This window comes from Parascardovia denticolens DSM 10105 = JCM 12538 (assembly GCF_001042675.1).
Taxonomy (GTDB): Bacteria; Actinomycetota; Actinomycetes; order Actinomycetales; family Bifidobacteriaceae; genus Scardovia; species Scardovia denticolens.
On sequence record NZ_AP012333.1, the window covers coordinates 862,194 to 919,864 of the forward strand.

General features: G+C 59.2%; 43 protein-coding genes and 1 other RNA gene (2 of these 44 cut by a window edge). 27 read left to right on the plus strand and 17 right to left on the minus strand.

Annotated elements, in window-relative coordinates; translation table 11 throughout:
- The 3 genes from PSDT_RS03645 to PSDT_RS03655 all read right to left on the minus strand — a co-directional run.
- Window positions 1-784, minus strand: the 5' portion of a protein-coding gene (locus PSDT_RS03645; protein ID WP_006290457.1) for a DMT family transporter. 368 nt of this gene lie to the left of the window's left edge; only the first 784 of its 1,152 coding nucleotides appear in the window; the start codon lies at window positions 782-784; its stop codon lies off the left edge, out of view.
- 242 nt (window positions 785-1,026) lie between these two features.
- Window positions 1,027-1,965, minus strand: a complete 939-nt coding sequence (locus PSDT_RS03650; RefSeq protein ID WP_006290456.1) for a Bax inhibitor-1/YccA family protein — start codon at window positions 1,963-1,965, stop codon at window positions 1,027-1,029.
- Between the two features lie 163 nt (window positions 1,966-2,128).
- Window positions 2,129-2,926, minus strand: coding sequence for a GTP pyrophosphokinase (locus PSDT_RS03655; RefSeq protein WP_006289306.1), 798 nt, complete (start codon window positions 2,924-2,926; stop codon window positions 2,129-2,131).
- A 163-nt stretch (window positions 2,927-3,089) separates the two neighbouring features.
- Here PSDT_RS03655 and miaB point away from each other — a divergent pair, with 163 nt between their 5' ends.
- From miaB to PSDT_RS03700, 9 genes are all read left to right on the plus strand, one after another.
- Window positions 3,090-4,595, plus strand: coding sequence for a tRNA (N6-isopentenyl adenosine(37)-C2)-methylthiotransferase MiaB (miaB, locus tag PSDT_RS03660; RefSeq protein ID WP_006290453.1), 1,506 nt, complete (start codon window positions 3,090-3,092; stop codon window positions 4,593-4,595).
- A gap of 34 nt (window positions 4,596-4,629) precedes the next feature.
- On the plus strand, window positions 4,630-5,625 hold the full coding sequence (miaA, locus tag PSDT_RS03665) for a tRNA (adenosine(37)-N6)-dimethylallyltransferase MiaA (RefSeq protein WP_006290452.1): 996 nt from the start codon (window positions 4,630-4,632) through the stop codon (window positions 5,623-5,625).
- Between the two features lie 79 nt (window positions 5,626-5,704).
- Complete coding sequence (locus tag PSDT_RS03670) at window positions 5,705-8,857, plus strand: FtsK/SpoIIIE family DNA translocase (RefSeq protein ID WP_006290451.1); 3,153 nt, start codon at window positions 5,705-5,707, stop codon at window positions 8,855-8,857.
- Window positions 8,858-8,969: 112 nt separating this feature from the next.
- A complete protein-coding gene (pgsA, locus tag PSDT_RS03675; protein ID WP_171821010.1) occupies window positions 8,970-9,635 on the plus strand; it encodes a CDP-diacylglycerol--glycerol-3-phosphate 3-phosphatidyltransferase in 666 nt (221 codons plus the stop codon).
- Between the two features lie 124 nt (window positions 9,636-9,759).
- Window positions 9,760-10,404, plus strand: coding sequence for a CinA family protein (locus PSDT_RS03680; RefSeq protein WP_006289301.1), 645 nt, complete (start codon window positions 9,760-9,762; stop codon window positions 10,402-10,404).
- A 175-nt stretch (window positions 10,405-10,579) separates the two neighbouring features.
- Window positions 10,580-11,149 (plus strand): helix-turn-helix domain-containing protein, encoded by a 570-nt coding sequence (locus tag PSDT_RS03685; RefSeq protein WP_006290449.1) that lies wholly within the window; start codon window positions 10,580-10,582, stop codon window positions 11,147-11,149.
- A 78-nt stretch (window positions 11,150-11,227) separates the two neighbouring features.
- Window positions 11,228-11,461, plus strand: a complete 234-nt coding sequence (locus PSDT_RS03690; RefSeq protein ID WP_006290448.1) for a DUF3046 domain-containing protein — start codon at window positions 11,228-11,230, stop codon at window positions 11,459-11,461.
- Window positions 11,462-11,671: 210 nt separating this feature from the next.
- Window positions 11,672-12,793, plus strand: a complete 1,122-nt coding sequence (gene recA / locus PSDT_RS03695; RefSeq protein WP_006289298.1) for a recombinase RecA — start codon at window positions 11,672-11,674, stop codon at window positions 12,791-12,793.
- 12 nt (window positions 12,794-12,805) lie between these two features.
- Window positions 12,806-13,441, plus strand: coding sequence for a regulatory protein RecX (locus PSDT_RS03700; RefSeq protein WP_006289297.1), 636 nt, complete (start codon window positions 12,806-12,808; stop codon window positions 13,439-13,441).
- Window positions 13,442-13,546: 105 nt separating this feature from the next.
- Here PSDT_RS03700 and rnpB read toward each other — a convergent pair.
- Window positions 13,547-13,910, minus strand: an RNA gene (gene rnpB / locus PSDT_RS07865) — RNase P RNA component class A.
- 156 nt (window positions 13,911-14,066) lie between these two features.
- Between rnpB and hpf the strand changes: the two genes are divergently transcribed.
- The 3 genes from hpf (at window position 14,067) to PSDT_RS03715 (ending at window position 18,977) form a co-directional block, all read left to right on the plus strand.
- Window positions 14,067-14,753, plus strand: coding sequence for a ribosome hibernation-promoting factor, HPF/YfiA family (gene hpf, locus PSDT_RS03705; RefSeq protein WP_006289296.1), 687 nt, complete (start codon window positions 14,067-14,069; stop codon window positions 14,751-14,753).
- 251 nt (window positions 14,754-15,004) lie between these two features.
- Window positions 15,005-17,818, plus strand: coding sequence for a preprotein translocase subunit SecA (gene secA / locus PSDT_RS03710; RefSeq protein ID WP_036737420.1), 2,814 nt, complete (start codon window positions 15,005-15,007; stop codon window positions 17,816-17,818).
- Between the two features lie 211 nt (window positions 17,819-18,029).
- Window positions 18,030-18,977, plus strand: a complete 948-nt coding sequence (locus PSDT_RS03715; RefSeq protein WP_006289294.1) for an ROK family glucokinase — start codon at window positions 18,030-18,032, stop codon at window positions 18,975-18,977.
- Between the two features lie 133 nt (window positions 18,978-19,110).
- On the opposite strand, the gene PSDT_RS03720 is transcribed toward PSDT_RS03715, so the two are convergent.
- Window positions 19,111-19,641: a hypothetical protein gene (locus tag PSDT_RS03720; protein WP_006289293.1), complete on the minus strand. Its 531-nt coding sequence runs from the start codon at window positions 19,639-19,641 to the stop codon at window positions 19,111-19,113.
- Window positions 19,642-19,694: 53 nt separating this feature from the next.
- Here PSDT_RS03720 and PSDT_RS03725 point away from each other — a divergent pair, with 53 nt between their 5' ends.
- On the plus strand, window positions 19,695-20,423 hold the full coding sequence (locus PSDT_RS03725; protein ID WP_006289292.1) for a lysophospholipid acyltransferase family protein: 729 nt from the start codon (window positions 19,695-19,697) through the stop codon (window positions 20,421-20,423).
- 93 nt (window positions 20,424-20,516) lie between these two features.
- Here the strand turns inward: PSDT_RS03725 and PSDT_RS03730 are convergent, their stop codons facing one another.
- On the minus strand, window positions 20,517-22,688 hold the full coding sequence (locus PSDT_RS03730) for a protein kinase domain-containing protein (protein WP_006289291.1): 2,172 nt from the start codon (window positions 22,686-22,688) through the stop codon (window positions 20,517-20,519).
- A 158-nt stretch (window positions 22,689-22,846) separates the two neighbouring features.
- Window positions 22,847-23,956, minus strand: coding sequence for a polyprenyl synthetase family protein (locus PSDT_RS03735; RefSeq protein ID WP_223293562.1), 1,110 nt, complete (start codon window positions 23,954-23,956; stop codon window positions 22,847-22,849).
- Between the two features lie 239 nt (window positions 23,957-24,195).
- Here PSDT_RS03735 and PSDT_RS03740 point away from each other — a divergent pair, with 239 nt between their 5' ends.
- From PSDT_RS03740 to PSDT_RS03750, 3 genes are all read left to right on the plus strand, one after another.
- Window positions 24,196-24,945, plus strand: a complete 750-nt coding sequence (locus PSDT_RS03740; protein ID WP_006289289.1) for a hypothetical protein — start codon at window positions 24,196-24,198, stop codon at window positions 24,943-24,945.
- Window positions 24,946-25,110: 165 nt separating this feature from the next.
- On the plus strand, window positions 25,111-27,066 hold the full coding sequence (locus PSDT_RS03745) for an RNA polymerase sigma factor (RefSeq protein ID WP_036737418.1): 1,956 nt from the start codon (window positions 25,111-25,113) through the stop codon (window positions 27,064-27,066).
- A gap of 148 nt (window positions 27,067-27,214) precedes the next feature.
- On the plus strand, window positions 27,215-29,578 hold the full coding sequence (locus PSDT_RS03750; RefSeq protein WP_006289287.1) for a DNA gyrase/topoisomerase IV subunit B: 2,364 nt from the start codon (window positions 27,215-27,217) through the stop codon (window positions 29,576-29,578).
- Between the two features lie 149 nt (window positions 29,579-29,727).
- On the opposite strand, the gene PSDT_RS03755 is transcribed toward PSDT_RS03750, so the two are convergent.
- Complete coding sequence (locus PSDT_RS03755) at window positions 29,728-32,448, minus strand: DNA gyrase/topoisomerase IV subunit A (RefSeq protein WP_006289286.1); 2,721 nt, start codon at window positions 32,446-32,448, stop codon at window positions 29,728-29,730.
- Between the two features lie 110 nt (window positions 32,449-32,558).
- On the opposite strand from PSDT_RS03755, the gene PSDT_RS03760 reads away from it, so the two are divergent.
- Window positions 32,559-33,731, plus strand: a complete 1,173-nt coding sequence (locus PSDT_RS03760; RefSeq protein ID WP_006289285.1) for an alkaline phosphatase family protein — start codon at window positions 32,559-32,561, stop codon at window positions 33,729-33,731.
- A gap of 96 nt (window positions 33,732-33,827) precedes the next feature.
- Here PSDT_RS03760 and sepH read toward each other — a convergent pair whose 3' ends face one another.
- Window positions 33,828-35,081 (minus strand): septation protein SepH, encoded by a 1,254-nt coding sequence (sepH, locus tag PSDT_RS03765; RefSeq protein ID WP_006289284.1) that lies wholly within the window; start codon window positions 35,079-35,081, stop codon window positions 33,828-33,830.
- A gap of 144 nt (window positions 35,082-35,225) precedes the next feature.
- On the opposite strand from sepH, the gene PSDT_RS03770 reads away from it, so the two are divergent.
- The 3 genes from PSDT_RS03770 (at window position 35,226) to PSDT_RS03780 (ending at window position 38,469) form a co-directional block, all read left to right on the plus strand.
- A complete protein-coding gene (locus PSDT_RS03770) occupies window positions 35,226-35,519 on the plus strand; it encodes a DUF4193 domain-containing protein (protein ID WP_006290443.1) in 294 nt (97 codons plus the stop codon).
- On the plus strand, window positions 35,519-35,998 hold the full coding sequence (gene dut / locus PSDT_RS03775) for a dUTP diphosphatase (protein ID WP_006290442.1): 480 nt from the start codon (window positions 35,519-35,521) through the stop codon (window positions 35,996-35,998). Before PSDT_RS03770 ends, dut begins: the two co-directional genes overlap by 1 nt.
- A 101-nt stretch (window positions 35,999-36,099) precedes the next feature.
- A complete protein-coding gene (locus tag PSDT_RS03780) occupies window positions 36,100-38,469 on the plus strand; it encodes a RelA/SpoT family protein (protein ID WP_006289281.1) in 2,370 nt (789 codons plus the stop codon).
- A 124-nt stretch (window positions 38,470-38,593) separates the two neighbouring features.
- On the opposite strand, the gene PSDT_RS03785 is transcribed toward PSDT_RS03780, so the two are convergent.
- Window positions 38,594-40,015 (minus strand): DUF349 domain-containing protein, encoded by a 1,422-nt coding sequence (locus PSDT_RS03785; protein WP_006291461.1) that lies wholly within the window; start codon window positions 40,013-40,015, stop codon window positions 38,594-38,596.
- A gap of 97 nt (window positions 40,016-40,112) precedes the next feature.
- Between PSDT_RS03785 and hisS the strand changes: the two genes are divergently transcribed.
- The 3 genes from hisS (at window position 40,113) to PSDT_RS03800 (ending at window position 44,505) form a co-directional block, all read left to right on the plus strand.
- A complete protein-coding gene (gene hisS / locus PSDT_RS03790; RefSeq protein ID WP_006289279.1) occupies window positions 40,113-41,519 on the plus strand; it encodes a histidine--tRNA ligase in 1,407 nt (468 codons plus the stop codon).
- Between the two features lie 322 nt (window positions 41,520-41,841).
- Window positions 41,842-43,638 carry an aspartate--tRNA ligase gene (gene aspS / locus PSDT_RS03795; protein WP_006289278.1) on the plus strand — a complete coding sequence of 599 codons (1,797 nt, stop codon included), beginning with the start codon at window positions 41,842-41,844 and terminating at the stop codon, window positions 43,636-43,638.
- 198 nt (window positions 43,639-43,836) lie between these two features.
- The gene (locus tag PSDT_RS03800) at window positions 43,837-44,505 is read left to right on the plus strand and encodes a DUF4097 family beta strand repeat-containing protein (RefSeq protein WP_006289277.1); all 669 of its coding nucleotides are present in this window, start codon (window positions 43,837-43,839) and stop codon (window positions 44,503-44,505) included.
- 23 nt (window positions 44,506-44,528) lie between these two features.
- Here the strand turns inward: PSDT_RS03800 and PSDT_RS08090 are convergent, their stop codons facing one another.
- Genes PSDT_RS08090 through PSDT_RS03810 form a run of 3 tightly spaced genes read right to left on the minus strand, consistent with a single transcriptional unit; the run spans window position 44,529 to window position 47,157 of the window.
- Window positions 44,529-44,813 carry a hypothetical protein gene (locus PSDT_RS08090; protein ID WP_006290440.1) on the minus strand — a complete coding sequence of 95 codons (285 nt, stop codon included), beginning with the start codon at window positions 44,811-44,813 and terminating at the stop codon, window positions 44,529-44,531.
- Window positions 44,814-44,852: 39 nt separating this feature from the next.
- A complete protein-coding gene (locus tag PSDT_RS03805; RefSeq protein ID WP_006290439.1) occupies window positions 44,853-46,031 on the minus strand; it encodes a hypothetical protein in 1,179 nt (392 codons plus the stop codon).
- A complete protein-coding gene (locus tag PSDT_RS03810) occupies window positions 46,021-47,157 on the minus strand; it encodes a hypothetical protein (RefSeq protein ID WP_006289276.1) in 1,137 nt (378 codons plus the stop codon). The genes PSDT_RS03805 and PSDT_RS03810 overlap by 11 nt, the downstream gene beginning before the upstream one ends.
- Window positions 47,158-47,391: 234 nt before the next feature.
- Here PSDT_RS03810 and PSDT_RS03815 point away from each other — a divergent pair, with 234 nt between their 5' ends.
- Entirely contained in the window at window positions 47,392-48,024 is a 633-nt protein-coding gene (locus tag PSDT_RS03815; protein ID WP_006289275.1) for an isochorismatase family protein, read from the plus strand.
- Here PSDT_RS03815 and PSDT_RS03820 read toward each other — a convergent pair.
- From PSDT_RS03820 to PSDT_RS03835, 4 genes are all read right to left on the minus strand, one after another.
- Complete coding sequence (locus PSDT_RS03820) at window positions 47,997-48,578, minus strand: DUF3021 domain-containing protein (RefSeq protein WP_006289274.1); 582 nt, start codon at window positions 48,576-48,578, stop codon at window positions 47,997-47,999. The genes PSDT_RS03815 and PSDT_RS03820 overlap by 28 nt on opposite strands.
- A gap of 25 nt (window positions 48,579-48,603) precedes the next feature.
- Entirely contained in the window at window positions 48,604-49,068 is a 465-nt protein-coding gene (locus tag PSDT_RS03825) for a LytTR family DNA-binding domain-containing protein (RefSeq protein WP_006289273.1), read from the minus strand.
- A gap of 92 nt (window positions 49,069-49,160) precedes the next feature.
- The gene (locus PSDT_RS03830) at window positions 49,161-50,075 is read right to left on the minus strand and encodes an ABC transporter permease (protein ID WP_006289272.1); all 915 of its coding nucleotides are present in this window, start codon (window positions 50,073-50,075) and stop codon (window positions 49,161-49,163) included.
- Between the two features lie 54 nt (window positions 50,076-50,129).
- Complete coding sequence (locus PSDT_RS03835; RefSeq protein ID WP_006289271.1) at window positions 50,130-51,089, minus strand: ABC transporter ATP-binding protein; 960 nt, start codon at window positions 51,087-51,089, stop codon at window positions 50,130-50,132.
- Window positions 51,090-51,240: 151 nt separating this feature from the next.
- Here PSDT_RS03835 and PSDT_RS03840 point away from each other — a divergent pair, with 151 nt between their 5' ends.
- The 3 genes from PSDT_RS03840 to carB form a co-directional block, all read left to right on the plus strand.
- Complete coding sequence (locus PSDT_RS03840) at window positions 51,241-53,844, plus strand: DEAD/DEAH box helicase (protein WP_006289269.1); 2,604 nt, start codon at window positions 51,241-51,243, stop codon at window positions 53,842-53,844.
- A gap of 197 nt (window positions 53,845-54,041) precedes the next feature.
- A complete protein-coding gene (carA, locus tag PSDT_RS03845; RefSeq protein ID WP_036737416.1) occupies window positions 54,042-55,172 on the plus strand; it encodes a glutamine-hydrolyzing carbamoyl-phosphate synthase small subunit in 1,131 nt (376 codons plus the stop codon).
- Window positions 55,165-57,671, plus strand: the 5' portion of a protein-coding gene (gene carB, locus PSDT_RS03850; RefSeq protein WP_006289266.1) for a carbamoyl-phosphate synthase large subunit. The gene runs 724 nt beyond the window's last position; the window shows 2,507 of its 3,231 coding nt (coding positions 1-2,507); its start codon is at window positions 55,165-55,167; its stop codon lies beyond the right edge, outside the window. Before carA ends, carB begins: the two co-directional genes overlap by 8 nt.

The window sequence follows — 57,671 nt, forward strand, 5'->3', positions numbered from 1 at the left end:
CGACGGAGACGATGCCGGTGTAGGCGATGGAGATCCAACCGTGGGTGGCGGCAGTCATGTTGATGGACCCGTCGAAAGCGGCCCCGATCCAGGAGAGGATGGCGACGACCAGACTTTGCACGAAGGAAAGCATCATGGAATCCACATGATGCACGTTAGCGTCCAAAACGACGATATGGGCTCCGAAAAGGGTGGCGGACGCCAGGAAAATCAAGTCGACCGGATCCATCCTCGAGAAACCGGCCCCAGCGGGGATACTGAGGAAGTAAAAACCGATGATGGCCACCAGAATGCCGATCATAGTGAAAAGGGAGGTCCTCTTATGAAGAAAAATACGGGCCAGGATGGGCACGGCGATGATGTAGAGAGAGGAGATGAAGCCGGCGTGGGCGGCCTGTTTGGAGACTTCCAGTCCCAGCTGCTGGATGGTGCTGGCGACGAAAAGGAGGACCCCACAGACGCAATAGATCAGGACCCGGTAGAGGAAGGACCCCTTCCTTTGCAGGTCCGACAAAGAGATGACCGGCACGCGGAAGGCACCGCTGTTGACCCTCATCCGTCTGTTCTCGTCAGGAATGACGATTTTATGGTTCTTGATGAAGCTCCATACTGCGAAAGGAAGGAGACTGACGCTGGCCAAGGTGAAACGGGTTGCGTTGAAGAACCAAAAAGACATGGTCTGCGAGCCTTGAACGGAGAAGACGAAGGCGAAGCCCCAGCAGGCGGCCGCGACCACGAGGGCGACGCTGCCTTCGAATGTACGAAGTTCGTTTTTCCTGTTCATGCCACAATCACCACCAATCCCTGAAAGTCCCCTGATAGAGCCACTTAAAGCGTATACCCCCAGCCAAACGTCGACACGCAAGCCGCTAAGCCGCAGGGTATTTCGCTATCTGGGACATTCCTTCAGAGACTCGCGCGGTCCCATGACCAGGTCTCAAAAAATTCCCGGCCCTGTCATCCAAGCAAAAGAATCGCCGATGAAGGAACCGGGAAAGGGAAGGATCGAAGGACCGTCGGTCTCGCTCAGTCGCTGCTCCCTCCCAGAAGCTGCAGGAGGCTGACGAAGAAGTTGATGAAGTCCAGATAAAGGTCCAAAGCGCACAGGATGGAGACCTTCTTGATCATCTCAGGCTGGCCCTGATACTGGCCCAGGATGACACGGGTCTTCTGGGCGTCGTAGGCGGTGAAGCCGGCGAAGAGGACGATGGAGATCCCGCTGATCAGCATGGTGGCGCCGCCGGCGTTGAAGATCATCAAGAGGATTTCCACGACGACCAGGGTCAACAGGGCTGCGAAGAGGATGGGGCCCCAAGCCAGGAGGTTGCGCCTAGTGGTCAGGCCGATCATGGTCAGGACTAGGAAGAAGAGAGAGGAAAGGCCGAAGGCCAGACCGATCGTGGTCAGACCGTAGACGCCGAAGACCACGGAGAGGGTGAATCCCATGGAAGCGGCGTACAGGTAGAAGATGAGGCGGGCGACCGTCGTATTCATCTTGCTGATGTTGGTGCTGAGGACGACGACCAGGACCAGCTGGGCGATGACGATCCCCCAGTAGCCGATGGTGCCGGTGGCCTGGTAGAAGGAGATAAACCATCCGTTGATGGCGGACAGGACGGCGATGACTGCGGTGACCAGAATCCCCAGGAACATCTCGAAGTAAGCGCGGGTCACGGATGTGTGGCGGGCGCGCTCGTCCTGGGCGTAAGCGGCGGTGGTGTTCATGGGGGAGGAGAACTGAGCGAATTGTTGGCCTTGCTGACTGGCATAGGCTTGCTGACCCGCATACTGGATGTTGGCTGGATACTGCTGACCCTGCTGCTGCGGCTGGTATTGCTGGCCGTACTGCTGGCCGCCTTGATATTGCTGATTGGCGCCCTGGCCCTGGCTTTGGCCCATCTGGTCGCCATGACCGTCGGCGTCATACTGCCCGTACTGGGGCTGTCCGTTGAAGTTATCCGTCATAACCCTACTCCTTTATGATTGGACCCGGTATCCTGCGGCCTGTTTTCCGCGCCGCATTCGTGCCGGACCCGGCTCATCGATTCTTGGAATGTCATTCTAGACTGTGTCGCTGATAAAAGCCTGAGTGGGCCGGCGTTCTCGGACCGGAAGCTGAATTTTCCGCTCAGTCGTCGTCCCTGATGACCGTGTAGCTGTGGTCGGTCAGGTCGATGTCTTCATCGGCGTTCTGCGGGGTGTCCACGATCTCCCGATGAATGGACTGCATGGTGGACTCCACCTGGGCCAAGGTGGCCGCGCAATCCTGCAGGGTCCCGGCGTGCTTGGCTATCTGCTCAGGGTTCAAATGGCCTTTGTATCGCAGGTTATGCTCCAGGCTGGCCCAGTAATCCATGGCGATGGTCCTGAACTGCACCTCCACAGGGGTGATTTTGGACCCGGTCGTCAGGAAGACGGGGACGTTATAGATGACATGCAGGCTGCGATAGCCGGAGGGTTTGGGATGGGCGATGTAATCCTTGACGGCCAGGATTTCTATGTCCGATTGGCGCGAGAGCATGCTGGCCACGGAATAGACGTCGTCCACATAGTTGCAGATGACCCGGATCCCTGCCACATCGAAGATGTTCTCTTCTATGGATTCGACGGTCAGGGGCAGGTTCCTTTTGCGGAGTTTGCCGATGATGGACTGGACGCTTTTCACTCTCCGTTCCATGTGATGGATGGGATTGTGCTCATAGCGGACGTGGTATTCGTCATCCAGGATCTCCAGCTTGGTGCTGATTTCATGCAAAGCCCCTCGATAGACCTGCATGAGGTCGATGAAATCGCCCATGTGGTCCACGATTTCCTCGATATCGGCATTGGCCAGGTCCCCGGTCAGGTTCTTTCTGCCTTTGACCACCGCATCCAGCTGGCTGCGCAACTCCGCGTCGCTGATGCTGGCTTGTCTGTCTAAAATCATTCGATCCCCTTTAATCTTCTTTTCCATAGTAGCGAAAAATCAGCCGGACCATGCCGGTCGTGCCGGCCATGCTGATCATGCCGGCCAGGCACAGGACCGACGGATTCGGCCCGTATGGTTTTGGACGATCCTCCCGTATCGCGTATCAGCTAGTATCGCAACTATGAATGAAGACATGATGACGGTCGAAGAACGCGAGCCTTTGCCATCAGCTGAAAAGCCTGTGGCTGAGGAGGCGACCGGCGGGGCTGCCGAAGCCGCCGACTCGGCTGAAGGATCGACGGCCAAGGCGGGGCGGGGCAAAGGGCTCTATTACGTCCATACCTTGGGCTGCCAGATGAACGTGCATGATTCCGAGCGCATCGCCGGCGTCCTGGAATCGGACGGGTACGTGAAGGCCAACCAAGTCCAGATCGATTCCCATGATCTGGACCTGATCGTCATGAACACCTGCGCCGTGCGCGAAAACGCCTCCAACCGCATGTACGGGACCTTGGGCCAGTGGGCGGAACTCAAAAGGGAGAACCCCCGCCTGCAGATCGCCGTCGGGGGTTGCATGGCCCAGAAGGACCGCCAGCGTATCACCGAACGGGCCCCCTGGGTGGACGCCGTCTTCGGGACCAAGAACATCGGCTCTTTGACCGGTCTCTTGGACAAGGCCCGGGCCGAGCGGCGCTCGCAAGTGCAGGTGGCTACCGACCTGGACTATTTCCCCAGCCAGCTCCCCGTCTCCCGCGCCTCCCGGGTCTCGGCCTGGGTCGCCATCTCCATGGGCTGCAACAACACCTGCACCTTCTGCATCGTTCCATCCGTGCGCGGACGTGAGAGGGACCGCCGCCCGGGCGACGTCTTGGATGAGATCCAGCGGTGCGTGGACGCAGGATCCAAAGAGGTGACCTTGCTGGGGCAGAACGTCAATTCGTACGGTTACTCCATGGGGGACCGCTACGCCTTCTCCAAACTCCTGCGCGCCTGCGGGAAGATCGATGGCTTGGAACGGGTGCGTTTCACCTCCCCTCACCCGGCCGCCTTCACCGATGACGTCATCGAGGCCATGGCCGAGACCCCCAACGTCATGCATCAGCTGCACATGCCTTTGCAGTCCGGCTCCGACCGGATCCTGCGGGCCATGCGTCGGTCCTACCGCACGGCCAAGTTCATGGACATCCTCGGCAAAGTGCGTGCGGCCATGCCGGACGCCCAAATCAGCACGGATGTGATCGTGGGCTTCCCCGGAGAAACCGAAGAGGATTTCCAACGGACTCTGGACCTCATCTCCCAGGCTCGTTTCGCCTCCGCCTACACTTTCGAGTATTCCCCCCGGCCAGGGACCCCTGCCGCCTTGCTGCCCCAGATCCCGGCGGACGTCATGCGCGACCGTTACACCCGCCTGCACGACCTGCAGGAGGAGATCACGGAAGAGGGGCTGAAGGCCTTCCGCGGCAAGGAAGTGGAAGTCATGGTCACCGGTCAGGGCCGGAAGGACGGGAACACCCACCGGATCACCGGCCGGGAGAAGACGGGGACGCTGGTTCACATCGGTCCTCCGGAAGGCTACCCGGCCGCCCGGGTGGGCGATTTCGTCACCTGCACCGTCACCGATTCGGCCCGCCATTATCTGATTTCCGACCCGGATCCCGCCGCTGGGCAGACTTATTCGATCCGGTGACTACCGGCGACTGACTATCAAGGCTGTGACGGGCATGGATGAAAAACAGGAAAAGGTGATCTCTATCATTGGACCGACCGCTTCCGGCAAGACCGGCTTGGGCATAGCCCTGGCCCAGGCCTTGTTCAAGCATGGCCAGGCGGCGGAGATCATCAGCGCGGACGCTTACCAGATGTACAAGGGGATGGACATCGGCACCGCCAAGGCCACCGCGGAGGAACGGGCCTTGGTTCCCCATCACCTGATCGACATCCTGGAACCCGGTCAAGTGATGACCGTCGCCCTCTTCCAGGACTTGGCCCGCAAGGAGATTTCCGACCTTCAGGCCCGGTCCGTTCGCCCCATCCTGGTGGGTGGGTCCGGTTTTTACGCCCGCGCCGCCATTGACCGGATTTCCTTTCCTGGGACTGATTCGGATATCCGCAGGAGATGGGAGGAAGAAGGGAAGGTCCTCGGCCCGGAAGCGCTTTTCTCCATCCTTCGAGAGAAAGACCCACTGGCCGCTTCCCATATGGATGAGCACAACATCCGCCGCACCGTCCGCGCCTTGGAAGTCATCGAGCTGACCGGACGTCCCTACTCGGCCAGTCTGCCCCGATACGAATACGCCATCGGAAGCCTGCAAATCGGCCTGGACCTGTCCCGTCAGGAGCTGGACCGGAGGATCGATGAGCGTACTCAGGGGATGCGGAGGGCCGGCTTCACCAGCGAAGTGGAAAGGATCCGTCCCCACCTGGGGCCAACGGCCGCCCGGGCTTTGGGATATCAGCAGATCATCGACTTTCTGGATGGCCTCATCAGCGAAGACGAGGCATACGCCCTCATCGCCCGGAAGACCCGCCGCCTGGCCCGCAAACAGATGGGCTGGTTCGGCCGCGACCCACGCATCCATTGGCTGACGGCCACCCGTCCGGATTTGGTGGAGGCAGCCCTGGCTTTGGTGGACCACGCCGATGCGGGCGATTTCGATGACCAAGACGCCCAGGCGGATTCCTTCGTGCAGCATCATCTGGGTCAGACCGCCGCCTGAATCGCAAGCTTGTGATTTTTGTGGATTTTCCCGCTTTGGCACCTCGCGACCGGCCTTGCCTTTGTATCCTTGAAAAGTTATGGCAAGAGGAAATTCATCATCACGCAGACCCCGGGATCTGAACACGGACAAGGACCCGGATCCTTCGGCGCGCTCACGGTCCGCCTCCAAATCCGGCAAGGGCAGGGCGGGAGCGCCTGCGGGACAGGCCCGGGGCTCCCAGCGGTCCCAGGAACCCCTGTGGTACCGGATCCTTCTTTTCCTCCCCCGCGCCTTCGGGAAACTGATCAGGGGAGTCACCGGCGCCGGGACCGACGACGATGAAGCCACCCGTGACGGGCTCTGCTTCCTTTTGCTCATTTTCGCCATTCTCTTCATCGCCAGCGAGTGGTTCCGGGTGAATGGGATCCTGGCCCGGGCCTTGCATGATTTCGCCGCCGGCGCTTTCGGCCTGATGAGCGTCTTCCTGCCGATCCTGTTGATCGTCATCGCCATCCGTCTTTTGCGCAACGTCGGTCAGGAGTCCAGTTACGATAACTCCCGCGTGGTCGCCGGCTGGTTGCTGCTTCTCTGGTCGGTCTGCTCGATCCTGGACGCCGTCCGTTCCGCTCCTTTGCGGCGCTTCAGCTGGGAATCGGTCCGGCGAGCGGGGGGAGTCTTCGGGTTCGCCCTCGGATCCCCTCTGGCCTGGGGCTTATCGGTTCCTTTCGCCGTGGTCGTTTTCGTCGTCATCGCCCTTTTCTCCCTCTTGCTGATCACCCGCACCCATCTGACGGACCTGCCCGACATGATTTCCTCCCTTCCTTCCAGGAAGACCCGCTCCAAGGACGGGGAGTCCGAGGACCAGGCGACCGCTGATGACGGGTCCTTGCGATTCGCCGAAGGCGTCCCCCTTCATGATGGGGAGGAGGGAGAGGGCCCGGGCAATGCCTCTTTCCTCCACCACTTCCTGGGCTTCTTCAAAGGGAAGAAGAAGGATGACGGTCTGGATTCCTACGAAGGGGATCAAGCCTTCGACCAGGCCCATAAGCGGGAAGGGGATTCTTCCCCTGAATCCGGGGCCTTCGACGATGGGGGAACCCTGCCCCTGCCTTCCGCCTCCTTCCCACCCACCCTGTATCAGGATCAGGGGCAGGAAGCCGATGATGAGGAAGGGAAGACCGTGGCTTTCGCCCGTCCTTCCGCGGGGTCCACTGGAACAGCCGTCCACGATGGAAGCACCGGGTCTGCTGGGGCCATGGCCGCACCATCAGAGGCAGCGGGTCCTGGAAATCCGCCGAACTCCTCTGCCTCTGCAGGCGCGAACCCTGCCTCCGCCGTAGCGGCAGCGGCCGCGGCGAATTCAGCCGGCGACGAGTTCATCATCACCGACGATGGTCGGGGAGGAAACGGGAACAGCCACTATCAGCTCCCTGACCTCAACCTCCTCAAGCGAGGCAAACCTCACGCCACCAAGACCCCGGAAAACGAACGGGTCATGAACTCCCTCCAGGCCACCTTCCGCCAATTCGGGGTGGACGCCCGGGTGGTCGGCTTCCTGCGCGGCCCCTCCGTCACCCAGTACGAAGTCGAACTGGGGCCTGGGGTCAAGGTGGAGAAGGTCACCAACCTGCAAAGGAACATCGCCTACGCGGTCGCCTCCTCCGACGTCCGGATCCTCTCTCCGATCCCGGGCAAATCCGCCATCGGCATCGAAATCCCGAACGCGGACAGGGAAATCGTCCATCTGGGCGACGTCCTGCGGTCCGACGTGGCCCTCAATGACCCCAACCCCATGTTGGCCGGTCTGGGCAAGGATGTGGAAGGCCACGTCATCACCGCCGACCTGACCAAAATGCCCCACCTCTTGGTCGCAGGCGCCACCGGCTCAGGAAAGTCCAGCTTCATCAACTCCATGCTCATGTCCATCGTCATGAGGGCCACCCCGGAACAGGTCCGGATGATCATGGTCGACCCCAAGCGGGTGGAGTTGACCGCCTACGCCGGCATCCCCCACCTGCTGACCCCCATCATCACCGATCCCAAACGGGCCGCCCAGGCCTTGGAATGGGTGGTCAAAGAGATGGACGCCCGCTATGACGACCTGCAATTCTTCGGTTTCAAGCACGTGAAAGACTTCAACAAAGCCGTCCGCGAAGGCAAGGTCCATGCGCCGGCCGGGTCCAACCGGAAGGTGGCCCCTTACCCCTATCTCCTTGTCGTGGTCGATGAGATGGCAGATATGATGATGGTGGCCAAGAACGACGTGGAAAGCTCCATCCAGCGCATCACCCAGTTGGCCCGAGCGGCTGGCATCCACCTGATCCTGGCCACGCAGAGGCCGTCCGTGGATGTGGTCACCGGCCTGATCAAGGCCAACATTCCTTCCCGGCTGGCTTTCGCCACTTCATCGGCTACGGATTCCCGAGTCATCCTCGACGCCACTGGGGCGGAGACCCTGATCGGGCAAGGCGACGCCCTTTTCCTGCCGATGGGACAGGCCAAACCGATCCGCGTCCAGGGATCCTGGGTGGGGGAGTCGGAGATCCACCAGGCGGTGGAATTCGTCAAGCAGCAGGAGAAGCCCCGCTATCGTCAGGACATCGAAGAGATGGCCCAGGAGCAGGACGCCAAGAAGACCATCGACGAGGAGATCGGCGACGATATGGACGAACTCCTCCAGGCCGCCGAGCTGGTGGTGGGGGCCCAGTTCGGTTCCACCTCCATGCTGCAGAGGAAGCTCCGCATCGGTTTCGCCAAGGCCGGCCGGCTCATGGATCTGCTGGAATCCCGTGGAGTGGTCGGACCGTCCGAAGGGTCCAAGGCCCGCGAGGTCCTGGTCCAGCCCGATCAGCTGCCGGAAGTCCTCGCTTTCATCCGCGGGGACGCCTCCAGCATCGAGACCACGTCCGGCTCGCCAGAGCAAGGTCAGGCCGCCCCCTCGACTGGCTCATCGGCTCAGACCGGCACCCCGATTCCAGCGGGAGCCTCAGCTCCTGCGGACCACCCCTTCCAGCCGGACAGGCCGGGGGAGACCTCCTCTTTTGGGGAGCAGGATTCCCCTCTGGACGATGGCCAGGCTCAAGAGGATCCGGCGGACTCCTACCTGCCTCCTGAGGAAACGGAAGCCTATTATCCCTCGACCGCCACTCTGGCCCATACGCGACCGAACGACTTCAACACCCCGCCTCACGTGGAGAACGACCGGGTGCAATCGGACAACGATTACGGCCGTTATTACTCCCGGAGCTGAATCGAAAACCGGCGGCGCAAACGGCGCCGACGGGGCTTCCTTTGCCCGAACGTAGGGATATCATAGAGGCCAGCGAAAATTTTCACTGACGATAGAACGCGAAAGGAAAACGATAACGGAATCTCGTGAAACTCAGACCCGATCTTCAGACGCAGCAGGAGGGAAAAGCCTCTTTGAAGGGTGGAACAACGTCCCGAATCTGGTGACTTTCACCCGTATCGCCCTCGTGATCGTCTTCATCGTGCTTACCGCTTTGGCCGGGCCTTTCGGGCAGAAATCCTACGCTTTGCGGTGGGTCGGCGCCCTTCTTTTCATCTTCGCCGCCAGCACGGATAAGATTGATGGGTATCTGGCCCGCAAATACGATCAGGTGACCGAGCTGGGCAAGCTCATGGACCCGATCGCCGACAAGCTCCTCATCTGCTCGGCCCTGGTTCTCCTGTCCGTTTTCGGTGAGCTGTGGTGGTGGGTGACCATCCTTTTCCTGATCCGCGAACTGGGCATCACCGTCATGCGTTTCTTCATCATCGATCAAGGCGGCAGCGTCATCGCGGCCAACATGGCGGGCAAGCTCAAGACGGTCTTCGAATGCGTCGGCCTGAGCCTGCTCCTGGCTCCGGTGTGGTCTTGGGCCGCGACAGGTTTGAAGGCAGGCTGGGTCAAGGCCTACCTGATCATCGCCCTGATCGTCACCCTGGTGGCCCTGGCCCTCTGCCTCTATTCCGGCTTCATGTACGTGTACGGGGTGGTGTCGGCTGGGAAGAAAAAACAGGCCTGAACCGCTTGACCCTGGAGAGTCCTGAAACTCGAAGCAGGGAAGTTTGGGGGCTGGAGACCTGGGGACATGGAAACCTGGAAATCTGGAAACCCAAGAAAATCCGCAAGGAAGGGATAAGACGAACATGACTGTCCAAGAAAGAGATGACAAGGCGGCCCAGATCCTGGAGATCTGCCGCGAAAAGAAGCTCCACATCGCCTGCGCCGAATCTTTGACCGCAGGCTTGCTGGCGGACGCTTTCGTGCGCATTCCCGGAGCCTCGGACGTCTTTTTGGGATCGGCCGTCACTTACACCGACGAAGAGAAGATGAACGTCCTGGGCGTGGACCCCTCCCTCTTGGAGACTTACGGGGCGGTGCATCCCCAAGTAGCCCGGCAAATGGCCCAAGGAGTAGGGAAGCTATACTCCCGAGCCGATGAGGGCTATCAGGATTCCGTCATCGGCCTAGCTACCACCGGGGTCGCCGGCCCCGGACCTGATGACATGGGGAAGCCGGCCGGACTCGTCTATATCGCCTGTGCCTTGCCTTACGGGGCCCAACAGCGCACGCAGGTTACCGATGACGAAGCTGCCGATCTTCAAGAGGAGATCGATTACGAGAATTCCCTGCGGTCCCGTGCTTATGTGGCCGCCTATTACATCAAAGAGTTGCATTGCCAAGGGGATCGGCAGGAGGTCAGGGAGAGGACGGTGGATGCCGTTCTTGACCTGCTTCTGACCAAACTCAAGGCCCAAGAACAGACCGTCGGATATCGGCAACAGCCGTGAACCGGGGCGGATTCCCGCTCGGCTTCAGTCCATTGGTCTTTTTCCCCTCCTTCGTGACCTGGCTCACAAAGCTTCCTTGGCCAGGAATAAACCTGCCATCTTCGTGTTATCTCTGCCAGAAGCGTGAAAACAAGAAGACACTGCGGAAACAACATATGACCACAAGGAGGCATCCATGACTGAAACCACTTTGAATCGCACGACCTCCACCTCCATGGACCGGTCTGGAATGATGAATATGCATCGCGGCGACGCCATCAACAAGAACCTCACCCCTGCCCAGCAGAGGGCGGTGCGTCTGGCGCAAGAACAGATCATTCGGGCCCGTCAGGCTCGGGCCGCGAAGAACGAAAGGGAAAACAACCTCCACCGTATGTGGGCCAACTCAGAAAGTGATGACGATATGTTTGCGACCACACCTTCCCCTCAGAAGAACCACCAGGACGACAGCGAGATTTCCCTGCGGAAGGTCCAAGGCGGGGTCCTACGCTCCCTGAGGACGAAGGACCACAAGACCTTACGCGAAATCAGCGAACGGGCAGGCGTGTCATTGGGCTATCTGTCGGAAGTGGAACGCGGTCAGAAAGAGGCCAGCTCCGAACTGCTGACCTCCATCACCGAGGCGCTCGGCGTGCGTTTGTCCGACATGCTGATCATGGTGGCCAAGCAGTTGCGCGTGGCTGAGAAGAAGGCCAAGGGCGTGGCTTTGGCTTCTTCCCCTGTGTCCAATCCCATGGCTTTGTGATTTTCTTCCCGATGGCGGAGGCCGGCGACGGTCTCCGCTTTTTTGTCTCTTTCCTGGTGTGAACTGGATACTATGTCAATGCGAGAACGTGAATTTTGGGAATTGCTGGAAGAGGTGTTCGGCCGGGTCTATGGCCGCAGCCTGGCCAAAGACCAGCGTCTGGACCGGCTTGATTCCATGACCGTCAACGAGGCCTTGGCCGCCGGGGTGGAGCCCCGTGTTGTCTGGAACGTTTTCTGCGACCAGATGGATATCCCCGATTCTCGACGGTGGGGGAAGGACCATGCCGCCCCGCCTTTGCCGGCCGCCTGAAGGGCTTGCCAGAATGGGGATTCCCGCGTGTCTAATCGAACAGATGTTCGAACCGCATTGTATGATAAAAAAGGAAAAATGGAAAGCCGTTGGTGGGGTGTGTTATCCACATTCGACCACATTGCTGCGGAAAGATGATTCTTTCCTTTTCCTCTGGCATGATGGAGGCAGAGGAAACTCTGGCAAACAGCAATAGTTAAAGGAGCTGAGATGACACGCACAAAAGATACGGCCAGCGCCCAAGACGCTCGTCGCCAGGCGGCCTTGGACACCGCTTTGGCCCAGGTGGAGAAGACCTTCGGCAAGGGGTCGGCCATGCGTTTGGGGGATAAGCCCGTTCAGCACGTCGAAGTGATTCCCACGGGTTCCTTGGCCTTGGACTTGGCCTTGGGCATCGGAGGCCTGCCCCGGGGCAGAATCGTGGAGATTTATGGCCCTGAATCTTCCGGTAAGACGACCATCGCTTTGCACGCCGTGGCCAACGCCCAGAAGGCTGGCGGGGTGGCCGCCTTCATCGATGCCGAGCATGCCTTGGATCCCGAATACGCCCGGAAGTTGGGCGTGGACACCGATTCCTTGATCATCTCCCAGCCTGACAACGGGGAGCAGGCCTTGGAGATCGCCGATATGCTCATCCGGTCGGGGGCTTTGGACATCATCGTCATCGATTCCGTGGCCGCCTTGGTTCCCAAGGCGGAAATCGATGGGGAGATGGGGGACAGCCATGTGGGTCTGCAGGCCAGGCTCATGAGCCAGGCTTTGCGCAAGATGACCGGCGCCTTGTCCCAATCCAACACCACAGCCATCTTCATCAACCAGCTGCGCGAGAAAATCGGGGTCATGTTCGGGAACCCGGAAACGACGACCGGTGGCAAGGCCTTGAAGTTCTATGCTTCCGTTCGTTTGGACATCCGCCGCATCCAGACTCTGAAGAACGGGGACGAAGCCGTCGGCAACCGCACCAGGGTCAAGGTCGTGAAGAACAAGATGGCCCCGCCTTTCAAATCGGCGGAATTCGACATCCTCTACGGGGAGGGCGTTTCCCGTGAAGGGTCCATTCTGGATATGGGGTTGGCCTTGGGCTTGGTGAAGAAGTCCGGATCCTGGTTCACTTATGATGGGGACCAGCTGGGCCAGGGCAGGGAAAAGGCCCGTCAATTCCTCAAAGACAATCCTCAGCTCGCGGACGAAATCGAGACGAAGGTCAAAGTCGCTTATGGGGTGATTCCCGATCCCAACCCCGATGCCGCTTCCCAAGAAGGCGAAAGCCCTTCTGCGGCGGATGATGGAGCCAAGGGAGAGGACGATTCTGTCCCCATCGTGAAGGAATGACCTTTTCCTCTCATGATATCCGCTGAAGACTTCCTGGCCCGTCACCCTGCTTCGGATTCGGGTCCCGATGAGGTCGATGATCAGAGCGTCGGCGGCTGTCTTGGCCATGACGGCGATTCCGTCGCTGATCGTGCTTCCGATGTCGACCCCGTTTCCGAAGCCGAAGGTGGGGACCTCTATCGCAGTGATGAGGAGAACCATTGCCAAGAGGCGGCCTTACGCCTCTTGGATGCGGCCCCCCGGTCCTCCGGAGCCCTGACCCAGCGGTTGCGGGACAAGGGTTATGACCCTGACCTGATAGACCGCGTCGTCTCCCGGCTCGTCGCTTCCCGGCTCATTGATGATGAGGCCTACGCCCATGCCCTTGTTTCCTACTGTCTGTCACGGAACATGGGGGCTTATGGGACCCGGCAGGAGTTGAGGAAGAAAGCCGTGGACGACCGCCTAGCCGCCGCTTGCGTCTCCCAAGCCGAGGCGGAGGGGCGTTTCGACCAAGCGGCTTACGAACTCGCCCGGAAAGTCGCCCGGAAAACGAAGGGGCTTGATTATCAGGTCCGTCTGCGTCGTTACTGGTCGGCTGGAGCCAGGAAGGGCCATGGACCCACCGCCATCAAACGGTATGCGGGCCTCCTCAGGGAAGAGGAGTGAACCAGGGATAGGGGTTGGAGTATGGGTGTTGGGGCATAGGAGGTTGGAGCGATGAAGAAAGGACCAAACCAAGGAAGCGAAAATCAAGGTTCGAATCAAGGATGAGGGGTGAGACCTCTTATACCCCGGGTTCTGTCCTCCGAAGAGGGATGGCCATCCATCTCGACTCAACGTCGCCGCTAAGCTCCAGCGGCCTACCCGAAGACTCGGGCGAGCAACCCTCGAACGTCTTCTGCTTGGCCTTGCTCCCGATAAGGCTTGCCATGCGGTTGACGTTACCGCCAACCCGGTGGTCTCTTACACCACCCTTTCACCCTTACTCGCCCGCTTTTTGAAAAGGCGGGGGGAAGCGGTTTGCTTTCTGTTGCGCTATCTCTCAGGTCGCCCTGGGCGGACGTTATCCGCTATCGTGCTCTGTGGAGCCCGGAAGTTCCTCAGTCCATGGGACCGCGGCCATCAAGAGGTCTCGGGAACAAGGATAGCAAGAGCGGGGGAATCGGCTCGCCCTGGCGACACGATGAGTCGATATGCATGTGGGCGAAAGAAAGTGAGTTAAGATAGGGGTATATCGACGTAGAAGTCGATGCCGATAGCGGCTTAGCCGCTCCAATTGTAGGAGGTTCACATGGAAATTGCAGTAACCGGACGGCGCGTCAGCATCTCGCAGAAGTACCGCGACGTGATTGAGAGCAAGATGAATCGTGTGACCGCAATCGCTCCTGACGCGGAACGTGTGACCGTCGTCGTCTCCCATGAAGGAAATCCCCGCCAGGCAGACACCGCCAAGCGGGTGGAAATCACCGTCTACGCAGGTCGAACCGTGGTTCGGGCCGAAGCATCCAGCTCCGATGAGTACAGCGCCCTGGACCTGGCCCTCGATAAGCTCACCCTCCGCCTGCGTCGCTCCCGCGACCGCCGCAAGGACCATCGCCGTGGCTACAACAACCAGGTTCCCGTGGACCTGGGCGTGGCCCAGGAAGAGCCCGCCGTTCAGGAGGAGGCCGAGGCCGAGCCTGAATCCAACAGCACGGATGCGGCTGTGGCCGGCGACTTGGGGCCGGGCGAATCCGTCGAAGTGCGCGTAGGGGACACCCCCATCACCATCCGCCGCAAGCTCCATATCGCAGAACCGATGACCATCGACGACGCCATCAACCAGATGGAACTGATCGGCCATGATTTCTTCCTCTTCACCAACATCGACACCGGCCGTCCTTCCGTGGTCTACCATCGTCACGGATGGAGCTACGGCGTCTTCGAGATCGACACCGCTGAGAACGTGGAGAAGGCGAAAGCCAAAGCTAAGAAGTAAGTCATGAAGTACGCGACCAAGTGAAGATCGCGTAGCGCGCAAACCTTTCCGCGCATGATCGGCAAGGCGTCGGAGCCCATGCTTCCGACGCCTTTCTTGCGTCCTGCCCGCCTTGGCTAAAGCCGGGGTCAAATATCAATGCGATTGGGTACTATAATAAAAGTTTGTCTGTAGTGAGCCTCAGTCCGGACAATCAGGCTCACTGTCTACGCAAGGAGCATGCAGTGTCATTACTGGATCGAGCACTACGAATGGGTGAAGGCTCTCAGCTGCGCAAGTTGAAGAACGTCGCTGAAGCCACCAATAATCTGGAAGACGAGATTTCCGCCCTGACCGATGATGAGCTCAAAGGCCAGACGGCCAAGTTCAAAAAGAAGCTCGATAATGGCGCCTCTTTAGACGACCTCATGCCCGAAGCCTTCGCCACCGTGCGCGAAGTCTCCAAACGGACCTTGGGGCAGCGTCACTTCGATGTGCAGCTCATGGGCGGCGCGGCCCTGCATTGGGGGAATATCGCCGAGATGAAGACCGGTGAAGGCAAGACCCTGGTGGCCACCCTTCCCGCTTATTTGAACGCCTTGGAAGGGAAAGGCGTCCATGTGGTCACGGTCAACGATTACCTGGCCAGTTACCAGTCCGAGCTCATGGGCCGTATCTTCCGTTTCCTGAAGATGGACACCGGTTGCATCATCACCGATCAGCAACCTGCCGAAAGGCGCAAACAGTACAACGCGGACATCACGTACGGGACCAACAATGAGTTCGGTTTCGACTATCTGCGCGACAACATGGCCTGGGACAAGGGTGAATTGGTCCAGCGAGGCCATCATTTCGCCATCGTCGATGAAGTCGACTCCATCCTCATCGACGAAGCCCGTACCCCTCTGATCATCTCCGGCCCGGCTGAAGGGGACGTGAGCCGCTGGTACCGTCAGTTCGCCCGTCTGGCTCCTAAGCTGGAACGCGACGTGGACTATGAGGTGGACGAAAAGAAGAAGACCATCGGCATCCTGGATCCCGGCATCACCAAGGTGGAGGACTACCTGGGCATCGATAACCTCTACGAGCCCAGCAACACCGCCTTGATCGGCTACCTGAACAACGCCATCAAGGCCAAGGAGCTTTTCCTGCGGGATAAGGATTACGTGGTCCAAGGCGGGGAAGTCCTCATCGTGGATGAACACACCGGCCGCATGCTGCATGGCCGCCGTTACAACGAAGGCCTCCACCAGGCCATCGAAGCCAAGGAAGGGGTGGAAGTCCAGGCCGAAAACCAGACCTTCGCCACCATCACCCTGCAGAATTACTTCCGCATGTATGACAAGTTGGCTGGCATGACCGGTACCGCAGAGACCGAAGCGGCCGAGTTCATGAACACCTACAAGCTGGGCGTCATTCCCATCCCCACCAACCGGCCCATGATCCGCAAGGACCAGGATGACCTGGTTTTCCGCACCCGCAAGGAGAAGCTGGTAGCCGTCGTCAAGGACGTGGCCGACCGCTACGCCAAGGGCCAGCCCGTTCTGCTGGGCACCGCCTCCGTGGAAGCGTCCGAAGTGGTCTCCTCCCTGCTCGACGTGGCCCAGATCCCTCACAAGGTCCTGAACGCCAAGCACCACGAGGCCGAAGCGGCCGTGGTCGCCGTCGCAGGCCGCAAAGGGGCCGTGACCGTGGCCACCAACATGGCCGGTCGTGGTACCGATATCATGCTGGGCGGCAACGTGGAATTCCTGGCCGACCAGAAGCTCAAATCCCAAGGGTATTCGGCCGAGGACACTCCCGAAGACTACGAGCGCCTGTGGCCGTCAACCTTGGATGACATCAAGCAGCAGGTGAAGGATGAACATGAGGAGGTCGTCAAGCTGGGCGGCCTGTACGTGCTCGGCACCGAACGCCACGAGTCCCGCCGCATCGATAACCAGTTGCGAGGCCGTTCCGGCCGTCAGGGCGACCCCGGTGAATCCCGTTTCTACTTGTCTTTGGAAGACAACCTGATGCGCCTGTTCAACACCCAGCTGGTGGCCGCCATCATGCGCAACAACATGCCGGAAGGTGAGCCCCTGGAGCAGAAGAGCGTCTCCAAGGGGGTACGAAACGCCCAGAAGTCCGTGGAAGCCCGCAATTACGAAATGCGTAAGAACGTGCTTAAGTATGATGACGTCATGAACAAGCAGCGTACGGTCATCTACAAGGAAAGGATGGAGGTCCTCAAAGGGGCCGATATCCAGTCCGATGTCCAGAACTTCATCAAGTCCGTCATCGACTCGTACGTGCGCGGGGCTTCGCGCGGGTCCGACAAGGTCGCCCTCTGGGACTTCGATGGCCTGTGGAAGGCCTTGGAAAGCGTCATGCCTCTTGACTTCGACAAGGACGCCGTCCTTGACTCCCTGGACGGGCTGAAAGGCGAGAAGGCCCGGATCAAGCTCGTGGACGCGATCTATGAGCAGGTCAAGGAGGAATACGACAAGCGCGAAGACGAGATCGGCGCCGACAGTATGCGGGAGATCGAACGACGCGTGGTCTTGGCGACCATGGACCGCAAGTGGCGCGAGCACCTGTATGAGATGGATTATCTCAAGGACGGCATCGGCCTGCGTGGCATGGGTCAGCGCGATCCTCTGGTTGAGTACCAGCGCGAAGGCTTCCAGATGTATAACTCCATGGTGGACTCCATCAAGGAAGAGGTCATCCAGCTCTTGTTCAACCTGGACTTGCAAGCCGTGGCCCGGGCTGAGGAAGAGGCAGAACAAGAGGAAAGCGACCAGCTTGAGTATTCATCTCCGACCGATCCTGATTCCGTGGAATCAGATGGGGACGAGGTCTCTGATCTGGATGAGACCGAAGACAGGCTGGAATCCCACAGCTACGAGGGGTCCGTCACCGGTTTGGAGCCTATGACCCACGAGGATAAGAAGGTCCCCCTGTCCAAGCGGCCCAAGAGCGACGAGCTCAAGACCCCGTGGGCTGATGGACGCACTTTCCCCGGCACGTCGAAGAACGCCCCTTGCCCCTGCGGCTCCGGACGCAAATACAAGATGTGCCACGGCCAGAACGAAGAGAAATAAGGGCAAGACTTCGGTCGGGAAAGCCTCGCAGTCGGTAAGACACACGGGCTTTCCCGGCCGTTTTTTATTGGGGGCTCGATAGTATAAACTGAACCCTGTGAAGGGGGGCGTCAGGCCGCATCGCCGGCGCTTCACAAGTGAACCAAGTCCCGTCTAAATAGTGACTGTCTAGGCGGGCGCATTGCCTCGTACGACAAAGGAGTGTCAAGACATGCATACTATGGCCGTTGATATTGGCGGAACGAAGATCGCCATTGGGATCTGCGATGAAACGGATTCGATCGTGCGTTCGTGGACGGTTCCCACTCCCAAGGAATCCCAAGCCATTGATAAACATATCGCTTCCACCTATCTGGAGGCGAAGAAGATCTATTCGGACATCGCCGCCATCGGAATCTCCGCCGCTGGCAATGTGAAGGAGGATCGGCGCACCATCGTCTTCTCCGCCAACATCCCCGCTTGGATCCAGTATGATTTGGCCGCCCACATCGAAGAGCGAATCAACCACGAGGTGCCGGTCATCGTGGAGAACGATGCCAATTGCGCCGGTTGGGGCGAATTCGTGCATGGGGCCGGCCAGGGCCACACCAACATGGTGGCTTTGACGGTCGGCACCGGCTTGGGCGGAGCCATCGTCTTGAACGGCGAGCTTTACCGGGGCTCTTTCGGCATGGCCGCCGAGCTGGGGCATATGCCCATGGTCCCCGATGGGGACTTCTGCGGTTGCGGCCTGCGCGGTTGCGCCGAACGTTATACCTCCGGCAACGCCTTGGAGCGTTTCGCCCGGGCCGCCGTCCGCCGTCGTCCTCAGGACGCCGCCCGTCTGCTGGAACTGTGCAACGGCGATGTGGATGAGCTCAAGGGCAAGATGGTCTCCCAGGCCGCGGAAGAGGGCGATGTGCTCGGTCTGTACGCCTTCAACAAGATTGGTGAATGGCTGGGGCGCACCATGGCCGCCATCTCGGCCGTTTTGGACCCTGACATCTACGTGATCGGAGGCGGGGTGATCTCCGCCGGAGACGTGCTTCTGGACCCGGCCCGGGCCGCCTATGTGCGTTTCCTGCAGGCCAGTGCTTACCGCCGGAAGGCCGAAATCGTCCCCGCGACAGCCGGCCAGGATGCGGGCTTAATCGGCGCCGCCAACTTGGCTTTGCGCTGACCTGTCGCGGCTTGGCAGCTTGCTGAGTGACTTATTGCTTAGTGTCGATTTCCCTGACCGACCGAGGCGCTGCCCCCGGATTGGTCGGGGAAATTCTTTTTCGGATCTGATCTGCTTTGCCTTAAGCCCGCTTTCAGACTCGGGCCGCATCCTCATAGACCGGTCCATCGGACGGTGAGGCGTGATGCCGGGCGGAACGGAGGGAACCGATCAGGAGCCCCAGTGCGAGGAGAAGGGCCAGGGCGCAGAAGAAGGACAGGGAGCCGGATTGTGCGTGATCGTTCAAAGCCAGGATGAAAAGGACCACGCCCAAGACGAGAAAGACAAGGGCCAGAATCAGGCTGATGGAGAGGGAAGCCAAGTTCGTCGGCGGGTCAAAGTGATCATTGGCCTCGTCCGCATCCAGCCAGGGAGTGGAGAAAGTCCTCGGACCGGCCGGATTTCCGGCGACAAAAGCGGAATTCTTGAAATCACGGGAGGAGAAAGCCCCTTGGGAATCCAGTCTCTCTTTGGATTTGCGGACTTTCTTTTCGAATTTCCTAGCGTCTTTGGAGCGGGAGATGGAAGCGAATTCGTCCTCATGCTCGTCCAGGAAGGCTTGCCAATCGGCGTCCGGATCGGAGCCGGCGGGAGGGGAAGTGGTCTCATGATTGTTATCGGCCATACCTATACTGTAGTAGTTGACGCCGATAGATTACCAGGAGCAAAGGAGCGTCCATGTTGTATTGGTTCTTCGTCAGGACTCTCGGACCCTGGGCCCGGCATCGCTTCGACCCCACGGTCCAAGGGGCTGAGAACATCCCCAAAAGCGGGGGTGGGATCATCGCGGCCAATCATCTGTCCGTCATCGACGACGCCATCATTCCCATCACTTCGCCCCGTATGGTCCATTACATGGGCAAGAGCGAATACTTCACAGGCAAAGGGATCAAAGGCGCTTTCAAAAAATGGTGGTTCACCTCCGTGGGGGTTTTCCCCGTGGACCGTTCCGGGGGAGCGGCGGCGGCCGGGGCCATGAGCACGGCGAAGAATATCATCGAGGAAGGGCATCTTTTCGGCATCCATCCCGAAGGCACGCGTAGCCCTGACGGTCGCCTGTATAAAGCCCATACCGGGGCCGCCCGTCTGGCTTTGGAGACCGGATGCCCGGTCATCCCCACGGGCCTGTTCGGGACGGATAAGCTCATGCCCATCGGCCAGGTGATTCCCTCGAAGGGACGATGCAAAGTGGTGTATGGCCGGCCCCTGTATCCGCCTCAGGTGCAACTGGGCAGGGAAGCGACCCATGAAGAGATCCGCGCCTTCGCCGATCAGATCACCAAGGCCATTCGGGAGATTACTGGGCAGGAATACGTTGATGAATACGCTCAAGTGGTCAAGAAAAGGTTGGAAGCCTCGGAAGCGTTGAAGGCGGGAGAGAAGAAGGAGAATCAGCAGGACCAGTAGAAGGTGTATGAAGGGAAGCCGCTGCAAGGAGGCGCGGAAGCCGCTGATGGATGCGAAGCCGCAGGGCGCAAAGGCGGAAGAGCCGGAACGACTTCAGAAGCCAAAAGAGAAGAGGCCGGTGGTCAGTTCAATTGTCCCCTTATCGGAGTCCAGCTGGTCGACGGGGACTTTCATCCCGCTTTCCAAAGACTGGTCGATCACCGTGTCCCCCAAGCCGAAACCTGTCTTGCGGGTGACGGTGAAGCCTAGGTCCTCCAGCTTCTTTTTGGCCTCACCGTAAGACATGCCGGTCACATCGGGCACGGTCACTGTCAGCGGCCCCAAGGAAACGGTGACTGTCACCTTGTCGTTCCAATGCAGCTGGGCCCCGGCCTGGGCGGATGCGGAGATGACATGGTCCTTGGCGATATCCGACGAATAAACCCGTTTGACCGTCACCTGCAGCCGGGCCTGGGCCAGCATCGGTTGAGCCTGACTCCATTCGAGCCCGATGATGCTGGGCATGGCCACGTCCTTCTGACCGAGGGAGAGGACCACGGTCACCGGGGCGTTGTGTTTGATACGGCTCCCCGGCTTGGGGTCGATGGAAGTCACGGCCCCGCGGGGGACGGTCAGGGAATATTCATCTTGGGAAGGATGATGGATGATTCTAGTGAAGCCGAGCTTTTTCAAGGTCTCCAAGGGTTTTTTGCCGTGGGCGCTGGTCGCTGTGGCGATGTCGGAGGGGATGGTCAGCATCCGAACCCCCTTGGACACCGTGATTTTCAGGGAATCATGTCTTTTGTTGATGTGGGATCCCAAAGTTTCGTGGTTGGCGGAGACGATTTTGCCGGCCGGAATCGTGTCGTCGAAGGCGTAGATCACGTGGTAGGGAATGCCTTCCTGATCCAAAGTGGTCTTGTAAGAGCGGAAATCTATTCCTCGGATGGAGCAGGTCTGGTTCGAAGAGGCGGGGTCCGTCACGCAGGAGGCCCCGGGGCTGTAAGGCAGGACGTAATAGCTGCCGGGACCGACCAGGAACCAGGTCAGGCCTGCTATCGCCATGAAGAGGGCTAGGATGCCGGCCAGAATCAGCAGCCGGGCTTGATGCTTCTTTTTCGGCTTCTCCTGAGGCAGGGCCTTGGTCCGGTTTTCTTCCTTAGCCCTTTGCTCAGCCGGACTCACCGGAGGCAGGGGGGCTGGGAGGGTCTTTTCCCCTGAGGAGGAGTCGGCCAAGAAGGAGGGGAGGTCGGATGGCTTGGTTTTCTGCGGAACTTGCCTGATGGTCGGTTTGCCCGTTCTGCCTGGGGTCGCCGGGATGGGGGCATATGACGAATCAGGGGACGAAAGGGATGATGGTGAAGACGAGGGGGAAGAAGAGGAAGCGGTGGCAGGCCGAGGGGAGAGACGGATGGCCCCCTGCTCCGGACTGACTTGGTGGCTGACGACCCGGATCTGCCTGAGGGCCTCGAAGCCGTTCTCCGGACGTCGCCGTGGGTCCCTCTCCACCAGGGAGGCGATGAATTCGCTGACGGGGTGGGGAATCCGCGGATCTACGCTTTCCAAGGTGGGGACGTCGTCGTGCACATGCTTGAAGACGACGGTCACCGGGTTGGCTGAGCTGAAAGGGGTGTGGCCGGTCAGCATCTCCCAGCCGACGATCCCCAAGGAGTAGAGGTCCGACTGGGGGCTGGAGATGTTGTCTTCGATCATCTCCGGGGCCAGGTAGGAAGCGGTTCCCAGAAGCATCCCCGTGGCGGACAGGGTTTCCTGGGAGGTGGCCTTGGCCAGGCCGAAATCGGTGATCTTGATCTGCCCATGGCGGGTGATCATGATGTTCTCTGGCTTGATGTCCCGGTGAATGACGCGGGCTTCATGAGCGGCCGCCAAGCCTTCCAGGATCTGGGTGAGGATGACCAGGGTTTCGTGGACGGAGAAGGTCTTATGGGAATCCAACTCCTGACGCAAGGTCACCCCTTGGATCAGCTCCATGATCAGATAGGAGCGTCCGTCATAGGTGCCGGTGTCATAGACGGGCACGATGTGGGGGTTGGAGACGGCCGCGGCCGACCGGGCCTCCCGGTGGAAACGTTCTATGTATTCCTGGGCGTGAGGTCCCTGAGCCAGCTGGGCGTGCATGATCTTCAAAGCGACTTGCCGGCCCAGACGCTGGTCGCGGGCTTGATAGACCGAAGCCATGCCACCTTCGGCGATTTTGCCGACGATCAGATAACGGCCGTCCACAAGTTGGCCGACCGGCCTCTGCTGTCCTTGTGTCGTCGTCATAATCCCAATCCCCTGCTGGAAACCTGTATACCCGCTCGCAGCCTCAGGCCGCTCCCGTCCTTCCTCGGCTTGAAGAAGTCATATCAGTCAAGTATAGAAGAAGCGGCCTATCGGGCAGACGGAAGCTAAGCGAAATCCATAGGGAAATCAGACGGAAGTCAAACGAAAAGGGGAAGGAGGCCGAGCAAGGCTTGCTTCCCCTTTTCATCCAGGGTCAAGCCCGACTCCTGCATATGGTCCAAGGCCTTCTCCAAACCGGACCTGGCTTGGCGATAGAGGGAGTCGATTCTCTTCTGGTTCCGCTCCAGAGCCCCCGTCTTCCGGAAAATCTCCACGGCCGTCCGCACGTTGGACTGGTTCCGCTTCCGGGCCGAATAAAGGGTCAGGAGGGTCTCCTTTTCCTCCTCGTTCGCGCACGAAAGGGCATCGGCCAGAAGAACGGTCCTCTTGCCTTCGATGATGTCCCCGCCCACGGGTTTGCCGGTATGGAGCCCGGTCACGTCGATCAGGTCGTCCTTGAGCTGGAAGGCGACTCCTAGGGGAAGGCCGACAGCTTGGCTGACTTCATGGGAGGTCTCCTGATCCAAGCCGCAAGCCAGGAAGGCGATCCGAAGAGGGGCGATGGTCGTGTAGCTGGCCGTCTTCCAGACGTAGGTGGCCAAGGCTCCGCCTTCGATCGAGGCGGGGTCGTGCAGATCGACCGTCTCCATGGAAAGATCAAGGACTTGGCCGATTTCCACCTGCCTGTGCATGGTCAGAAAGGCGGTCATGATGACTGATTTCAAGCTTTCCGGAACGCTCAGCCGCGATGACGCCTCCTGGATCAGGTCGACGCTTTCCGTGGCCAGCAGGTCTCCCAGCATGAGGCCGAGCCCTAGGCCATCCTGCCGGGCTGTGGAAGATCGCTTCAGCAGGTGGGAGGCGAAGGCCTTATGGGCCGAGGGGGCTCCGCGGCGCAGGTCGGAGTCATCGATGATGTCATCATGGACCAAGGCCCCGGTCTGGAATATCTCGATGGCGCAGGCCAGATCGATGGCCGCGTCCCAATCTTCCTCAGGCAGGCGCAAGGCCTGGCAGGTCCGGCAGAGAAGAAGAGCCCGCAGGCGTTTTCCTCCTCGCGAGGAGGACAGGGCTTGGTCGGTCAGGAGGGCCAGATAATCCTCATGGGCCACAGGAACGGCAAAATCACCCTCGAACAGGGCTTCGCGCAGGTTCTGAGAGACGAGATAGCTCAGACGGTCGTCAATGGTTTTTCTGCTGATTTCCATATTCATCCCCAACCATGGCGGAACTTGTGCACATTATTGTGTTTGTCCCTGGTTTTCAGTCTACCGACAGACCTGCCAATTGTGGAAAAACGAAGGCTCATGGCGGCACTTGTTCACATTCGACCACATTGCCTTTTCCCGATTGAAATTCCGCAGGAGGACGGTCACACTGGTCTGTACCGATGGCCACCATCTCGTCGCCGGCCCATTGCGGGTGACGGAAGAAAAGGAAAGGAGTCATGATGGAACGGCGGAATTGGCAGAACGAGACCGAAGCGGATATGCGGCTGAAGGAGAAGGACCGGGTGAAGGAGCGGGTCTCCTACCCCCAGCCCCAGCCGGCGAGGCGGGAGGAGGATGAGAGGCAGATGCGGGCCATTCGGCAGGCCATCCGTTCAGACCGGAGAGAACTGGGCCTAGTGGAGAGCGATTGCCGATGGTTCGCCGAACCCATAGCCCATATGCATGATTTCCTAGAAAGCTCGGTGGAAGAGATCGATCCCCTCACCCTTCGCGATTGCCTGATCCTCATCGTCGCCATCACCGATATCAGGGCGGTGAGGGACTCCATCATCTGCATGTGCATCAAGTCCTTGGACATCCGGCAGGGACAGGTGATCGCCTGCAAACCGCAGACCAAGGAAAGCACGCAATTGGTATGCGCCTGCCTCAACCCCGCCTTCAACGACATCCGCGCTCCGCGCAGGACCAAACAGGGCCAGCGTCTCTTCGTCCTCCTGCGCGCTTGGGAGAATTGCGTGGGAGAGGCCTACCGGGCTCAGCTGAACGCGACTTTGGCCTATATCGCTTGGTGGCTGGGCTATCCCCATCTGAGCGTGTCATACGCCAAGATCAGCCTGGGCCTGAATGAGGATTGCGCTTTGGCATCCATCGTCAAACAGGCGGTGGAATGGCAGGCCATGCCGGCATGGTATCGGGAAAGGGAAAGGAGGCAGCGGGAATCGATCTGCCGGACGTCTTCGGAATAATTGTCCCATGGCTATGGTTCATTACAGATAGTTGCACTTGCCTGAACTATGCCCATTTGGGGCTCCCACCGAGGAGGAAACGTGGCCACCAAGAAAACCGTCACGACCGATGCGAATCCTACTGTCACTGTATCGGAAATCGATGCGTCTGTAAAGGGTTCCGAGGTGAAAATTTCCAGGACCAAGACGAAAAAGGCCACGGGGACGAAGAAAGCGACCGCCAGCAAGAAAACCACGGTGAAAAAGCCGAGTTCCAAAGCCGCCTCGGCCAAAGCCACATCAGCGAAGGCCAAGTCAGACAAGACCGAATCGGGGAAGGTCGAACCTGTAGCCGAAAAAGACGTTGCTTCCACTCAGAAGCCAGCGAAGGCCAAGAAGTCAGTTGCGTCCGACAAGGCTGAGAAATCAGCTGAATCCAACAAGGGCAAATCTGCGAAGACCGTGAAGTCGGACAAGACTGAGAAGGCTGAGGATTCCGCGAAGACCGTGAAATCCACCAAGACTTCGGCGACCAAGGCCCCAAAGACGAAGGCGGCTTCGAGATCCTCTTCCACCTCGAAGGCGAAGAAGGCCAGTTCCACCGAGGCAAAAGAGGCTCAGTCCAAGGCGGCCGAGCCTACAGCAGCCAAGACAGGCAAGTCCCGGAAGACCGACGAGACGGAAAAAGAGGAGGGGAAGGCTTCCGCCAAGAAAACCACCTCCAAGAAGGCTTCCGCTAAGAAGGTCGCCGCCAAGACCAGCGAAAAAACCGGCAAGAAGTCCTCCGCGAAGTCCGCCGAAAAGACCGAGGACGAGGACCTGCCGGCCGAGGAAGCCTCGGCTGAGGAGGGCAAAGTCGAGGAAGACAAGGTCGACGAGTCCACTTCCGCCTCGGATGAGGATGACCAGTCCTTGAACGATGACGATGACATGGATGGCGATCTGGGGCCAGGCAGCCACGCCGTGAATGCCCTGGACCACATCGACGACTCTGTGGAGCTGGACGAGAACGGGGACCCGATCCAAGAGGATGACGAAAACATCGTCACCGACTCGGAGGAAAAGGACCTGGAGGACGAAGGAGACGAGGAAGAGGAAGCCCCCGTCGAGAAAAAGCCTTTGGAAGAGGGCGCCTTCGTGGTCAGCGAAAAGGACGATGACGACGAGGAGGAAAGCGTCACTCCGGCTGGCAACCCCAAGCGTCGCATCCTGACGACGGGAGCCACCTCCGACCCGGTCAAGGACTACCTGAAGCAAATCGGCAGGGTCAACCTGCTGAACGCCCAGCAGGAAGTCGACCTGTCCGAACGCATCGAAGCCGGTTTGTACGCCCAGCATCTCCTGGACACCACCCCGGCCGACCAAATGACTTTCCAGCGCAAACGCGAACTCAAGTGGGCGGCGAACGATGGGCGCAAGGCCAAAGACCACCTGCTGGAAGCCAACCTGCGTCTGGTCGTCTCCCTGGCCAAGCGTTACACCGGCCGTGGCATGCTCTTCCTCGACCTGATCCAGGAGGGGAACCTTGGTTTGATCCGCGCCGTGGAAAAGTTCGACTGGAAGAAAGGCTTCAAGTTCTCCACCTACGCCACCTGGTGGATCCGTCAGGCCATCACGCGCGCCATGGCCGATCAAGCCCGGACCATCCGCGTGCCCGTCCACATGGTGGAAGTCATCAACAAGCTTTCCCGGGTCCAGCGGCAGATGCTGCAGGATCTGGGTCGCGAACCTACGCCCGATGAACTGGCCCGCGAGCTGGACATGCCGGTGGAAAAGGTCCAGGAAGTGCAGAAGTATGGCCGCGAGCCCATCTCCCTGCACACGCCTTTGGGTGAAGACGGCGACTCGGAATTCGGCGACCTGATCGAGGACACCGACGCCATCGCCCCGTCCGAAGCGGTCGCCTTCTCCCTCCTTCAGGAACAGTTCAAGCAAGTCCTGGAGACCCTCAGCCCTCGGGAGGCCGGAGTCATCAAAATGCGTTACGGTCTGGAAGACGGTCAGCCCAAGACTTTGGATGACATCGGGCATGTCTATGGCGTGACCCGCGAGCGCATCCGGCAGATCGAGTCCAAGACCATGTCCAAGCTCCGTCATCCTTCCCGGTCTCAGACCCTGCAGGACTTCCTCGACCAGGAGTGACGGGGGAAAGGCTTGGTCGGAACAGGATTTTCCGGTTTTCCCGGGCTTCCCGGAGATCCAGGACTTTCAGGATATCGGGGATATCCAAAGCATTCAGGACGTCCGGGACGTTCAAGACATCAGGGCAATCGAGGTTAAAAGCGCATCCATGGCAACGAAGAAAAAGAACAAAACCGAGTCCCAGGCCGCCGCTGGCGGCGATTACAACGCCGCCAGCCTGTCCGTTTTGGAAGGACTGGACGCCGTCCGCAAAAGGCCCGGTATGTACATCGGGACCACCGACAGCCAGGGGCTGATGCATTGCCTTTGGGAAATCATCGACAACTCGGTGGACGAAGCCCTGGCTGGCGCTTGCAATCACATCATCGTCACCCTGCATAAGGACGGGTCCATTTCCGTGGCCGACAACGGTCGCGGGATTCCGGTGGATGTGGAGCCTAAGACGGGCTTGTCCGGAGTGGAAGTGGTGCTGACCAAGCTTCATGCCGGCGGAAAATTCGGCAACTCCGCCTATAACGCCGTCGGCGGCCTGCACGGGGTCGGCTCTTCCGTGGTCAACGCCTTGAGCTCCCGTCTGGGCGTGGAGGTGGACCGGGACGGAAAGACCTACCGGATGGAGTTCCACCAGGGTCATCCTGGGACTTATGATGATCCCGACCCGCAGAATCCTTCCCCCGAGTCGCCTTTCACCCGCACGCGGAAGAACAAGCCGACCGAACTGCGCATGGTGGGCAAGTATTCCGGCAAAAAGACCGGTACCCGCATCCGTTATTGGGCGGATCCCGAGATTTTCAACAGCACGGCCGTCTTCAACTATGAACAGCTGATCGACCGGGTCCGCCAGACCTCCTTCCTAGTCCCCGGCTTGCGTATCGAAGTGATCGACGAGAAGGTGGATGACAACACTTACAGCGCATCGGTGGATTCCCAGGCCGAGCGTGAATTCGAGGCCACTGGCGCCCAGGAAATCGTCGATACGGAAGTGACGGATACGGACGCTGATACTGAGATCTCCGAAAAAACCGGAGGCATTGATGATTTCGACGGCTCCGACGGCTCCAACGACGATGATCTGGCTATGTCCGCCCTCGCCTCCCACTCCCAGAGGCTGGAGAAGCATCGCCATCCCCGTGTGCAGGAATTCTTCCATCAAGGGGGAGTGGTCGACTTCGTCGATTTCCTCTCCAGCGGGGAGCCCGTCAGCGATATCTGGCACATCGAAGGGGACAGCACCTATCAGGAGGAGACCCAGCAGGTCGATTCCAACGGGGACTTGCACGCCACCATGGTCCAAAGGGATTGTCATGTGGACATCGCCTTGCGGTGGATCAACGATTATGAGACCGTCTTGCGCTCCTTCGTCAACGTGGTCGAAACGCCCGGGGGCGGCATGCATGTGGACGGCTTCCTCAACTCCATAACCAAGAACATCCGCAAAACCGTGGAGGCCAACGCCCGCAAGCTCAAAGTGAACTTGAAAGACCCCCACATGAAGATCGAACGGGACGACGTCCTGGCCGGAATCGTAGCCGTGGTCACCGTGCGCATAGCCGAACCCCAGTTCCAAGGGCAGACCAAGGACGTGTTGGGAACCGCCCAAGTCAAGCCCATCGTCACCCGCATCTGCGACAAACAATTCGGCGAAATGATCACCGGGTCCAAGCGGGGGTTCAAAGAGCAGTCCGGCCGGGTCTTGGAGAAGATCGCCGGCGAGATGCATGCCCGCGTGCAGGCCAGGAAAACCAAAGAAGTCACCCGGCGCAAGAACGCCTTGGAGTCCGCCTCCATGCCCGCCAAACTGTCCGACTGCCAGCCTGGCAACGACGACATAGCCGAGCTTTTCATCGTCGAGGGCGACTCCGCTTTGGGAACGGCCAAGGCGGCCCGCAACTCCATGTTCCAGGCCCTCCTACCCATCCGAGGCAAGATCCTCAACGTGCAGAAGGCCTCCGTCGCCCAGATCCTGGCCAATAAGGAATGCTCCGCTATCATCCAGGTGGTGGGGGCGGGCTCCGGGGCCACTTTCGACCTGGGCCAGGCCCGCTACGACAAGATCATCATGATGACCGATGCCGACGTGGATGGGGCCCATATCCGCACTCTTCTGCTGACCCTTTTCTACCGCTATATGCGGCCCTTGGTCGAGGCCGGGCACGTCTACGCGGCCGTCCCCCCTCTGCACCGGATCGCCTTGGCCGGCAAGCATAAGGGCGAATTCGTCTACACTTATTCCGAGGAGGAGCTCAGCTCCCGTCTGACGCAGCTGGAGAAGCAGGGGATCGATTACAACGAGGACATCCAGCGGTACAAGGGCTTGGGCGAGATGGACGCCGACCAGCTGGCCGACACCACCATGGATCCACGGACCCGGCTTTTGAGGCGGATTCGTCTGGATGACGCCCGTCATGCATCGGAAATTTTCGAGCTGCTGATGGGGGATGAGGTCCCGCCTCGTCGCCAGTTCATCGTGGACAATGCCGACGACTTCGACCGTTCGGCCATCGATGCCTAGCCTGGGCAAGTGGGAGCGGCTCCAGAGGCTGGAGTGGCTCCAGGGTCTCAGGAGAGACAGTGGCTCAGAAAAGACAGGGACTTAGATTCTCGATAAAGGCTACGAGAAACCAAGGCAGGTAGACAGGCAGATTGACTAAGACCGGTAATCTAAGACAGGTAGGCGATAGGGGCTGTCAGGTCGGTCCCTGATCCGTCCCGTTTTCCGCTGATATCCGGCAGGGCTACGGGGTGGCCGCTTTCGCTGGAGGCGAGGACCGGGTAAGGGCCGACGAAGGCTGCCAGCAGGCTGTTCTGCCCCTTCAGGAAACGTTGGGAACGGACGCCGCCGGTGTTGCGGCCTTTGGTGGGGTAAAGCTCCAAGGGGGTGACCTTGGCTGACCCGTTGTCGGTCCCGGTCAGTGCTTCCGCATCCCCGGCCACAGTCACGACCACGGCCCCCGAGGCGGCCTGATCTCCTTCTTCCTGAGCGGGAACCCAGGCGAGTTGACCTGCAGGCACCACGGCGAAGGCGAGCACCCGGCTGCCATCGGCCAGTTTGATGCCGCCCATGCCCCCGGCGTTTCGTCCTTGCGGACGCACGTTGTCGGCCGTGTAAGTCAAAAGACTGGAATCGCTGGAGATGAAGACCAGACGGTCTGCGTCGGTTGCCGGAGCGGCGAAGACAAGGGAATCATCGTCTTTGAGGTCGATGATGGACCAGGAATCCATGGTGGTGGGGGAGTCCATGTTCCAGCGTTTGACGATTCCCCGGGCGGTGCCGATGGCCAAAGGAGCGGGGCCGTCCTGTCCGCCCGCGGCTTTCTCTTTGCTTTCGTCCTTGTCTTTGTCCTCGCTCTCGCCCTCGTGTTCCTTGGACCCGGCCAGGGGAATCACCGTGATGGCCTTTTCTCCTGCAACCGCTTCCGTGCTTTCGGTGTGGGTCAGCAAATCGTCGACCCTGACTCCTCCTTGGGCGGACAGGCTCAACTTATCCGGATCCAGATGGAGGAGAGGCAGGTCGGCCGTATGGGCCAGGACCAGACGGCCGGCCGAGGTGACGATGCCATAGGAGGCCAAGGTCGACGAAGGGATGACCGTCCGAATCTGATCATGGGGCTGGCGGACGGCGTCAAGCGGCCTGCTTCGCCACAGATCCAGGGCCGTGGCCGAAGCGCGGCCGATGAGGCGGTCGGCGCTCAAAATTATGGCGCAAGGCTTATCCTCCAGCTTGAGGCCTTCGGATCCGGCCGAGGCGGGGATAGGGGCGGACGCCGCCAAAGAAGCGGTGGCCAGGGCGGAACTGAGGGCTTCCCCCTGCTTGATGCTGGCGTCGACCTCCTGCCCTAGCTCGGCTGCGGGGACAGGGGAGTAAGCCCCCTCTTCATCCACATCCAGCAGGACCGTCCGGCGGGGAGTCCCGTAATCGCGCACGACATGGTCCATGGATTCGATGACGACCGCGTCCCGGCGTTGGTCGGAGGCGAGGATTTCGTCAAGCTCGGCGATGGCCCTTTGCAGGTCATCCCGTTCGGATTCCAGCTCGATCCGGCTCATCTTGGTCAGCCGGCGCAGGCGCAAATCAAGTATGTACTGGGCCTGGATCTCGTCCAAGTCGAAAACGGCCATCAACCGGGTCTTGGCCGAGTCCGCGTTGTCGGAAGAGCGGATGACCTCGATCACTTCATCGATGTCGATCAAGGCCAACAGAAGGCCATCCACCAGGTGGAGGCGCTCTTCGGCCTTGCGTTTGCGGTACTGGCTGCGTCGGGTGATGACTTCGCGCCGGTGCTGGATCCACACGTCCAACAGCTCTTTCAGACCCATGGTATGGGGACGGCCGCCCACCAGGGCCACGTTGTTGATGGTGAAGGAATCCTCCAAAGGCGTATATTTGAAAAGCTGCCCCAAAACGGCGTGCGGGTCGAATCCGGTCTTGATCTCGATGACCAGACGGGTCCCGTTATGACGGTCGGTCAGGTCGATCGCCCCGGAGATGCCGTCCAGCTTCTTGTTCTTGACCCCGTCGGAGATGCGTTCCAGCACCTTCTCCGGGCCGACCATGAAAGGAAGTTCGGTGACCACGATGGCCTTCTTGCGGGCGGTCACGTTTTCAATGTGAGTGGTCGCCCGGGTGCTGAAAGATCCGCGCCCACTCTCATAAGCCTCTTTGATCCCCTCCCGACCCATGATGATGCCTCCGCCGGGCAGGTCGGGGCCGGGGATGTAATGCATGAGGTCGTCGGTCGTGGCGTCGGGGTGGGCCATCAGGTATTTGGCCCCGGCGACCACTTCGGCCAGGTTGTGGGTGATCATGTTGGTGGCCATGCCGACGGCGATGCCGGAGGCCCCGTTGACCAGCAGGTTGGGGATGGCCGAAGGCAGGACGGTGGGCTCCTGCAGCTTGTTGTCATAGTTGGGGGCGAAATCCACGGTCTCTTCGTTGATGGACTCGTTCATGCCCAAGGCGGCCGGGGCTAGGCGGGCTTCGGTGTATCGGGAGGCGGCGGGGCCGTCGTCCAAGGAACCGAAGTTCCCATGGCCGTCGACCAAAGGCAGGCGCATGGCGAAATCCTGGGCCAGGCGGACCATGGCCTCATAAATGGCGGAATCCCCGTGTGGATGCAGTTTACCCATCACTTCGCCGACCACGCGGGCGGACTTCATGTAAGGCTTGTCCGGGGTCAGGTTCATCTGTCCCATCTGATAGATGATGCGGCGCTGGACGGGCTTGAGCCCATCGCGGGCGTCCGGCAGGGCCCTGGCGTAAATGACCGAATAGGCGTAAGCCAAGAAGGAGGTGCTCATTTCCTCGCCCAAGGGTGTGTCCACGATCTTCTGCTTGACGGTGCGGGGATCGTAGCTGGCTGCATGGGTCTGGCGTTTTGGCATGGGGCTGTCTCCTTTGATGACTTACCTATTATCCACAATCCTGCCGAAAAGACGGCGAAAACGGCAGAAGACGGTGAAAGACGGTAGCGATGTTTGGATAAGATGAAGGCATGCCTTATGACCAAGCCCGACATTTATCCGCCATTCTTCCCGCCTGCGCCAGCGCTTTGGGGTACGATCTGCCGACCCCGGTGCACCCCCTCCCTCGGGCGGACCAGGAGGCTTTGGGGATTCCGGACGCCCGGTCCATCCTCGTGGTCCTCGTCGACGGCTTGGGTTTCCACAACTTGGATGAGCGCAAAGGGCACGCCCCTTTCCTGAGGTCTTTGCTCAAGCAGAAGGTCAATTCCCGGCCAATCAGCACCTGTCTGCCATCCACGACCCCGGTGGCCATGGCCGCTTTCGGCACAGGGACCGCCCCGGGCCTGACCTGTATGACCGCCTACAAACAGCTGAACGCCGAAGTAGATCTCGTCTGCCAGCTCATCCAGTTCATCAACACCCCCCAGCCGGAAGACCTCCAGCGGATTCCGACGATTTTCGAGCGGCTGGTCTCCGCAGGAGTCAGGGTCTCGGCCCCAGGAATGGCGAAATTCCAGGGGTCTGGCTTGACAAGGGCGGCTTTGCGCGGGCCGGACTACATCGTCGGCCGTACCATGGCGGACCGGGTCAAGGCCGCCATCCTCTGCTCCAGGCAGCCGGGGCTGACTTATTTCTATATTCCTGACGTCGACAAGGCCGGTCATGAATACGGGGTCGACAGTGATCAGTGGGTCGCCGCCTTGGAAAAGACGGACAAGGCCCTCTCCCTCATCAGGCAGAATCTCCCGGCTGGGACGGTCATGGTGGTGACGGCCGACCACGGCATGATCAATTCCGACCCCCATTCCCGGATTGACATCGCCCAGGAACCGGTCTTGCGCAAGGGGATTCGTCTGGTCGCCGGAGAGCCCCGCAACCGGATGCTCTACGTCTATGGCGAGACCCGGCAGGAGAAGGATGCGCAGGCCGAGGAGGTGGCCGCCCGCTATCGGGCTTTCCTCGGGAATCTGGTCCAGGTCTTCCTGAAAGAGGAGGCCATAGGCAGAGGTTTTTACGGCCCGCCGGATCTGGTGACGGACCGCGCCCGTGAAATCCTGGGTGATGTGATTGTTCTGGCCCAGGGGTCGACGACCCTCGTCGACACCCGTTACGAAACGGACCAGGCGACCAGGCTTCCTTCCGTGCACGGCTCCAACAGTCAGAGGGAGGAGGGAATCCCCTTCCTCTTGGAGAGGATTTAGGGCGTGGCCCCTCCGGTTGAGTCCGATGGCCCCGATTCTCCGGAATCGCTCATATTCAGTGAGCTGGCTTGAATCGGCCGCAGGGGGATACGGGAATCAGTTGCCGAAGAGGATCTCATCCCATTGAGGGATGGCCGACCGGCTGCGGGTCTTGCGGGCCGGTTGTTTTTTCGCCGTCTTCGCCGCTTTCCCCTTGGCGCCACCCTCATTCGCTGAACCAGGCTTTTGACCCTGCTCGGAATCGCCGGAGGTTGACGGGGATGAAGAGGAGGGATCGGATGAAGGAGAAGCAGGGTCAGCGGTCAGATTAGCCTCCGTAGGCCTGTCTTTGTTGATCGGCCGGTTCTTATGGGCGAAGTCGAAGAGGGAAGGCTTGACGGATTTGGAAGACTTGGACGGTTTCGGATCCCTGCTTGACCCTGCTTGCGCCGCCTCGCCCGCCTCTTCCTGAACGTTCGTCGTCGTTGAGTCGCCTTCGTCGCCATCGTCACCGGAGAAGCCGGAAGCCAGGGATCCATCCCTGTCCATCCTCGCTTGCGCCTTTCCTTGTTCCTTTTTTTGCGCCCCTTCTCCTTCTTCCTTTTCTCCCGCTTCCTCCCCGGCCGAGGGTTTCCCCTCCTCTTCCACATTCATCCATTGGGGGGTCAAAGGGCCGCGGGCCTTGATGGAGAAGGAGGAGGCTGGGGCCGAAGAATCATCGGCGACGGTCAGGCCGAAAAGCTCATGATCCACAGGGGAATTATCGGTGCCGAAAAGGCCGAAAAGCTTGCGGGCTGTCTTGTTGAGGCAGACGATGTCGTTGTTGCGGGGGTTGAAAGTCCATTCGGCGGTCGCCTGCCGGCCGTCCTCGGATGTGACGGTCGCCATGATATGCCATGGATCGCGGCCGACCCTGGTCGCTTTCCACGAAACGTCTTCATAATCCAATCCGTAATTCTCGATGGACCGGGTGAGGATGTCTTCCACCGAGGGGGGAACGAGCTGCTTCTTGTCCGTCTTGAAGGAGGAATTGAGGAACTGCGCGATGGTGTAGCTCTTTTCCTGCTCTACCTGCTGGGCGAAACGACGGATCAGGGCCAGGTCGACGTCGAAATCGCGCCTGATCTCTTCCGGGCTTCTGCCTTCCCTGGTCAGCTGTTGGATTTCCCTGATGGGCAGGGTGCGGAACTGATGGGGGTGGGCTGGCCCCTGCTGGTCGGACATGATCTGCCTGGCGGCCAGGATGCCCTGTTCCAATTCGTCGCTGATGCGCACGGCGAACTGACGGTGACTCTCCTTCTCTTCGAAGATCAAGTCCCCCGAAGGGTCGACCTTGACGAAAAGAGCCTGATTCCTAGTCTCATCAACCATATAAACCTCGCTTACGCATCTGTTCCTTTCTATACTATAGGGAAACTTTTACATTTTCGTCATAATCGGGTCGTGTCACCTTGCAAAATTTGAAAATTCGTGTATCCTGTGGCGCGTACCTGTTTTTTTGTTGAAAGGCTGAATATGGCACAAGACTACGATGCGCCTCGCTCCAAAGATGAAGACGAAGAGTCGTTGGAAGCTCTCTCCAATAGCGCCCGACAGGAACAAGCCGCGGACTTGGATGACGATGAAAACGCCATTGCCGAGGACTATGAACTCCCCGGCGCCGATCTGAGCAACGAGGACTCGTCCGTCACCGTCATCCCTCAGCAAGGCGACGAATTCGTCTGTTCCGAATGCTTCCTGGTCTATAATCGTCGACTGCTCGACCATTACGAGAACGGCAAGCCGGTCTGCAAGGATTGCGCCGCCTGATGCCTGGCGACCAGACTTACGAAGGAGCGGAGAAGCTGGACGTCCTGATTACTTATCTGGACCCTAAAGTGAGGGAAGCGGGATTGAATTACGCCCATGAGGGCGACGCCGGCTGCGATTTGCGCTGCAGGTTGGATTTCGATTTGGCCCCCTTCGAACGGGCCTTGGTCCCCACCGGGATTTCCCTCGCCCTGCCTGAAGGATACGTCGCTTTGGTCCATCCCCGGTCCGGATTGGCCGTGAAGAAAGGGATCACCGTCCTCAACGCCCCCGGTACCATCGACGCTGGTTACCGCGGGGAGATCAAAGTCCCGCTCATCAACCTGAATTCGCACGAAACCGTGCATTTCGACGCAGGGGACAGAATCGCCCAGATGGTCATCCAACGTTACGTTCAAGCGACCTTCGTGGAAGCCAATGCTTTGCCGGAGTCCCAAAGGGCCGACCGGGGATTCGGGTCCAGCGGAATCAAAGGGTAGGGGTCGATGGCAGAAAGGCGCGGGAAGCCTCCTTTCGCCGTTTTGCCGCCATTTTTCTCCCGGTGTGGATAGGATAATCATAATCGACCGGGGAGGCGCATATGAGTGAATCTCGACTTGAACTCAGCGATGAGGACTCCCTTGCCCGCCAGCTGGGCGCTGAGGTCTCCACTGATCCCACGAACCCCCTTCTGCCCATCTGGCAGTCGGTCCATTACCACTACCCGCAGGCCGACCTGTCCGTTCTCGCCCGGGCCTACTCCAGGGCCGTGACCCAGCACGCCCATCAACAGAGGCGGTCGGGGGAGCCTTACATCATCCATCCCATCGCCGTGGCCCAGATTCTGGCCGACCTGGGCATGAGCCCCAAGGTGGTCGCCGCCGGTCTTCTTCACGATACGGTGGAAGACACGGACTACACCTTGGACCAATGTCGGGAGGAGTTCGGGGACACCATCACCGGTCTGGTCGACGGGGTGACCAAGCTGACAAAGATGGATTTCGGGGACCACGCCCAGGCGGAGACCATCCGCAAGATGGTCATCGCCATGAGCCGGGATGTGCGCGTCCTGGTGGTCAAGCTGGCTGACCGGGTCCATAATGCCCGGACCTGGCGCTACGTCAAGGTATCCAACGCCCGGAAAAAGGCTCAGGAGACCTTGGACGTCTATTCCCCTCTGGCCAACCGCCTGGGCATGAACGCCATCAAAACCGAGCTGGAAGAGCTGTCCTTCAAAGCCCTGCACCCCAAGATCTATCATGAGATTGTCCTGCTGGTACAAAAGCGGGCCGGCAAACGCGAGGTCTACCTCAAACAGATCCTGGACGAGATCGGCGATGATTTGAAAGGGATGGGGATCAAGGCTTACGTGACCGGCCGTCCCAAGGATTACTACAGCATCTACCAGAAGATGGTGGTCCGTGGGCATGATTTCGAAAGCATCTACGACCTGACCGGGGTCCGGATCATCGTGGATTCCATCCAGGATTGCTATGCGGCCCTGGGGGCCGTGCACGCCCGCTGGAAGCCCATGCCTGGCCGTTTCAAAGACTACATAGCCATGCCCAAGCTGAATATGTACCAGTCCCTCCATACCACCGTCGTCGGTCCTGGCGGCAAACCGGTGGAAATCCAGATCCGGACCTGGGACATGCATCGCAGGGCCGAATTCGGCATCGCCGCCCACTGGAAATACAAGGCCAACGGACAGGCGGGCAACGCTTTGTCCACTCCTGACCGATCCGACAAGGAAAGGGAGAAGGAGCTGCAGGCCCAGACCCCGACCCTTCCGACCGCCGAAGAGCCGCAGGAGATCAGCCAGGCTGACAACCTCAAGTGGATTCAGCAGTTGGCCGATTGGACCAGCAACACTCCGGATTCGGATGAATTCCTGGGTACCCTCAAAGACGATCTCGGGGCGGGGGAGATTTACGTCTTCACCCCCAAAGGCCGGGTCATCACCATTCCGCAGGGAGGGACCCCGGTTGACTTCGCCTACTCCGTCCATACCGAAGTGGGGCACAAGACCATGGGAGCCAGGGTCAACGGCCGTCTTGTCCCTCTGGACACCCAGTTGGAGACCGGCGACACGGTGGAGATCCTCACTTCCCGCAACAACGCCCAAGGTCCTTCGCGCGACTGGCTGAATTTCGTCAAGAGCCCCCGCGCCCGCAACAAGATCCGTCAATGGTTCTCCAAGGAACGGCGCAGCGAGATGGTCGAAGAAGGCCGCAGCGAGCTCATCCGCTCCATGCGCAAGCGGAACCTGCCCGTCCAGGTGCTCACCACCAACGAAGCCCTCTTGGGCGCGGCCCAGGACCTGAACCTGCCCAACGTGGACGTCCTCTTCGCCGCCTTGGGGGAGGGGCAGATCTCCGCCCAGAACGTCATCACCCACTTGGTCAAAGACGTGGGCGAGTCCGAAGTGGAGGAGGACATCGAGCAGGTGATCCTGCCTTCCCGCCCAGTCAAGCGCCACCGGTCCACCGGGGCGGCCGACGTGTCCGTCAAGGGGGTGGACGGAATCTGGGTCAAACTGGCCAAATGCTGCACCCCGGTCCCTGGCGACGCCATCGTCGGCTTCATCACGCGCGGGGACGGCGTCTCCGTCCATCGGGAGGACTGCGTCAACGCCCAGCATTTGCAGGATACCCATCCGGAGCGCATGGTCAAAGTCTCCTGGAACGCCTCCACGGGGACCTTCCTGGTGAAAATCCAAATCGAGGCCCTGGACCGCGGCCATCTTCTGACCGAGATCACCAAGGTCCTGTCCGACATGGGGGTCAACATCATCTCCGGCAACGTTTCATCCGGCGAGGATAGGGTGGCCATCTGCCAGTTCACCTTCGAGATGGCTTCGCCCAACCATTTCGGCAAGCTTCTGTCCGAGTTGCGCAAGGTGGAAGGCGTTTTCGACGTCTACCGGGTGACGGACAACAAGGGGTCCAAACATCCTCGGATGAGGAACTGACGATAAAGGGGCCGACGGTTCATCCGTCAGCCCCTTTAATCATTATTATCTTATTTATTATTTCGGCTTCTGTCGTCTGAGCTTATTTGAGTTCACCTAAGTTTGCCTGAGCGGACCCTGAATCTTACTTGATCGCCTTGAGCCAGGCCTCTTTAGCGGCCTTCTCCGCTTTCAGCTCCTGCTTCTTGGCAGGGTCGGTCTCGGAGGCGATCTTCCGATCCAACTCTTCCAATTGGGCGTTGAGCTGGAGTTCGAAATCGGACTTACGGGCGTCGGTCTCGGGGTCGGAATTGGTCCACTGGGTTTCCTCGACCGCCTTGATCTGCTTGTCCACGTCATCCAAGGCGGATTCCAGACGGTGCACGTCGGCTCGCGGCACATAGCCGATCTGATCCCATTCATCCTGGATCTTGGCCAAGCTCTGACGGGTCTGCTTGGCTTCTTTCACGTCTTTGACCGGAAGAAGGGCCTTGGCCTTCTCCAAGAGGGCCTCCTTCTTTTTGAGATTTTCCGTCTCGCCTTCGTTCAGTTTGTCACGGTCTGCTTGGCGGGCGTTGAAGAAGACATCGGCCGCGGCGCGGAAACGCTTCCACAGGGCGTCGTCCTCCTCGTGGCGGCCCACGCGACCAGCGGCCTTCCATTCGTCCATGAGTTCGTTGAACCTGCGGGAGGTCGCGGCCCAGTCGGTGGAATCCTGGATGCTTTCGGCCGCGGCGATGATCTTCTCCTTGGCTTTGCGGGCTTCGGAACGCTGGCTGTCGCGCTGCTGGATCCAGGCCCGGCGGGCGCTGTTGAAGGAGGAACGGGCGGCTGAGAAACGTTTCCACAGGGCGTCGGCCTGGGACTTCTCCAAGTGGATGGAATGCTTCTGATGTTCCTGCCATTTGTTGAAAAGGGCCTGGAACTTGTCGCCGGTCTGACGCCAGTTGGTGCTGTCACCTAGGCTGGCGGCCAGTTGCTCGGCTTCGACCACGATTTTCTCTCGTTCCGCGGCCGCCTTGGCCATGGCTTCCTTACGGGCCGCGGCCAATTCCTCCTTCTTGGAGGCGCCTTCGGTCTTGAGCTCTTCCAATCGGGATTTCAGCGCCGCGATGTCGCCGACCACATCGGCTTTCTTGATGTCCTCTTCCAGCTCGTTCAGGGTGGAATCGATCTCGCGGGAACGGATGTGGCTGCCTTCCAAACGCTTGGCGAAGCGGTCGAACTTGGCTTTGAGGTCCAGATAACGACGGGCGAAGAAGCGCAAGGCCTTATCCGGTTCCTCCTGGGCCATTTGGCCGACTTTGTGCTCCTCGTCGCCTTCTTTGACGAAGACGGTGCTGTCGTCGGTGACGCGGCCGAACTTCATGGCCGCTTCCAAATCGGCTTCGTTATAGGTGGCTACTGCGCTCTGTTGTTGGGTCTTGCCAGCGAAAGCTTTGGGGGAGGGGATGACGGGCTTGGCCGGCTTAGGAGCGGGAGCAGGGGCAGGCGCTGCCTCCGCCGGGGCGGCGGGCTTGCTTTCCTCGGGTTCGGAGACGGATGGGGTCACAGTTTCGTCGGTCATAGCCAACTCCTTGTCGTAGCAGTAGTAGCAGGAAGACGAAATCATTCGGGCTTTCCGGCCTGCATAATTTCCTCAACACCATTTATTATAAGGGGCTATGGCTAAAAAAGGTGCATCTATCTCAGGTTTCCCCGAATGGCTCCCGCAGGAAAGGGCCATCGAGCAGCAAGTCATCGATACTTTGCGAGAGGTCTTCGAGCTTCACGGTTTCCTGGGAATCGAGACGGCGGCGGTGGAGATGGGGTCCAGCTTGCTGAAAAAAGGCGAAACTTCAAAGGAAATCTACCTTCTCTCCCGGCTGCGGGAATTCGGACAGGACGATGAGACTCCGGTGGAGGAGCACCTGGGCCTGCATTTCGATTTGACCGTCCCCCTGTCTCGCTATGTGGTCGAAAACTCCGGCGCTGTCACTTTCCCCTTCAAACGGTGGCAGATCCAGAAGGTGTGGAGAGGGGAGCGGCCGCAGGAAGGCCGTTACCGGGAGTTTACCCAGGCCGACATAGACATCGTGGGCAACGGCAGTCTGCCCGAGCATTATGAGGTGGACGCTCCTTTGGTCATGGTCGAGGCCTTGGAGAGGCTCCGGCCCTTCGGCCTGCCCAAGGCCACCGTCCACGCCAACAACCGCAAGCTGTCCGAAGGCTTTTATCGGGGAGTGGGCGTGACCGACATTGAAAGCGTGCTGCGGGAAGTGGACAAGTTGGACAAGATCTCCGCCGCTGAAGTGGCCCAGCTCCTGCAAGACGAGGCCGGCTGCAGCCCGGAACAAGCGGCCGCCTGCCTGGAATTGGCGGAAGTGACCGCCACTGATAGCTCCCACTTGCGGGCCGCCTTCGATCAACTCTGTGAAAAACATGGGATCGATAAGGAATCCGAGGCTTATCCCTTGGCTCAACAGGGTGTGGAGACCCTGGCCATGATCATCGACGAGGCCGCCCGCATCCGTCCCGGCTCCGTCATGGCCGACTTGCGCATCGCCCGCGGCCTGGATTATTACACTGGCTCCGTTTACGAGACCTTCCTCGATGGGGCCGAAAAGCTGGGGTCCATTTGTTCTGGTGGCCGCTATGACAACCTGGTCTCCCAAGGCAGCCGCAAGTATCCGGGTGTGGGCCTATCCATTGGCGTGACTCGGCTGATTTCCTACATCTTGCATACGGTCCAGGCGACGACTTCCCGGATTTCCCCTGCGGCTGTCATGGTGGCCGTCTGGAACGAGGACGAGAGGCAGACCTCCGACCACATCGCCGCTCAGCTGCGTCAGCGGGGGATCGCCTGCGACGTGGCCCCGACCGCTGCCAAGATCGGCAAACAGATCAAATACGCCGACCATCTGGGCATTCCTTATGTCTGGTTCCCGCCTCAAGCCGGTGACCCAGCCGCTGAGGTCAAGCCGACCGGTCACCAGGTGAAGAACATCATCTCCGGAGACCAGGTGGACGCGGATCCCGCTTCCTGGACCCCGGCTCCCGAATACGCCCGGCGCGCGGTTGTAGTGAAGTAGGGTCTGCGATTCCGGTTTCGTCGCCGCATTCTTAGCGAAACGCAAAAGTCAGGCATGATGCGGCACCCCCGGTGATTGTGGGAATTTCCCGTGAGGGTACGGTCCCGGTATTTGCTGTCAGATTGTTGCCGAAGAGTCAAGACGTCGACGATGCGGCCGAGGAGGGCTAGGTCGTAGCCGCGTTCACGCAGGGGTTTGAGGTCTTGCTGAAGCGCGATGTCGGGACGATTCGTGGATCTGGGGGTGAAATACCCCTGATGTTGTAGGCTATAGGAGGTTTTAACGCTGACAGTCAAGCAAACGTTTGCGAGGTAGGAAAAGAATGAGTCAAACGGCTTATCGCACGCATCATTGCGCGGATATTACGGAAGCTGTGATCGGCCAGGAAGTGACCATTTCCGGTTGGGTCGACCGGCGTCGCGATCACGGCGGCGTCGCCTTTCTGGATGTGCGTGACGCTTCCGGCCTGGTCCAGGTGGTCATTTACGAGGAAGAGGTGGCCCGTCCTCTGCGGTCCGAATTCGTGGTCCAGGTGACCGGCGATGTGCGCGAACGCCCGGAAGGCAATGAAAACGACCATCTGGCCACCGGCAAAGTGGAGATCGTCGCCAGGAAGGTGACCGTTCTGGCTAAGTCCGCAGCCCTGCCTTTCCAGGTTTCCACCGCTCTGGCGAACGAGACCGAAGAGCAGCTGCCGGGGGAGGACACCCGCCTGCGTTTCCGCTACCTTGACCTTCGTCGGCCTCAGATGCAGAGGAATCTTCGTCTGCGCTCCAACATGGCCCGGGCAGCCCGGGGCGAACTGGACAAGCTGGGCTTCACCGAGGTGGAGACCCCGACTTTGATCAAGTCCACCCCCGAGGGGGCCCGTGACTTCGTGGTTCCCGCCCGCCTGTCTCCCGGCTCTTGGTACGCCTTGCCCCAGTCCCCCCAGCTTTTGAAGCAGCTGCTCATGGTCTCCGGGGTGGAACGCTACTACCAGCTGGCCCGCTGTTACAGGGACGAAGACTTCCGAGCCGATCGTCAGCCCGAGTTCACCCAGCTCGATATGGAAATGAGCTTCGTGGACCAGGAAGACGTGATCGCCATGGCTGAACAGGTGCTCAAGGCCGTGTGGGAATCCGCCGGTTATCAGGTGGCCACTCCCTTCCCCCGCATCACTTGGACCGATGCCATGAACAAGTATGGCTCCGACAAGCCTGATCTGCGTTTCGGCAACCCCTTGGTCGATTTGACCGACTACTTCAAGGACACCCCCTTCCGCGTCTTCCAGGCTCCCTATGTGGGCGCCGTGGTTTACCAGGGAGCGGCCGATCTGCCTCGCCGCCAGTTCGACGCCTGGCAGGAATGGGCCCGTCAGCGCGGGGCCAAGGGCCTGGCCTACGTCCAGTTCTCGGAAGACGGTGTCCTCAAGGGGCCGGTCGCCAAGAACCTGTCGGATGCCGAGCGCGATGGCCTGATGAAGGCCGTCCACGCCCAGCCTGGAGACGCCGTCTTCTTCGCCGCCGGTGCCCGAGAGTCCTCTCAGCTGCTTCTGGGGGCCGCGCGCGTGGAAATCGCCAAGCGCCAAGGTCTCCTGCACAAGGACGAGTTCGCTTTCACCTGGGTCGTCGATTTCCCGCTCTTCAAGCGCACCGATGACCCCGACGACGATGATGTGGCCGTGGGCCATTCCAAGTGGACTTCCATGCATCACCCCTTCACCATGCCTTCCGCCGCCTGGATTGACAAGTTCGATCAGGATCCCGAGCATGCCATGAGCGACTCTTATGACATCGTCTGCAACGGCAATGAGATCGGCGGCGGTTCCGTCCGCATCCATCGCGACGATATCCAGGATCGCGTCCTGGAAGTCTTGGGAATCGGCGAGGAAGAGGCCCGGGATAAGTTCGGTTTCCTCCTTGAGGCTTTCAAATATGGCGCTCCTCCTCACGCCGGCATCGCTTTCGGCTGGGATCGTTGCGCCGCCATCCTCTCCGGCGAGGATTCCATCCGCGACGTCATCGCCTTCCCCAAGTCCGGCGGCGGGGCCGATCCTCTGACCGGCGCTCCTGCCCCCATCTCCGACGAGCAGCGCGCCGAAACCGGCGTCGATTACGATCCTGAGGAAGACAAGTGATCGACTAATCGAAGAGTCTGACTAGATCGGATTTCACAGGCCAGTCCTCACGGGCTGGCCTTTCGCCGTATAAACCTATGTTGAATATATTCGTCTCTGATTTGATAAAGAGAGGGCCATGGTTATGATTGGTCTTATCAATCGCAATCGTGGATCATCCGCCGTAGGAAGCGATGATGAATCGGCAAGGAGGATGCTATGGCTATCAGTCAGGAAGAGCTGGCCCAGGTTCGCAGGCTCACCATCAAGGCGACGGTCTGCTCCATCGCGGTCATCCAGGGGGACCAGCCTTCAGTCACTTATGAGAACTGCGGGGAGGATGATTTCTCCTTCAATTTCCAGGAAGACAAGCTCAAGGTGAAGATCAACAAGTCCCAGTGGAAGAAGAACCATCCTGACCGGGTGATCTTCAATGGCTTCCTCACTATCCGAGGCACTATCGGCACCAGCAGGAAGGACATGTACAAGCTCACCATCACTCTGCCGAAGCTGGATTCCCTGAAGATCTCAGCCGACGTGGCGACCGTGAAAGTGCACGGTTTCGATTTGAACAAGCTGAAAGTGGAGGCCAACGCCGCTACGGTGTCCATCAAGGGCTGCCAGACCAGGAAGGCCAGGATGCTGGTGGACGCGGGGGCCGTGAAGGCCCGGGGCCTCAACCTGCGGGAAGACAGCTCCTTCGAGGTCAACGCCGGCAGCCTGAAGTTGAAGGATTGCATTCGGCCGGACATGGGTCTGGACGTCCGTTCCACCCTGAGCCATGTAAGCCTCCCAGTCAACGGTTACAGCGGCCGTGGCAACTTCTACCGTGAAGGCAGCCCCATGGTCAGGCTTGAAGCGTCCGTCGGCAGCGTCAATTGCAGCTGAGACCGTCGAGGGACACTCCGATCCTAGCTCAGGAAGAAATCATCGATTTCGGAGTCAGTATGGAGGATTCTCTCCTCGGGTACCCCTGCTTTTTCCGCTAATTCTATGGAAGCGACGAGCCGTAGTCTGACGTTCACCCCGAAATCGAACGAGTAGGTTTGCAGGTCACCCAGTTCGAGATAACGTGCGTGAATCTCTTGGAAGTGGCCTTGATATTCTTGATCCAGTCCCTGAACATACTGATTGATCTTTTGCTGATAGGAGGCAAGGGCTTCCTTCTCTTGCTTCGAGAGAAAATCTTTGCCCATACTCAGAGCGTTGGTCGCGATAAGCGAACCGATTGCCGCTCACAGGACGGGAATCGGAATCAGGGCTTGCCCCACGGCAGCTCCCAGGGCGGCCCCCACGGAATCGACGGAATTGAAGATGACCGCCTGAATAAAGCCGTCGTCATCCAGTCTTCCCGCCCTGTACTCAATAACCGAGTTCAGAAGGCCATAAGTCCCGCTCACAAGCGCTCCCGCACTAGGCGCTGCCAAGCCGCAGAAATCGGTCAGACCATAGATAGCGAAGCCGGAGAAGCCTCCTTTGAAAGCGCCTTGGGCGGTGGAAAGTCCGCAAGCCTTCCAATCCTCGCTACCATACTGCCATAGCTCCTTCCCTTCTTTGTGCTTCTTATAGGCGAAGGAGAGGAAATTGAATCCTCCTTGGACGAAGGCTCCAGCGGCTCCGGCTTTGGCTGCCTCACCGAGGTCAGGCGCCGCCTTTTTCGCCGCGAGGGTTCGTTCCTGGTCCGCCTGGTTGTGAATTTCCTTGCTCTCTTCCTGCTTTTGTTGGAGGAAGGATTCCTTTTGGCTGGCGAAGGTCTTCTCATAGGTGTTCTTTTGGACCTGGTCGTAATCGGTTTGGGCTGGCCTCATCCATTGAGAAAAAGGAGCCTTTCGCTCTTGCTCTGCTTCCTTGATTATTTCCCTGATCCTAGTGATTTTTTTCTGGGAGAGGGGACTTCCCTCATATTCCACATGGGTCTCTCCGTTCATGATCGCTTTATAGATGGCGACATGGTCTTTGGGGAAGAGCATATCCATGTTCCGGTGTTCGGGGTTCAGCGTGGTCTTCAGTTCCTCTACCAGGTTCTGATAGAACTTGGCTTGAACGGCTTTGCCTCCTACCAGGAGGTCAGCAGGACCGTTATTGTCAAAAGCCTTGATGATTGAATCAATTCCTTGGAAAGCGTTTTTGGCGTTGGAGATGCCTATCTCGGCTTGTTCGGCTATAAAGCCATGGATGCCTTTGATTCCGCCTCGGTCGGAAGCGATGTACTCGCCGATTCTGTTATCCGCTTTGACCAGCTGGTCTAAAGCATCCGCCAGCCGGTTGTTGAGGTCGTTTTCCGCATTCTGGCCATCGGTGAGGATTTTCTCCAAAGTATCCGCCAGGGTTTTCAAACGTTGGGTGTTGAGGAAACGGATGTAATCGGCTATCCCTTGGTTGATGACTTGGTCTTTCTCTTGTTCACTCAGCATGGGATTCCTCTTTTTCCGCTGGCTTGTCGGAGGGCTCTTCCGTTTGGATTTCCTGATTGATGAGCTGGGCGAGGACCAAGGCGTGATTGACCAGGATACCGGCTTCTTCTTTTTCTTTCTGATTGAAAAGCTGATAATCCAGTCCTTTGACCTTGGCGTTGACCTGATCGACCAGAGAAATCTGCTCTTGAGTGAGTTCGTAGAGGGAATGGATTTTATCGAGGACCAGTTCAAGATTCCGGATGATGACTTCCCGACGCTCACGTTCCTCAATTGCCTTTTGAGCGTCAGTCTGATTCTTTTTTGCGGCATGATTACCAGCAGCGACAGCTCCGGCGAGCGCCACTCCTGCGATGGCCCAGCCGACAGGGCCGGCCAGGGCGAGCAGGGCGTCTCCAGCAGCCATGCCGCCCCCTCCTGCAGCTAGCGCTCCGCCGCCCAACCAGGCCAAAGCGGCGTTTTCGGCTGCCGCTCCGCTTAAGGTGGCGATGGCCGCTCCGGTGGAAGCGGTTCCGAAGGTGGTTGCGATTCCCATGGCCGCAGTTGGCCCCAAAGTCGCGACCGCCACACCCAGAGCGCTGACGGTAGAGCCGATTCCCGCTGCCTCGCCGGCCATTTTCGCCTCCTTTTCCGCTTCGGTGATTTCGTGGGTCTTCGCAGTGAAATCTTCGATCTCCCAACGTATTTCCTGAAGATCAGTCTCGAATTTCTTAGGAGTGTTAGCCAGGGAATTGATATGGCTTTCCGCCAGCCGAACATGGAGGAGGGCGTTGTTGCGGAGCTCGTAGAATTTCGTGCTGGCTTCCTGGGTTTCTTTCGCCTTTTCCGTGTAGAGGGAAACCGCCTGATTATAGTCTTTCACTGCATGCTTACGCAGGCCGGCATTCAGGAAACCGTTCTTCTTCGTGTTGTCGACAAAGTCCTCGGCAGCGTTCCCTGCGGATCGCACGGCGTTCCCGGCTGACCGGACTGCAGTGCTGGCGGCCTTGGCCGGATCTTTCGCGGCCCATTTGACTGTCTCCCCGGTTTTACTCGCAGCCTTCCGCAGATTCTTCCCTGCATCGGAAAGGCCTTTATGAATGTTTTTCCCTGTATCATCAGCCAGCTTTTTAAGGTCGATTCCCATGTGAGCACCTTTCTGTGTGAAATAAGAAACGGAGAGGCTTTCATTCCCCTCCGTAACCATGAAGAATTTCTTTAAAATCTAGCGGGGGGGGGGGCGACGATTATGGCTCCGAAATGAATCGGAGTATCCTGTTCATCGGGGGATGATGAGGTCTTCAAAGTGTTCCAGTCAGAAGTCCGAGATCCGAAGATCGCGAATAGGAACGAATAAGAAAAGGAAACAAAGGAAGTCCGCATGACGAAAGCATTGATTATCGTGGATGTTCAGCCGACCTTCTGCGAAGGAGGGGAGCTGCCGGTGCAAGGCGGGAATGCGGTCGCCGCCCGGATCGCCGCCTTCGTCGCTCGACATCGGCCCGATTACGACTATATAGCCACCACTCAGGATTGGCATATCGAACCGGGTAACCATTGGTCGGAGCACCCCGATTATGCCGATACCTGGCCGGTGCATGGCAAGGCCGGCAGCCCTAACGCGGATCTTCACCCGGCGATAGCCGCCTTGGGGATCAGACATCATTTCAAGAAAGGGCAATATAAAGCCGCTTACTCCGGCTTCGAAGGGATCGAGGACAACTCGTCACGGATCCATAGCCGCCAGGAATTCGCCGATTTCGAAAGCAAGGGCCTGACTTTGGCCCATGCCTTGGAAGAGGCCGGGGCCGATCAGGTGGACGTGGTCGGTCTGGCTGAATCCCATTGCGTCAAGGAGACCGCCTTGGACGCCGTCAAACTCGGCTATCGGGTTCGGGTCTTCGAAGATCTGACCGCCCCGACCAGCGAGGACCTGGGTCTTCTGGCAAGGAAAGAGATGAAGGCAGCTGGGGTGGAACTGGTTGATCAGGCTTTGCCGCTGGCCGACCTCTGATCCTCCGATTCCCGGGCATTGACGGCCTGGATCCGCGCGTTCACGGCATCGACTTCCTTACGCGCCCGCCAGACGGAAATCGACCATACGACTGCATAAACCAGGAACCAGATGAGGGTGTAGATGATCATCCACGGGACGTTCAGCGGGAACCAGCCTGCGCAGACCATCAAAATCGTGGACAGGACATAGCAGATCAGGCAATGGACGATGGTCCGTTTCAGCAGGGACCAGGCGGTTTTCTGCCAGACGTAATTTCCCCAGGAGAAGACCAGGCCGATCAGGCACCACAGCAGGAAGCTGGCCGCAACCCCCTCCAGCTGGGTAGGGAAGTGGGCCATGAAGCGGGGAGGGGCGGGGTAATACTCTTTGGTGTGGTTGAGGGCACTGGAGAGAAGAGATGCGACACCCCCGATAAGCATGCCCAACCCCGCGCCTTTGATCCCGTTCCAGAGGATCTTTCCCAGGGCCAGCGGCTTTTCCTCCTCGTTTGTTCTCAGATCATCCCAGTCGCGCGAGTCCGCCTGACCGGGGGAGAGATGTTCTTGGTTCATAGGGTCTCCTTAATGATGACAGGGTTCACAGGCCGAGCCTTTTTTTGAAATCGGACACGAAGCGCCGGGAGACCTGTATCCTCTCATGGTTCTTCATGACGACGTTGATGGTCCCGGTGAAACTCAAATCGAGGAATTGGATCTTATGGGCGTTGATAGTGGCCGTGCGGGAGGCGTCCAGGAAAGTATCAGGAAGGAGCTGACGGATTTGATAAAGCCGGCCTCTGAATTCGTACCTGCCTTGGGCGGTCATCACATAGGTCTTCTCCCGCAGGGTATAAACGGCGTAAATGTTTTCCACCTGAATGGGGACCAGGGAAGTGCCGAAGGCGCACCAGATGAGGCCCTCTTCTTCGGGGTTGCCCTTTTCCAGATTGTCTTCGGACAGGATGCGAATAGCCTCTTCAACGGCAGGACTCATGGCTTTCAGGTGAAAATCCACACGTTCCGGTCCGTCGAAGGAAGGATCAATCCGGAGATTCAGGTCCATTCTTGCTCCTTGGATCTGTGATGGGGGGCAATCGGGGGCGGACACATAAGCATCCGTCTCCGATTATTTTATTCCTTGCCGCTTATCGATGATTATCGTTGGGCCGCCCCGCCCAGGCGGGTCCCCAGGATGAAAATCAGGAGAAAAACCAGGCTGAAACCCACAAGCACCCCATGCATGACGTCGGTCGGGACCGGATTTCCTTGGAAAGAGACGGTAAAGCTGATGCCTTCTTTGATACTGTCCAGAGCGGAAGTCGGCAGACCGGCCTTCTTCAACAAATCGATGGAGCTGCCCATGACATGTTGGCGGATCACGGTCGTGGCATAAGTGCTGGGCAGGTAGGAACAGACCTTTTGCAATCCAGGGGAATAACTGGCGAAAGGCATGTAGGCCCCGCAGATGAAGCCGTAGCCGGCGTTGACGATGGATCCGACAGCCGTCGCCTGCCCCTGGGTATTCAGCCAGATCGTGAGCGCGGTGGCCATGGCCGTTCCTAAAAGGGTGAGGACGACCACATCCACAAGAATCCATGCGACCATGGAGGCGGTGATGGGGACGGAGCTGGCGTGCAGGTAAATTAGGCTGGCGATCAGGGCCAGACCATTGACGATCATGGATGCCAGGAAGGAGGAAGCGAAATAGGCGGCGCTCAAGGTGAGCATTCTGATCGGAGTCACGGTCAAGTCGTTGATCCTGTGGCTGGCCCTGTCTTTGACGATGAGCAGGCTGGAGGTGAAGGTGATGGTGATGCAGCTGACGGCCAGGAGGGAGGAAATCATCTGGGAGGAGCTCAAGGCGGTGATGGTGGATTCAGGAACTTTGGCCTGCGGAGGAATGCCGCTTTTGAAGCTGTTCTGATAAATCCTCAAAAGGAAGGTGGCGTAGAGGACCAGAAGGATGACCGGGGTGATCAGGGAACTGAAGAAGGAGCCCTTGTCTTTGAAGAAAAGCTTGGTGTCTCGGGCTGTCAGGGAGAGGAAAGTGCGCATGGTTTTCGCTTTCATGGGTAGGGGCCGGTTTCCTGGTTGGTGCGTCGTGGCTGGTCTGTTTACAGGGGTCTATTCCGTCGTCTCCGCTGAGGAAGGCGTGGGCAAGGGGTCGCCCGTTTGATGGGCCGATTCGTTTTCGGCCTGGCGGACCACCTTGAGGAAGACGTCGTCCATCTTCCCTTTGATCACCTCATAATTGGTGAAAAGGCCAGGATGGGCAAGGATGAGTTCGGTCGCTTGGGCGGGGGAATTGACAGGGATGTCGAACCGTCCCGCTCGAGCCCGATAAGGAAGGCCCAGCTCCTGGACCTCCTTCTCGTCGTGGTCGTAGATGATCACCGTATCCCCGGCGTACGTGGTTTTCAGATTCAAGGGAGTTCCTTGGGCGATGATGCGACCCTTATCGATGATGATGGAGTAATCCGCCTGGGCGGCCTCTTCCATGTAATGGGTGGTCAAAAGGACGGTGATTCCCCGTTCGTTTTGCAAAGACCGGATGACATTCCACAGATCCCGCCGGGTCTGGGGGTCCAGGCCGGTGGTGGGTTCATCCAGAATCAGCAGGGAAGGCTCATGGATGATGGCCCGGGCTATGTCGACTCGACGGCGTTGCCCGCCCGATAGCTTGCGGACCTCCTGCTTGGCCAGGGGATCCAGGTCCAAAGCCGAGGCCAGCCGCCGATAGCGCTTGCGGAAATCCCGTCCATGGATCCCATAGAGGGCGGCCCGATAGCGCAAGTTGTCCTCCACCGACAGGTCTTTATCCAAGAGGGAATCCTGAAAGACGACCCCTAAGGAGGCCTTCACCTCCCGCAAAGAGGAAGCCGTCTGGCGCCCATTGATGCTGATGGTCCCCGAATCGGGCCTAAGTTGCCCGCAAATCATGGAGATGGTCGTGCTTTTCCCCGCCCCATTGACTCCGAGGAAGGCGAAAAGCTGACCTTTATCCACGTGAAAAGACAAATCCCGCACGGCATGCAGATGCCCGAAGCTCTTGTTGAGATGGGAGATGGTCAGGAGTGGCTGCATGGGCTTCCTTTCGTCGATCGTCCTGCGTCTTTCCCAGTCTATGCCCAAGCTGTCCAAAGGAGGCCGTGGATTTTGTCAGCGGTCAGGGAATGGACGTGAGCGGTAAGGGACGACCCCCCTGATATGCCAGCATACGGATAAAGTGGAAGCCATGACTGATCCTGACCCGCATGCCGCTGCGACCGACCCGTCCCCCGCCGCCCTGGGCAAACTGGTGCCTAACGACGCTTTCGACCTGGCATCGCCCAACCTGACCGACGACCAGATTTTCGACCGCTTCCTTGACTGGGCCCACCAGGTCCGCCACCTCGACCTGTGGCCTCACCAGGAAGAATCCATCCTCTGCCTCTTGTCCGGAGACCACGTCATTGTCAATACCCCTACCGGGTCGGGAAAGTCAATGATCGCCATAGCCATGCATTTCATGGCCCTCTGCCAGGGGGAAAAGTCCTGCTATACGGCCCCCATCAAAGCCCTGGTCTCGGAGAAGTTTTTCGAATTGGTCTCCATCTTCGGACCAGCCTATGTGGGCATGATCACCGGAGACACCCGGATCAACGCCGACGCCCCCATCATCTGCTGCACGGCCGAGATCCTCGCCAACCAGGCCTTAAGGGAAGGGGAGAGGGGGAACATCTCCTGCGTGGCCATGGATGAATTCCACTTCTACGGGGACTCGGACCGGGGCTGGGCCTGGCAGGTCCCCCTCATCACCCTTCATCACACGCAATTTTTGCTTATGTCGGCCACCTTGGGGGACGTCCAAGGGGTGGAAGACCTGCTGGAAGAGCAAACGGACCGGCCGGTCGACCTGATTTCGGACGCGAAGAGGCCGGTCCCCCTGGAATACCAGTACCTGGTGGAGCCTCTGCCCAACGTGGTCAATCGGCTGATCGCCGATGAGAAAACCCCCATATACATCGTCCACTTCTCCCAGGATGCGGCCGTCTCCGCGGCGGAAAACCTGGCTGGGCTCGGAGTCGCCTCCAAAGAGCAGAGGGAAAAGATCAAACAGGCCTTGGAACATACCAAATTCACCACCGCCTTCGGCAAGACCTTGCGCCGCTTCCTCATCAACGGAATCGGAGTCCACCACGCCGGCATGCTTCCCCGCTACCGCCGCATGGTGGAACAACTGGCCCAGGACGGTCTCTTGCCGGTCATCTGCGGAACGGACACCCTGGGAGTGGGCATCAACGTGCCCATCCATACGGTCGTGTTCACCGCCTTGACCAAGTATGACGGCTACAAGCAACGCCGCCTGCGCGCTCGCGAATTCCATCAGATCGCCGGCCGGGCGGGGCGGTCCGGCTTCGATACGGAAGGCCTGGTCATCGCTTTGGCCCCGGACCATGAGATCGAGAACGCCAAGGCTGTGGCCAAGGCCGGGGACGATCCCAGGAAGCTGAAGAAAATCAAGAAAAAGAAGGCCCCGGAAGGGTTCGTCAATTGGTCGGAAGACACCTTCTCCAAGCTGATCGACGCCCAACCGGAGACTTTGCAGCCGCATCTGACCATGACCCATTCCCTGGTACTCAACGAAATCTGCCAGGGTGGGGACGCCTGGAAGAGGATCAAAGACCTGATCGAGGCCAGCGCGCAAAGCGAGACGGATAAGGATAAGCTCCGCCAGCAGGCCGCTTCCATCATGGAGAACCTTATGGATTCGGGAATCGTGGAGAAGTGGGAGCTGGACGACGGCAGCATGGATTACACCCTGGCGGTGGATATGCCGGATGATTTCGCCATGAACCAGCCTTTGTCCCCCTTCCTGATCGCCGCCTTGGAGCTGTTGGACCCGGACAGCCCTTCCTATGCCTTGGACGTGGTCTCCATGGTCGAAGCCACCTTGGAGAACCCGCGGCAGATTCTGCGGGTCCAGGAGAAAAGGGCGAGGGACGAGGCCATGCTGCGCATGAAGGATGAAGGCCTGGATTACGACGAGCGAATGGAAAAGCTGCAAACGATCACTTACCCCCAGCCTTTGAAAGAGCTGTTGATGCCGGCCTTCTCCCAGTATCTGAACGACATGCCTTGGGCGGCCGATTACCAGCTGGAACCTAAATCCATCGTGAGGGACATGGTGGAAAGGTCGTCCGATTTCACCCAATACATCGCCGCTTACGGGGTTCCCCGCAGCGAAGGCAACCTCCTGCGCTACCTGAGCGACGCTTATCGGGCCCTCTCCCGCACGGTCCCGCCGGATAAGGTGGACCAGACTTTGGGCGACATCACCCAATGGCTGGGATACATCGTCCGCACGGTCGATTCCTCCCTGGTGGATGAGTGGGAGGACTCTTACGCCGACCAGGGCAAGGAAACCAATGCTCTGACCGCCGCTCCGCCGACCGTGGAAGAATCCATCGTAGCCAACCGCCGCGCTTTGACCCTCCTGGTGCGCAACGCCCTCTTCCGGCGGGTCCAGCTCATGGCCATCGAGGATTCGAAGACCTTGGGAGGGCTGGATTCCGACTTCGGCTACAACCAGAGGGACTGGGACCAGGTCCTGGACGACTTCTACCAGGATCATGAGGAAATCCTCACCGATGCGGACGCCCGGTCCCTCGACTATTTCATCCTGGACGAGTCGGAGGAGAAGAAGTCCCATCGCTGGCATGTCCGTCAGGTGATCCGGGATTTTGAAGGCGACAACGATTGGGCCATCGACGCTCAGGTGGATCTGGCCGCGACCCAGGAGGAAGGGCAGGTGGTCTTCTCCTCTTACCGAGTGGGTAGGTCGGACGAGCTGATTTAAACCTGATCAGAGAATGGACTTAAGCGCCAAAAGGGTGTTTTCCGTGTCCAGTCATGACGTTTAAATGAAAAAGATATCCCCGGGTATCCACAAGAAATCAAGTGTTTTCTTTCTTTCCGCGTCGCTGGCGCAGGGCTTGGGAGACACGCAATCTGGCATGTTGCCGGACTCTCCGCAGCATGCGGAGAGGGTATTTTATGGAACGGCTTTTGGTCCTGGAAGATGGGACGGTTTACCAAGGCTTTGCCTTTGGTTCCGACGATTTTCGCATAGGGGAATTGGTCTTCAACACGTCGATGACCGGTTATCAGGAAATCATCACCGATAATTCCTATTGCGGGCAGATCATCACCATGACCTACCCGCTTATTGGTAATTACGGCATCAATCCCGACGACAATGAAAGTCTGGAACCCGTCCTCTTCGGCCTGGTCGTCCGAGATTATTGCGATCAGCCCAGCAACTGGCGCAGTCAGGAGAGTCTGGACCAGTATCTGAAAAAGAACCATATCCCTGGCATCTACGGGCTGGATACCCGAGCCATCACCCTGAAAATCCGTTCCCGGGGAACCATGAAGGCCATCATAGCCAATCCTGACGCAGACATCGCCGCTGTGACCACCCAGCTTCAATCCTCTGATTTCCTGCATGACCAGATTCAGCGGGTCTCCACCAGCAAGCCTTTCCCGGTCCCCAACCGTGGCCGCCGGGTGGTCCTCCTGGATTTCGGGGAGAAGCTCAGCATCGTCCGTGAATTGACCCGACGCAACTGCGACCTGATCGTGGTGCCATGGGATACCAGCGCCGAGCAGATCTTGGATTATCGGCCTGATGGGGTCATGCTGTCCAACGGACCGGGCGACCCCACCGATATCGCCCCAGCCATTGAAACCGTCCGTCAGCTCCTGGGCAAGACAGCCATCTTCGGAATCTGCATGGGTCATCAGGTCCTGTCTTTGGCCTGCGGAGCCAGCACTTACAAGCTCAAGTTCGGACATCGTGGTTCCAACCATCCCGTCAAGAACCTGGCCACCGGTCGGGTGGAGATCACGACCCAGAACCATGGTTTCGCCGTGGACAAGGATTCCTTGGCGGGAACCGACCTGGAACTGACCCACATCTCCCTCAACGATGGGGCTTGTGAAGGGGTGCGCAATACCACGGTCCCCGCTTTTTCGGTCCAATACCATCCCGAGGCCAACGGCGGCCCGCACGACAGCAATTACCTGTTCGACCAGTTCATGGACCTGATGGATTCAGCCTCCCATGGTTCTCGTGCAAAAGCCGCTGCAGACGATGAAGGTGATAAGGAGAAAGCCCATGCCTAAGCGTACTGATATCCATAAGATCCTGGTCATTGGCTCCGGCCCCATCATCATCGGCCAGGCGGCTGAATTCGACTATTCCGGCTCCCAGGCCTGCCAATCCTTGAGAGAAGAGGGCTACGAAGTCGTCCTCATCAACTCCAACCCCGCTACCATCATGACCGACAGGTCCATCGCAGACAAGGTCTATATAGAGCCTTTGACCGTGGAATTCGCCAAGCGGGTCATCTATAAGGAAAGACCGGACGCCATCCTGGGAACCCTGGGCGGACAGACCGGCCTCAACATGGTGGTCGAACTCCATAACGACGGAGTTCTGGACGAATACGGGGTGGAGATCCTGGGAACCACCTTGGAAGCCATCAACAAGGCCGAAGACCGCGAGCTTTTCCGCTCCCTGATGAACGAGCTGGGGGAACCGGTCCCCGAAAGCGACATCGTCCACACGGTAGAAGACGCGGTCCGATTCGCAGGCGAACTGGGCTATCCGGTGGTGGTCCGCCCGGCCTATACCTTGGGCGGCACCGGCGGCGGCTTCGCCCATAACGAGCGGGAATTGCGGCATATAGCCGATGCCGGCCTCAAGATGAGCCCGGTCCATCAGTGCCTGATCGAACGGTCCATCGCCGGTTTCAAGGAAATCGAGTACGAGGTCATGCGCGACGCCCACGACAACGCCATTGTGGTCTGCAATATGGAAAACGTGGACCCGGTGGGCATCCATACCGGCGACAGCGTGGTGGTGGCCCCGATCCAAACCCTGACCGACCGGGAGAACCAGATGCTGCGCGACGCTTCCTTGCGCATCATCCGGGCCCTGAAGATCTGCGGAGGCTGCAACGTGCAGCTGGCCCTGAACCCCCAATCCTTCAACTATTACGTGATCGAAGTCAACCCCCGCGTCTCCCGCTCGTCCGCCCTCGCCTCCAAGGCGACCGGCTATCCCATCGCCAAGATCAGCGCGAAACTGGCTGTGGGGCTGAGCCTGGACGAAATCCTCAACCCGATCACCCAGACCTCCTACGCCTGTTTCGAGCCGGCCCTGGACTACATCGTCACCAAGTTCCCCCGTTTCCCCTTCGACAAGTTCGAGACCGCAGACCGTCAACTAGGCACCCAGATGAAGGCGACCGGCGAAGTCATGGCCATCGGCCGCACCTTTGAGGAAAGCTTCCTCAAAGCGGTCCGCTCTTTGGAGATGAAGCTGGATCATCCGCAGGATTCTTCCCTGGCTGCCTATTCCAAGGATCAGCTGGCCCGGAAAATCCGCAAGAGAGATGACGAACGCATCCTGGCCGTCATGGAATGGCTACGTCAGGGTCATTCCCCTGAAGAAGTCCATGAAATCACCAAGATAGACTACTTCTTCCTTTCTCATTTCCAGAAGATCATTTCTTTGGAAAAGACCATGACCGAGCATGTGGGAGATGTGGACACCCTTCGCCTGCTCAAGCGCAACGGCTTCTCCGACTCCTACATAGCTCGCGCCTGGGGCATGGCCGAGGCCGATCTCTACCGCTTGAGACAGCGGGAAGGCATCGTCCCCGTCTACGAGATGGTCGATACCTGCGCCGGCGAGTTCGAAAGCGCAACCCCTTACTTCTACTCGACCTACGAGACGACCAATGAGTCCGATCCAGCTCCGGTCCCCGGTAAAAAAGGCAAGGTGGTCGTCCTTGGTTCCGGCCCCATCCGCATAGGGCAAGGGGTGGAGTTCGATTACGCCACCGTCCACTGCGTGGAGACTTTGAGGGCGGAAGGTTACGAGGCGATCGTCATCAACAACAACCCGGAGACCGTCTCCACCGACTTCTCCATTTCCGATAGGCTCTATTTCGAGCCACTTACCACGGAAGACGTGATGCAGGTGATCGCCCTGGAGCGGCCTTTGGGCGTGGTCGTCCAGTTCGGTGGCCAGACGGCCATCAACATAGCCGCTTCCTTGGCCACTCATGGAGTGAAGATCCTGGGGACCTCCTTGCAAGCCATCGACCGGGCGGAAGACCGGCATGAGTTCGAAGCCGCCTTGCAGTCCCTGGAGATCCCACAGCCTGAAGGAGCTACGGCCGTGACCGTGGATGAGGCCTTGGTCATCGCCAACCGCATCGGTTACCCGGTCCTGGTCCGGCCCTCTTACGTCTTGGGCGGGCGAGCCATGGAAATCGTCCACAACGGCGACGAACTCAAGGTCTACATGGCCACGGCCGTCAAAGAGATCTCTCATGACGCCCCCATCCTGGTCGATCGTTACGTCCTGGGCAAGGAGCTGGAGATCGACGCCATCTGCGATGGGGAGAATGTCTTCATCCCCGGCCTCATGGAGCATATCGAAAGAGCCGGCATCCATTCGGGTGACTCCATCTCCGTCTATCCTTCCCAGATCGTCTCCGACCAGGTGAAGCAGACCATCGTCGATTACGCCTTGCGGATCGGCACCGGCTTCGGCTTCGTCGGCCTCTATAACATCCAGTTCATCGTGGATAAGCAGAACCGGGTCTATGT

Coding starts and splice junctions, on each gene's coding strand:
- miaA (WP_006290452.1), top strand. CDS start 4,630: ATGGATGAAAAACAGGAAAAGGTGATCTCTATCATTGGACCGACCGCT.
- PSDT_RS03690 (WP_006290448.1), top strand. CDS start 11,228: ATGCGAGAACGTGAATTTTGGGAATTGCTGGAAGAGGTGTTCGGCCGG.
- PSDT_RS03810 (WP_006289276.1), bottom strand. CDS start 47,157: ATGGGAATCGACCTTAAAAAGCTGGCTGATGATACAGGGAAAAACATT.
- PSDT_RS03725 (WP_006289292.1), top strand. CDS start 19,695: ATGTTGTATTGGTTCTTCGTCAGGACTCTCGGACCCTGGGCCCGGCAT.
- miaB (WP_006290453.1), top strand. CDS start 3,090: ATGAATGAAGACATGATGACGGTCGAAGAACGCGAGCCTTTGCCATCA.
- PSDT_RS03720 (WP_006289293.1), bottom strand. CDS start 19,641: ATGGCCGATAACAATCATGAGACCACTTCCCCTCCCGCCGGCTCCGAT.
- PSDT_RS03815 (WP_006289275.1), top strand. CDS start 47,392: ATGACGAAAGCATTGATTATCGTGGATGTTCAGCCGACCTTCTGCGAA.
- PSDT_RS03735 (WP_223293562.1), bottom strand. CDS start 23,956: ATGGAAATCAGCAGAAAAACCATTGACGACCGTCTGAGCTATCTCGTC.
- hisS (WP_006289279.1), top strand. CDS start 40,113: ATGGCTAAAAAAGGTGCATCTATCTCAGGTTTCCCCGAATGGCTCCCG.
- PSDT_RS03830 (WP_006289272.1), bottom strand. CDS start 50,075: ATGAAAGCGAAAACCATGCGCACTTTCCTCTCCCTGACAGCCCGAGAC.
- aspS (WP_006289278.1), top strand. CDS start 41,842: ATGAGTCAAACGGCTTATCGCACGCATCATTGCGCGGATATTACGGAA.
- PSDT_RS03780 (WP_006289281.1), top strand. CDS start 36,100: ATGAGTGAATCTCGACTTGAACTCAGCGATGAGGACTCCCTTGCCCGC.
- PSDT_RS03840 (WP_006289269.1), top strand. CDS start 51,241: ATGACTGATCCTGACCCGCATGCCGCTGCGACCGACCCGTCCCCCGCC.
- PSDT_RS03700 (WP_006289297.1), top strand. CDS start 12,806: ATGATATCCGCTGAAGACTTCCTGGCCCGTCACCCTGCTTCGGATTCG.
- PSDT_RS03755 (WP_006289286.1), bottom strand. CDS start 32,448: ATGCCAAAACGCCAGACCCATGCAGCCAGCTACGATCCCCGCACCGTC.
- dut (WP_006290442.1), top strand. CDS start 35,519: ATGCCTGGCGACCAGACTTACGAAGGAGCGGAGAAGCTGGACGTCCTG.
- PSDT_RS08090 (WP_006290440.1), bottom strand. CDS start 44,813: ATGGGCAAAGATTTTCTCTCGAAGCAAGAGAAGGAAGCCCTTGCCTCC.
- PSDT_RS03825 (WP_006289273.1), bottom strand. CDS start 49,068: ATGGACCTGAATCTCCGGATTGATCCTTCCTTCGACGGACCGGAACGT.
- PSDT_RS03685 (WP_006290449.1), top strand. CDS start 10,580: ATGACTGAAACCACTTTGAATCGCACGACCTCCACCTCCATGGACCGG.
- recA (WP_006289298.1), top strand. CDS start 11,672: ATGACACGCACAAAAGATACGGCCAGCGCCCAAGACGCTCGTCGCCAG.
- PSDT_RS03770 (WP_006290443.1), top strand. CDS start 35,226: ATGGCACAAGACTACGATGCGCCTCGCTCCAAAGATGAAGACGAAGAG.
- PSDT_RS03680 (WP_006289301.1), top strand. CDS start 9,760: ATGACTGTCCAAGAAAGAGATGACAAGGCGGCCCAGATCCTGGAGATC.
- PSDT_RS03670 (WP_006290451.1), top strand. CDS start 5,705: ATGGCAAGAGGAAATTCATCATCACGCAGACCCCGGGATCTGAACACG.
- hpf (WP_006289296.1), top strand. CDS start 14,067: ATGGAAATTGCAGTAACCGGACGGCGCGTCAGCATCTCGCAGAAGTAC.
- PSDT_RS03650 (WP_006290456.1), bottom strand. CDS start 1,965: ATGACGGATAACTTCAACGGACAGCCCCAGTACGGGCAGTATGACGCC.
- PSDT_RS03835 (WP_006289271.1), bottom strand. CDS start 51,089: ATGCAGCCACTCCTGACCATCTCCCATCTCAACAAGAGCTTCGGGCAT.
- PSDT_RS03730 (WP_006289291.1), bottom strand. CDS start 22,688: ATGACGACGACACAAGGACAGCAGAGGCCGGTCGGCCAACTTGTGGAC.
- secA (WP_036737420.1), top strand. CDS start 15,005: ATGGGTGAAGGCTCTCAGCTGCGCAAGTTGAAGAACGTCGCTGAAGCC.
- PSDT_RS03750 (WP_006289287.1), top strand. CDS start 27,215: ATGGCAACGAAGAAAAAGAACAAAACCGAGTCCCAGGCCGCCGCTGGC.
- PSDT_RS03740 (WP_006289289.1), top strand. CDS start 24,196: ATGATGGAACGGCGGAATTGGCAGAACGAGACCGAAGCGGATATGCGG.
- PSDT_RS03760 (WP_006289285.1), top strand. CDS start 32,559: ATGCCTTATGACCAAGCCCGACATTTATCCGCCATTCTTCCCGCCTGC.
- PSDT_RS03805 (WP_006290439.1), bottom strand. CDS start 46,031: ATGCTGAGTGAACAAGAGAAAGACCAAGTCATCAACCAAGGGATAGCC.
- PSDT_RS03655 (WP_006289306.1), bottom strand. CDS start 2,926: ATGATTTTAGACAGACAAGCCAGCATCAGCGACGCGGAGTTGCGCAGC.
- PSDT_RS03785 (WP_006291461.1), bottom strand. CDS start 40,015: ATGACCGACGAAACTGTGACCCCATCCGTCTCCGAACCCGAGGAAAGC.
- carA (WP_036737416.1), top strand. CDS start 54,042: ATGGAACGGCTTTTGGTCCTGGAAGATGGGACGGTTTACCAAGGCTTT.
- PSDT_RS03715 (WP_006289294.1), top strand. CDS start 18,030: ATGCATACTATGGCCGTTGATATTGGCGGAACGAAGATCGCCATTGGG.
- PSDT_RS03820 (WP_006289274.1), bottom strand. CDS start 48,578: ATGAACCAAGAACATCTCTCCCCCGGTCAGGCGGACTCGCGCGACTGG.
- sepH (WP_006289284.1), bottom strand. CDS start 35,081: ATGGTTGATGAGACTAGGAATCAGGCTCTTTTCGTCAAGGTCGACCCT.
- PSDT_RS03800 (WP_006289277.1), top strand. CDS start 43,837: ATGGCTATCAGTCAGGAAGAGCTGGCCCAGGTTCGCAGGCTCACCATC.